This window comes from Bradyrhizobium sp. JYMT SZCCT0428, from assembly GCF_018131075.1.
Taxonomy (GTDB): Bacteria; Pseudomonadota; Alphaproteobacteria; order Rhizobiales; family Xanthobacteraceae; genus Bradyrhizobium.
In genome coordinates, this window is record NZ_JAFCLS010000004.1 from 112938 (window position 1) to 164672 (window position 51735).

Sequence of the window (51735 nt, forward strand, 5' to 3'; positions counted from 1 at the left end):
CCTCCTCGGCGCCCTCTTTCCCCTGCAGGGTGAGGACGAGCTCGACGAAAGGGCCGATGCCGCCTGGCGCGGTCAGCTTGAACACCGATTTGAACAGCACGGCGAGTTCGCCGAGCGACAGGTTGGCAAAGGATTTTTCCATCGCCGCGTCGCCGGGCTGCCCGGCGCCGGCCACGGCGAACGCCACCATCGCCTCTTTGGAGACCGCGGCCTTCTGGACGTCGAACTGACGCTTGGCCATCATCGCGGCGACGTCGGGAAAGCGAAAGAACAATTGACCGAGTTCGCCGATGTCGATGCCGCGCAGCTTGATCTTCTTGCCGCGGATGGTGACGGTCTCGGTCAGGGGTACGAAATGCAACAAATCGTTGTTCATGGAGCCATTTCCTTGGTTTGAAAAAAAAAGAGCCGTTCACTCAGCAGGAAGCGGCGGCCCCGCATTGCTGCCGAGACCGTCGCCCCATTGCGCAAAGCGGTGGCTCAAGCCTCTTCGCGAATGGCCCAGGTGCCGAAATCGCCGTCGGAATCTTCCTGCACGGTCGCCTCGACAGCGATCACGCTCCAGTCGTCATTGTCCTTGATCAGCGAGAAATCGCCGGACGGAATGAACGAGACGTCGCCGGACCAGTCGACTTGCGAGCCGGTGTCGTTGTCGCCGATGACCTCGAGGAAGCCCTCGAACTGGGTCTGCGACAACCCCTTGATGATGAAGCTGCCGTCCGACTGCTCCTCGCGAAAGCCGAGCGCGAAATATTCGAGGTTCGCGGCGGTGATCTCGTCGAGCGTGAACTTGGCGGTGGCGCCGACCTGGGTGATGATCTTCTTGTCGACGGTGCGTTTGCCGCCGGAGTTCTTGGTGTGCTCCTTGGTGGTCACTTCCGCCGAGATGGTGAAGTTGACGATGTTGCCAAGCGAGCGCCGCACGCCGACATCGGCGCCACTCGACGGCGTAAAAAACCCGGTACCGGTCGGGATCGAATAGTTCTTGTCGCTCGGGGACGAGGCCATTTGTCATGCTCCAGTGATGAGCCGCGAACATGCGGCAGGGTTGCGACGCATCGCGATGAAGCGTCTCGAAAACGCAGGGTTTACTGTTCGGATGTGTCTTGACGCGCTACAGCGCTTTGGGATCGAGCATCACGGCGATGCGGAAACGGATCGCCATCCGGCCTTCCATCAGCATCGCGAACGCCAGATCGCTATCCATGCCGGCGTAGCGGATCGAACGCTTGTTGACCGTGAGCGCCAGCAATTCGGTATCAGTCATCACCGCCTTGATCAGGCGGCCCCGGATCATGTTCAAGTCGGCGCCGACATCGCGGGTGCGCGCGCTGCAGGCGATCAACAGTTGCGGGATCATCACTACGATGCCCTTGTCGGCGGCGTGGCGGCTGCCGAATTCCTCGTTGACTTCCTCGGCGCCCTCGAGCAGCGAGATCCGCCTGGCATCGACGTCATCGGCCAGAGGGGCATTGCGCTCCGCGCTCTCGACGTCCTCGATGTCCTTGGCAATTGCCAGCAAGCGGACCATCACCGCCTCGCGTTTGTCACTCATCGTTGCGCTCCTGCAGGAACAGATACAGCTCGCCCTTGCCGCCCGGCACCGGTTTCGGTCGCGTCGACTCGACGTTCCAGGATGCGCTATTGAACGTCAGCCGGCCGTTTTTCATCTTGCCGCGGTCGAGGTTTTTCGCGACCAGTTCACTGACCCGGACGCACGCCGCCGGCCGCGAGCTCTGCAACGCCACCGGCCCCTCAGGGATCTCGACGCCCGAGGTCTTGTCGATCACGGTCAGGTCGGCGCGCGCCCCTTCCCGCGACAGAAATTCCGCCGGCACACCGATCCCGTCATAAATCGGGTCGAGCATCTCCGCGTCGAAATCAGGCGCGCTCATTGCGGAACCCCGCAGGTCACATGCGACCATAGCGACTTGGTGTTGCCCTGGTTGGTCACGACAACAGCCTGAAGCACGTACTTGACCCCGTCGACCAGGCCTGCGATGCGCTGCGAGGACACCGTGCCGGAGTTGCTGGAACTGCCCGAGACCCGGCTCGCCGCATCTTCGTCCTGCACTTCGGAATCGTCGGCGACCGTGCAATGCCAGGCCGCCGACGCGATGGTCTCGCCGGCGGCGCAGTCCCGGACGAAGTCGAGCGAATAGATTTCGGACTCGCCCTCATCGGAGGGCGAGAAATCGCGGCCCACATACATCGGCTCTAATCCAGGCTTCGTTGACGGCGCCGGCGGGCGGCCAGGCTACGCACGCGAATGTCACTCGAAAGCTGGCGCGAGCGCAGGAAGCGGTTCTTGAGCGTCAGCAAAGGATCGGGTACCAGCGGCGCCGCTGGCTCACCGCCGCTGCCACCGAAATAGCGCCGGCCGAAATAGCGGGCGGCGAAATAGCGGCCGAACATTAGGTAGCATCCAGCGTGACGGCGGAACGATTGCCGTCGGCGTCGACGGTCGCGACCACGCGATCCTTAGCGTCGTCGAGTGCACGGTATCGCGCCGTCGTGGTCGCCAACCCATTGGCCTTGCCGAGCAGCACAGCGGCCACCAGCGTCACTATCTCGGCAAAGGTCTTACCGTCGATCGTGCCAGGAATCAGGTCCGTCTTCGCCTTGACCAGGGCGATCGCGGCCAGCGTCGCGTCATCGGCGCTGGCGAGCGCGGTTGTCAGCTCGGCATTGGTCGGCACGTCGCCGATCAAAGTGGCAAGCGAGCTCGTCGCTGCGATGATCAGGCTTTGGTCCGCCGGATCGCTCGGCAGGTTCGCCGTCTTGGCATCGATCGCCACCACATAGCCGCCGATCGACGTGATCCCGGCATTGTCCGGCGCGGTATAGCTCCCAGAGGCCAGCCGGGTGGAGGTCGCCACATCGATCCGGCCGGTGATCGTGGTGGTAAGCCCAACGTCCGCCAGCGCGGTGTCCACCTCGGTATTAACCTGCGCAGCCGACAGGTTGTTGAGCGCCCCGATCGCCGTCAGAACCGCGTCATCGGCCGTCCCGAGCGCCGTGGCGAGTTCGGCATTGGTCGGCAGGTCATTGACGCTAGTCTGCGTCGCGGCGGTCTTGGCGGCGTCGTAGGCCGCCGTGAGCGTCATTTCGGAGCCGACGGCCGCCGGGCTCGCCGGAATTAGATCCGTCTTGGCCTTGACCAATGCGACCTGCGCCAGCACGGGATCATCCGCGCTCGCAAGCGCCGTCGCCAGTTCGGCATTCGTCGGCACGTCGTCGACGCTGGTCTGCAGGGTTGCCACAGCCACAGCCGTCGCCAGCCCGCTCTGCAGCTCGGTGGTGAGATCAGAGGCCGCCGCGGCCGCTGTCATCACGTTCGCGGCCATCGCGCCGGTGCTCGAGTCCATCCGCCCGGAGACCAATGCTGCAGGCAGGCGGCTTTGAATGTCGACGGTGTCGGTCTCGACGTCGGTCGCCGTCTTGATCGTGGTGCCACTCAAGCCGACGACGGTAGTCGGCGAGCCGACGTTCGCCCAATCGACCCCGGCCTCTCCGCCGGCGGAGACGTCCAGCTTGCGCCCGGCCGTCGTCGGTCGGAGCGCGCCGGACAACTCTATACCGAATTGGCCGATCACCTTGGCGACTGTGACACTGTCGACCGTTTCATCCGGCGTGAGCACCAGCGTGTAAACTGCGCCCGTGACCCAGAAGCCGCCGTCGCCGGTATCGTTCGAGGTGTCGATCGTGACGCAGTGCAGGCCCGTGACCGAGTCGAAGGGACTCGTCATGGTGACGCCGTTGGTGGTCGCCTTCTGCGCGCCGTTGCCGTTCTTGTAGATGACGACGTCGGCGGCCTCGAACGCTGAGTTCGGCGCGACCGGCGCGCCGGTGCTGGCGTGCGTCGTGAACATGCAGACGACGCTGGCGAAGTCTTCTGTAAAATCACCTAGCCACATTATGCTGCCACCAGGCTGTCGTTGTTGATTTGAATGGCGCGGCCACCGCCGCCGACCGAAGGCGCGTTGATCGTGATGCCCGAATTGTGACCGAGGTCGAACGAATTATCGGCGACGAAGGTTGCGCCACCCGAGCAGGTGATATCCCGGAGCGCAGCCCAGGTGATCGTCGGCGCGTTGGCCGCCACCGAGAGCGTGCCGGCGGCGCTATCCACGCTCGATCGCAGGAAAATCTCAGAGCCGGAACTGCCGTTCACATTGAGCGTCGTGACAGCCACCGTCGTCGCCTGGGAGACCGCGACGTTGTTGGGCCCGGCGATGTTAAGCGCCCCGATCGTGCATGCGGTGTTGAACAGGAACGCCCCGCCGGTCGCGTTGGCCGCGATGGTCACGTTGTTGTAGGTGAGATTCCCGGTCAGGTTTCTGGACGTCAGCGTCGATGCCGAGAACAGCAGCGTCGAGCCGTTGGCGTTGAAGGTCAACCCAGTCGTCGTAAGCGCGTTCCAGACGGTCCCGGTGCCCGTGAGCGTCCAGGTGCCGTCACCCATGTTCAGCGTGCGGGTGGCGCTACCAGTCAAACTGAACGATTGCAGGGTGACGTTGACGTCGTTGGCGGCGAAATCGAGCGTGCCGGTGAACGCGCCCATCGTGATCGATGTAAAATTCACGGGCGCCGTGACCGTAACCGTGCCGCCGCCAGAATTTCCGTCAAAGGTCAGCGTATCGCCGGAGCCGGGATAGGAGGCCCCGCCAGCACCGTTCGACGTGGCAGCTATGTGCGTGGTTGTGCTGCCGTCGAGATTGCCCGTTCCGCCAACCCAGAAGCGCGCTGCCATCTAATTCCCCCGATAGTGCGCGCGCACCCAGGCGAGCCGCTGCGCCTCGGCATCCCAGGGATCGACCTTGCCGTGGAACATCACGATCCGCGCGTTGTCGGGCAGCCCGCCGAGGGCCTTGATGTCATTGCGGTAGGAGTAGACGCCGTCGGCCTGCGACCATTTCTTTTCGTGCGGCCCGAGCCTGGCGCCAATCCAGGCCTGGTCGCTGCCGAAATATCCGAGCGCCCGCCCCTTCGCCGGCGAGGTCTGCGGATCGAAATCTTCCCACACCTGGCGCCGGGATCCCGCGCGCATCATGAACATCGAGCCGTTGTAGGGCGTCTTCGGCGAGGTATCGCCCCAGATCACGAAATCTTCGTCGCGGTCCCAGACCGGCGACAGATCCCCGGTAACAACGCAGTCCAGATCGAGCGAGACGAAGCGCGGACCGAACAGGGCTGCAGCCTGCAACGAAAACGCCTTCAGCCGCCGGTAGCAACTCGGCTGGTGAGCGCCATGAGGCGACGGCACCGCCGCGTAATCGTCCCACAGCGGAATGATCTCGACATCGCCGGCGATCCCGGCAGCGTCATCCGTCACGCAGATGAATCGGTGCGGCTTCTGGTAATACCGCCGCACCATCGCGCGCAGCGTGTTGACAGTCTCGGGACCGAACGCCGAGCGATAGCCCGTCTTCGGCTTCCATTTCCAGCAGACGATGCTGAGCATGTTCAGGCGACCCGCGAATAGGGAAACGACAACCGCTTCGGTGACCATGCGGCATCCGCCTTGCGGCGCCGCATGAGCGCAGCGATGCCGGCGCGGTCCTCGGGCTGTTTGCGCAGGTATCGCGTGGTCGAGGCATCCGGGATGACCTCACGCGGATAGCGGATCAGCACCTCTTTCAGCATGACGATTTCCCGCGCCGTTGGTACCAGCGCATCGCGGAACAGCGCGTCGGTGCCGTAGAGCCCCGCGAAGCTTTCGTCGTAACCGCCGGCGCGCTCGAACAGCTTTCGCGTCAGGAACCAGGAATTCGGATGCGGCTTGTAGGGCGCCATGTCCGGCGCCGAAACCCGCGCCAGCCGATAGGCCACGTCGCGATCGTATTGGCGCAGCAACAGCGGCTGCCATGTTGCCTCGGGCACGACATGATCCATATCGGTCAGCAACAGCCACTCGGTCTCGGCGTGATGCACACCGATATTGCGCGCGGCGTCCTGATTCCAGCGGACATCGACGCCGATCCGCCAGATCTGTAAGGAACAGCCGATATCCTCCGGCACAGCCGGATGATCCGGCGAACCGTCGTCGACGATGACGACATGCAGCAGATCGCGCAGCTTTGCCGGCAACCTGCGGATGCTCGCGAACTGTTCGCGCAGCATGCCCGGGTTTTCGTAATAGGCCATCACCAGCGTGGTCGGTGTCATGCTTGCCTCTTGACCCAAAGAGCGAAGATCAGCCCGGCCACCACGCCGGCAGCCGCGACGATGACGCCAGCCGCGTGGAAGCCGTACAGCGCCAGCACCAGGCCGACGAACAACCCAAGCGCCGCGGGAATTCCAAACGCCGCCGCCGCGGCGAGGAAGACAACCATTTCGCCGAATCCGTCCATCAGGCTGCGATCCTCGCGAAATCAGACGACGGGACTTTGCGAAAGCATTCGATCGCGCTGTCGCCGACGACGGCGACATCGATGCCGACGGCGGCGCATTGCCGGGCTGCCTGTGCAAACTGTTTCGACCACTCGGCATATTTGCCGTTCTTGGTCGCGCCCTTCTCCGACCATGGATAAGGCGGATACCAATAAACCTCGCCATTCGCGCCGCGCTTCATGTCTAAGCCGAACAGCAGGACTTTTTCCGGCCGCATCTGATAGGCCAGATTGAAGGCACAGAGGCCGGAATTGGTGCCGTTGAGCACGCCGGGCTGATCGGAAAATTCAGCCGACGTATGGTCGCACTCGAACGATCGCAGCCACGGCCATTTGTGCGGCAGCTTTTGCAGCGCCGAGCGGCGGATATGCGCCGGCTTTTGCATCCGATGCAGATCGTCGTAGCGGTACTCGGTCCACAGCCGGTCCATCGACACCACGATGTCGAACCGCGGCAGATGGATCGCGGAATCGTTGATCGCGATGATCCTGCCCGGGATCCGCTCGCGGTCGACCTGGCTGACCGACCAGCCGCCGCCGACGACGCTGATGATGTCACTTCGCATGAAACACCAGGCGGTTGAACTTGCGCGAGGCCTTGGCGCAGCCGACCTCGTAGAACCTCGACTGGAGCTCCACGCGCCACTCCGGCCTGTCGGCGCGGACGTCGAGAATCAGCACCGTCCGCGAGGTACAGCAGCGATAGACGAAGGCCAGATACTCAGACGGGCCGTAGTGAAAACACCACGAACCGAGACTGATCACGATATCCATCGGACGCGCCGCGACCGGCGGCAGCGCGACATAGCTCCATTGATGGACGCCGTTCCTGGTCAGGAAGTCGCCGGCCACCTTCATGCTGTTGAAGGTTCGGCGGTGAAGCGTCATCTCGGGCGGATCGTCAACACCATCGAGCAGATGGACGTCGATGCCGCCATAGTGCCGATCGAGCAGCACGTCGATGCCGCCGAGCCCGCTGCCGACGTCAAGCACATGGCGGCCAGCCAGCACCGGCGGCAGATACGGAACGAGGCTGTCGTAATCATCGCCCTGCGCCTGCTCATAGGCAGCGTGCCAGGCGGCGCGATCATCCTTGAGATGATCGAGCGAGCCCTTCTGCAGCTTCAGATAGGCGAAATGGCTGTCGTCGACGATAAGGTTCATTTGAACAGGCTCACCCGCAATTCGCGCTCGCCCTTGCCCTGAACAACGATCTTGCCGAACGGCATCGCCTTCAGCTTGGCGATCCAGAACTCGGCTCCCTCGACGATTAGATGTGCGTTGCGACCATCTGGCAGCACGGCATTGGCCGGCCGCGTCGCGATCACGAGATAGAGCGCCCTGCCCGCCAGCACGGCGAGATGATCGAGCACGGCGTCGATCCGGTCCGGCTCGATATGCTCCAGCACGTCGGTGCAGACCACGAGCTCGCATGGTTTCGGCATGCCATCCTTACCGGCAATGGCGGGGTCGTATTCGCTGACCCGGATCGGGGCCAGTGCCTTGGCGAGTTCGCCGCGGCCACAGCCATAGTCGAGGATGGTCGAGGGCCTCACCTCCTCGATCAGACCGCGCACGGCTTCGGCATGCTTGTGGCCGTCCGCGCCCCAGCGCTGCCGCTGGTGCATGGCGGTTAACGTGGCGCGGTAGTGCGGCGAAACCAGATTGTCGATCACGTAGCGATAGGCGCCGGCGTGACGGCGGAACATGCCGATGTGGCCCAGATCGAGCGCGTGCACGCCCTTCTCCGCTAGCCGTGCCGCCAGCACGGTCGCGGTAACCCCGAGGCACATCAGGACTGGACCTGCCGGCTGCTGCAGGATCTCGGCCTCGATCCGATCGATCTCGGCATAAGCATTGATGCGCGGCCCGCGCACGACGTTGATCTTGGCCGCCGACGCACAGCGCTCCGTCGTCAGCGACTTTTCATCGCCAGTGACCAGCGTGATTTCTTTGCCCTTCCACAGCTGCTCGACCTTGTCCCAATAATCGGGCCGGTCGATCCAGGGCGCGGAATCCGGCCGCGTGATGAAGGAGGAGCCGTAAACGACATGCGCCACGCCGTTGTAGAGCGACGTAAATTTTGAATCGGCATAACGCGCCCAGCTATCTGCCTTGGGCGTTGCCGAATGAACATTGGGGATGCAGACAATGCAGCCAGTCGGCGGCATCTGCAGCATCGCCTTCAGTTCCGCGATCAGCCGCGGCGAATTCTCGCGCTGGCTAATGCAGTTGCCGCCGATCGCCAACCGCAGCTCGCCGTCGCCGAACCGCGCCAGGCTGAAGCCTTCGCGTGCCGCGTCGATCGTCTCGTCCTCGGAAATAACTCGCGGATAGGGAGGCATCAGTCCTCAATCACTTTGGTCTTCGAAGGGTCGCCATTGCTGATCTGGTTGAGCATGTCGTTGACTTCAGAGGTCGCGGCCTTGAACGCGCCCCCGACATGCGAACTGACGCTCTCGACAGCCGTAATCGCTTCATCATGGTCCTTCTGCAGTTCGATCGCCGCCTTCTCAGCTGCCGCATCGACAGACTGCATCAGGGATTCGGTCAGGTTCTTCAGCCGCAGCAATCCTCGCGCCATGGTGGCTTGCTCTTTCTTGGGTGAGAGTTCAGCAATCGCATCTTTGAGATGACGGTCCAGCGCGGCGGACGTGCCCAGGTCCGCCGTCACGTAGGGCGCGCCTCGATGTGCTCCAGCCGCGCGAGCAGCGTCTGAAAATCGTCGCGCAGCTTTGAAAGTCCATCATACAATTCGGCAAAGTTCGCGTTGGCCTGACGAACAACGCCGCTCATTCCTCTCGGATTCCGTGCGCTGATCTTAAGCGTTTTGGTCTTCTCCATCACAGAACATCCTCCAGCGAGACGATCGGCCAGAACGGAACGGCGCTGCCGGGACTGGCGTTGAGCAGTTCGACCCCGAGCTGCTTTAACGGTGCAACCAGTGTGGCGAGTTCGGCGGCCTGTGCTTTCCAGCAATCAGGCCTTACCGGCCAGCGATGCGGCGTGTGGTGATGCGAGAGACCTTTGGCATCACGCGCTCCATCGAGGCCGAGGGCTATGATGCGGCGGCAACCGAGATGCACCGCGAGATTGATCGCCGCGACGTAGCTGGTGCGCTTGAACACGACGCGGGTCGGAACCACGGCGAGCCCTGGCGGGTTCTGCCGCTCGAGCGTGAGTAGCGGGCGGCCGGCGCTCTTGAGCTCGCAGGGCGAACGGCGGCAGGTAACGATCCGACCGCCAAACTCGCCGAGCTTGCCCCTGTTGTCGATCCACCAGCGCAAATCGCCAAACAGTAGGATGTCGGCAAACGGCACCAGCACGAAGCTCGAATTGATCGCGAGGACGCGCCGGGCGCGCAGCTGCTCGACATCCTGGCAAAGGACCGACGGACCGCCGCCGACAATGAAGGCGGTCTCGCCCTCCCATTCGCGGGTGACGTGCCACCACAGCGACGGATCAGGTCGCGTTAGCACCGGCGCCGGCGCCCGCCTCGACATGGTCGGCATCGGTGACTTCGCGCATCTTGCGCTTGGCGGCACCCGACGCAATCATCGCGAGCGCCTCGTCGTCGGAAATGCCGAGATCGGCGGTGTCGAATTCGGCGCCGGGCGCGACCATCGTGGTCTGATGACGGCCGCGATCCTTCGAATTCTTCGGGTCTGGGGCGCGCAACGTCTTGCGGCCTTGCACGGTATTGGCTGCGATCAGCTTCATTTGAAACAGTCCTTGTGAAAACAAAACAGGGAAAGGGATCAGCAACGCCTGACCGGGCCGGAGGCTTCCCCCCGGCCCGTGCGGGCCTTACTTGACCTTGACGGACAGCGTGGCGTTGACGCGGTACGGCACCACCAGCGGCGCCGACTGCAGCATCAGGAAGCGCACTGCGGGATCCGGCTGGGTCCAGGACTTGGAGAAATAATCCAGCGCCTGCATGCCCGCGGCCTCGTCCTTGATGGCGCCGTAGTGCTGCACGCCCTCCAGCGTCGCCGCCGGCATCAGGATATAGTCGTCGGGCAGGAAGTCCTGCGTGACGCCGTCCTCGTCGACATACTGGTCGTGATAGATCCAGATGTGGTAGTCGCCGACCGTGCCCTTGTCGGTAAACCCGAGTTTTGCGGCGTCGGGCCCGACATCGATCGAAGTGCGCGAGCTCAGATTGAGCTGCGAGCTCAACAGATCCTTCACCTCGTCGAATTCGCGGAACAGATTCCAGACGTTCTGCGCCATGATGACGTCGATCGGCGAGGCGCCCGACTTGGTGCGCACCAGGCCGGCCCAGGATTCGAGGTCGGCGAGCGGCGTCGCCGATCCCTGGTCCCATTTCGCGCCGCCCGACAGCACCACGGTCAGCGACGCGTCGCGGCCAAAATCGACCACCGTTGTCGGGTACTTTTCGCCCGAAACAGTCACCTTGCCGGTGCGCAGCACCTCGGCGGCCATCCATTCCATGCGCCGCTGCAGCATACCGAGCTGGTCTTCGGATTCCTGGGCGATCGCGAGCTGGCGATTGGTCATCGGATCGAGCGCGCCATAGATCGGCTGGCCGGCACGGCGGCGCACCGGCTTGCCGTCCTCGAAGACGCGCTTGTCCTTGATGTACGCCGGCGCGAAGCTGTTGGTCTGGTAGCCCTGCGACTGGACGATCTGACCCTCGACCAGGGGCGAGCAGAATGGCGCCAAGCGCGGCTTGCCGGTCAGCACGTCGAAGAAAATCTTCTCCTGCGTCGAGACCGAAACCTCGCCGAAATAGCGATTGAGCAGGAACGGCGGCCGAACCGTCGATTTGAGATCCTGCACCACGCGGTTAAGCACCGCGGACGAAAAGATGTCCATTTGAGGACTCCTGTTGATGATGTTTGAACGGTGCCACGCCGCGCGGGATGCGATGCGCGTATTCCGCCAGGCCGTGATCGGCCCGGCGCCCTACTCGACTTAGGAATCAGGTGATCGCGTTCTGCAGGTTGATGCCGACGTCGCGCAGCGACTCCCGCACCGAGTACTTGTCGTGGCCGGCGCCGAACGACAGCTGCTCCTCGTTGAAGGTGCCGGCAAAATAGGCGACCGTAGTCTTGGCGCCGCCGGAGGCATCGCAATCCTCGGCCAGGATCACCTTCGGCGTCTGCGAGCCGTCGCTGGCCGCGGCAACGCTGAGGATATAGCCGCCGCCGGGATCGGAGTCCGAGCCTTCCTCGTGCTGACCGAGCACGGCGCCGCGGATCAGATTGCCGGCCTCCAGCGTGATCTGGCGAGAGGTGGTCGGACCAAGCACCAGCGCGTCCTGGGACGAAAGCGAACCTTCACTCGTAAATGCGGCCACCATGGGCGCGCTCCTTTTTGCGTTAGAGAGATTGAAAGAAACGACGGCCGAGACTGAAACGCCGGCGCCGCGCGGCTTTACACCGTTACTTGGCAGCAGCCTTGGCAGGCTCGCCGCGATAGGCACCGACGATCGCGGACGCCATCGCGGCGGCCTTCTGCTCATCGGTCTGCGCGCCGGCGTTGGCGTCGGCGCCGACATCGGGATTGGTCACGCCCGCCATCGCGGCCGCGAGCGGGTTGACCTGTGCGGCGGCCGCGGCCTGCGCCGGCGCCTTGGCGAGGATCCCCTTGGCGGCGTCGGCGGTCATGTCGGTCGAGAACGCCAGATGGTTGGCGAGATCGGATTTGTCCTTGGCTTCGTCCGAGGAAAGGATCGCCGAGATCCGGGTGCGCTCGGCGCTGGTGCCTTCCTTGGCGCCTTCCAGCTTGCCGGCAGCGTGGCCCTCGGAGCGCGCGGTATCCAGCGTAGCGGTCGCGGCGGCCTGCCCGGCCGGGGGTACTGAAGCAGCAGTCGACATTTGAGGATCTCCTTCTTCGTCATCGTCCGGATCGGACAGTTCGGGTGAAAACGCAGTTACAGCATCGTCGAGCGGCGCGATCGCATCGATCAGCTTCAGGTCGAGCGCTTCGCTGGCGTGGTAGCATTCGGCTTCCGTGGCACGGACAACGGCGATATCGATGCCGCGGTTGCGAGCAACCAGGGCGCAGAACTGCTCGCCTGTTTCGTCGCACCACGATTGCCAGCGCGCCTTCACTCCATCGGGCAGCGGCTGGTAGGCGTTGCCGTCGACCTTGTGCTTGCCGAAGTGCACGAAGGTAATCTTCATGCCGTGCTCTTCCATCGCGCGGCTGACGTCCAGGTGCGTCATCACCACGCCGATAGAGCCGATCCCGGCATTGCTCGACCCGGTGATCACCTTCGCCGCGCTGGCGACGGCATATCCGGCCGAATAGGCCATCTGCGCAAACGCCTTGATCGGCTTGATCGCCCGCCCGGCATAGATCTTGTTGGAGAGGTCGAAACATCCATCGCCCTGCCCGCCATAGGAATAAACGATCAACGCAATGCCGCGCACGTTGCCGTCGGCAAGGCCGCGCTCGAGGGCGCGCGCGATGTAGGCATACCCCGTCGCATACGATCCCAACGCCCAGGGAAAGTCATAGAGCAACACGCCCTTGACCGGGATCTGCAGAATCCCATCCACCACGACGTAGGGTCGATACATGCTGCGCCAGTCATCCGGCGCGAACCAGAAATTGTCGCTCGCGCTGAATTCGGCCGCCGCCATCAATTCATGCGCGCGCGGGTGCTGCAGGATGGCAGAGAGGTCAGCCTCAAAGCGGCTGCCGGCGCGCGGGTCGATCAGCGCCGGTACATCCGCAAAGCGAGCAAGCAATGGATTGTTCATGCGGCGGCGTCCTGCTGCTGGTTCTGGTCCTGCTGGTTCTGGTCCTGATCCTGCTCGTTCTGGTCGGCGGCGACCTGCACCACCTTCACCGGATTGAGCACAACGTTATGCTCGCGCATGTAGGCCTGCTCGCGGGCGAGCTGCTCGATGGTCTGGCGCCAGTCTCGGCCCTGCTCGGCGCATTCGTCCTCGAGCGTCGAGATCCCCATCTGCATGCGCAGCTGCGCCGCGGTCGCTTCCTTGACCGGGTCGATCCAGCCGCGGCCGGCGCCGATCCATTTGGCCTTGGTCCAGGCCACGCGGTTCTTGTAGAAATCCGCCGGCGTGCAGTCCGGGATATCGCCAGCGTTGACGGCCTCTTCAAACCAGAGCTCGTAAACCGGCGTCGCCCAGCCCTCGATCATGAACTGGCGGCAGCCGGAGAAATAGCGCCAGCCTTCGAGCAGCGCGGCGCGCGCGCTGGAATAGTTGGTCTTGGAAAAATCCTTGAACACCAGCTCATAGGGCATGTTCATGCCCGCCGCGATGTGGCGCAGCATCAAGGTCGCAAACGACTCCAGCTCGCTGGTTCCGCGGGCCGGCGTGAACGCGCTCATCTTGGTGCCAGGCGGCAGCGGCACCATGGTGCCGCCGCGCATCTGGATGCGCCATTCCTTGAGCTCGGCTTCGAAACTGGCGCGCTTGTCGCCGCCTACCAGTTCGGCCATGCTCTCCTGGTCGAGCGGCGTCTCGATCGCGGCGAAGATCATCGCGTCGAGCACGGCGACGCGCAGCTTCTCCAGCATCAGCTTGTCGAACGAATTGAACATCCGCGTCACCGCGGCGACGATCGGCTTGCCGCGGTTCTGACCGATGCGCTCGGCGTCGAACAGGTGAATCACCCGCTTGCGGCCGAACGGCAGATAGGCCGGGATCCGCTCCCACTCGCCCGCGCCGAACGAGGACAGGCCGAACGAGAACAGATCGCCGGGATGCGTCTTGCGGATGTTGTAGGCGACCGGCGCGCCATAGCGGTCGATCTCGACGCCGTTGCGCAAGGTCGCGGTATCGGCGCGCCCCTGCGGGTTCGACAGCCGCGCAGGATCGACCAGCTGCAGGCAGGTATTCCAGCGCGAGTTGTTCTTGGTCAGCCACAGCGGCAGCGCCAGCACCTCGCCGGCGGAGGCGATGGTGCGATAGGCGAGCCGGGTCTGGCCGTGAAACGACAGCCGGTCGGCGGCGTCGAACCAGGTGGTGTCGGCGAAACTCGACCACAGCGACTCGACCTCGAGGCCCCATTCATCGGACCAGCCGACCGGCTTTTTCAGCGCGACGCGGTCCGGCGTCGGCTTGCACATCAGCCGCGGGCCGACGACGTTGTCGACCAGGGTGCGCTCGGCGCCCGCCGCAATGCCGTTGTTGCGCGCCAGGTCGTCGGAGCGCGCGACCATGGTGTCGAGCTCGCCGAGCATCGCGGCATCCGGCGACAGCCGCATCGGCGCCCAGCTCGCCATGTCGCGCGCGCCGAGCGAGGCCGCGGCGTGCGCGGTCTCAATCTCGGGACGGACCGACATCGACGTCGACGCGCGAACCGTCACAGCGCCAGACGACGACTGGAACGGGTTAGGCAGCACCTCGGACGATTCCATGTTGCGCTGGCCTCAGTAGACGAAATTGATCGGACGGCGCACCTGCGTCGGCGCGGCGTTGGCGCCCGCAAGCTGCGATTTCAGCGAGGCGATGTAGCTGTCGAGGTCGGCAAGATTGGCCGGCGTGAACTGGGTCGAGGTGTCGCCGTGCTGCAACCGCTCGACCTTGGAGCCGGTGACCAGTTTGTGGCGGGCAGCCTCGGCCTGCGTCAGCCAGGTGCGCAGCGTCGTGGTGTCGGTCATCGTGGCCTCACAGATAGGGATCGTCGCTGACGATGATCCGCGGCGCGGCGGGTTTCGGCGCCGGCGCCGGCCGCTTTGCCGGCACGGCCGCGGCGGGTGCCGCCGGCGATGCTTGTGGCGCGGTCAGAAGATCTTCGAGATCGCCCTGCATTGGTGCGATCGCGGTCTCGCGCTCGAGTTCGTAGTTGGTCCAGACCTGGTCGGGCATGCCGCGGACGCCGAACCGGATCGAGGCGGCCTCGGCCTGGTTCATGGTGTCGAGCGCCTCGTTGGCCTGCGCCGCGTCCTTGGTCCAGCGATAGACCGTGAAGCCGTGGCGTTTTTCCGGCGTGCGCCGCTCGGCAGTCAGCTGGCGGAAATATTCGTCGTCGAGGCCTTGCGGGAAACTGACATAGCCGTCGGCGAGCGGATCGTCCTTGGCCAGATCGCGGTAAAACCCCATCTTCATGATCGAGGCGTTGAAGTTGTAGAACCGCGAGGCGTAGCGCAGCAGCTTGCCGGTCTTCTCGTTGGTCTCGCGGCGCACCCGGATGAAGCGCGGTGCCTCGTCGCGGTTCGAGCCGCGGACCATGATCAGCTTCGAGCGCGGAAACTTTTTCGCAAAACTCCAGACGTCCTCGGTCCAGGCGTTGCCGTCGATCGCGGCCATATCGGCGGAAAGCGCGTGACCGCTGGCATTGAGCCAGGTCTGCTGCAGCAGCGCGCCGAGCGTTTCCTGCGCGCCCTTCTCGCTGATGTGGCCGCGCACGATGCCGTAATCGACGACGAAGCGGCGGTAGTTCCGACCGAAGCCGACCAGGTGCCACTCGACGCGATCGCCCTGGCAGTCGATGCCGAGGAAGATCAGAAGCGCGCCCGGCGGGATCTTGCCGCGCGGATAGCTCGAGGCGGCGGCGCGGTCGCGCAGCTTTTCCCAGGGCGGCGCCTCGCCTAGCGCGTGGTACGGTTTGCCGGTGGTGTCATTGGCGAAGGTTTTCTCGCCGGCCTGGTCGCCCTTGTACTTCAGATATTCGCGCGCGATCCGCTCGAAGCTCTGCAGGTACGAATAGGCCGACCAGATCCAGAAACTGCGGTGCTCACGCTTGGCGCGCGCGTTGTGGGCACGCCACTCGAACCGGGCCAGCATCTGCGGGCGGTGATGCTCCTCGATCGTGACGCCGCAGGCGACGCACGAGAAGCACGCGGCCTCCGGCTTTTCGGGGTCGAGGCTCGCCAGCATGTTTTCCCATTCGAGCACCTGGTAGTGATCGCAATGGGGACACGGCACATAGGGATATTCTTGGCTGCCGGCCTCGAAGTTCTTTGTGATGCGGCAACCCGGCATTACCAGCGGCGTCGAGATCTTCAGAACCTTGGCGAATTCGACCGCGCGCGAGCGGTTGTCGGCCTGCGATTCCGGATCGCCCGCGGCGTTCAGATCCCATTTCGCGAGATCGTCCTGCACCTGGAAATCGACGGTGACCTGCGACAGCGAGGCCGGCGAGTTGGCACCGAAGATCAGCAGCCTGAAATTGCCGTCGCGGCGTTCCTTGAACAGCACCGCATCGGCGCCGTCGCGCGAGCGCTGCGGAAAATCGGCCCGCAGCGCCGGCATCGCCCGCGTCATCGACGCCAGCTTGATCTTCGACCAGCGGCTGGCGTTGTCCTCGGTCGGGTGCGCGTAGAGGAACGTGCCCTTGCCGAGCGCCATGGTGCCGCAGGTGAACACGTTGGCGATCGTGGTCTTGCCGACCTGCGCCGAGCCCAGCAACGTGACGAAGCGGCAGGGATCAGCGGGCGACAGCGCGCGCAGGATTTCGTCGAAATACGGAAAGCGGCCGCGGTTGTAGGGTCCGCGGAAAGAGCCCTCCTCGATCACTACGTTGTCGACGGCCCAGCCGAGATAGTCGATCAGCGGCGACGGCTCGATCGCACTGGCCATCGCCAGCATGGCAAGGCGCTCGGCGTTGGCCAGGTTGATACCCATCAGGCCAGAACCAGTTCGTCGGTGTCGCTGGCGAGCTCGGTCTCGACGATCGCAGGCAGCCCGGCCGCCTCGGTGCGCAGCGAATCCGCCGCTTGCTGACGCAGGCCGCGGAATTCGGCGCGCAAGGCGTGCAGCACATCGCGCTGCGGCAGCGAGAATTTCGCCGCCAGCGCCGAGGCGATTTCCGGCAGACTGCCGTCGATCATGGTCATGGTCTTGCCTGCGATCTTGGCCATTTGCGCGCTGGCCGCCTGGGCGTCGACGTAGCGACCGGCGCGGGCCGCTTCCTCCTCGGCCCGCTTGCGGTTCTCACGCTGCAGCGCCTCGAGGCGCTCGCGCTTGAACGCTTCCTCAAACTTGTCGGTTGCCGGCGCCGCCGCGGCGGGCGCAGCAGGTGGTGCCACAGCCAGCGGCATCTCGGGCGAGGCTTCCGGCGTATCGCCGAGCCTGGTGGCGAGGCCGTTGCCGACGCGCTGGCCGATGTCGAGCCGCTCGCGCAGCTGCTGGTCGGCGATGGTGACGTCGATCTGAGCGTTGCGGCCCTCGCCGACCAGTGCCGCGCCGTTGATCTTGCCGCCCGATATCCACTGCGACACCCGCGCCGCCGAGACGTTCTTCAGCCTTGCAAACGCGGCCTTTGAGACAACCTGCGACATCACATCGGAACCAAGGTTCCACCCCGCGTTAAGGTTGCTCTTAAGTGCAGTTTTAAGCCTTCACTTAAGGATCGAAGATCGCAGATCGGCTGGAGACCCCAAGCTCTTCGCCCCACCGCATTGCATTTCGCTGGGGAAGGACCCGTTGACGCCACCCCCTTCGATCCAAGAAAGGCGGGCCGCCGGCCCGGAAGCTGGCGGCCCAGTCAAAGGGAGGAAACGCCCAAGGAGGGCAGCGACCGTTGGGCTACCCAGCACAACGACCGCACACCTATGCACTTAGAAACGACAAAGGCCCACATGCGCCGCGATAGGGGCATGCCGGGCCTTGAGACTGTCACGGTCTGATGAAGCGCTTACTTCATGACCAACTCCCAATGTTGATTGATGATCGTTGTGATCGTCGCGTTCATGCCCTTCCACAGGGCCTGCACCCTATGCACACAAAAGCCCGGCACGTTGCCGTGTCCGGGCTTCAGGTAGGTGCCAGCTATCCGCTCCAGCAACCGTTTTTCTTTCTGCCGCGCATGTCGGATAGCGCGCTCTGGGTATTCTGCTTTGGGCACATTGAGGGCTGGTGAAGCGGCGTATCCGCTTCGGTCCACCACCTCCGTTCCTGCACTCCCCGATCATGGGGACGGTACTAGCGAGAGGCCCAAGGCCTTACGCAGTGTCTGATTCCGTATCTTTGAGTCAAGCCTCATCAACCGATCCTGGAATTCAGTCAGTGGATGAGCGGAGACAACCACATCGTCGTCGTTGGTCTTCTGCTTCCGATATCCTCGCGCCTTGCGTGGCCGCCACACCGGACGCTGTCCGTTCTCAACGGCGCGCACCACGTCAACCAGAGCGTCGCTGATCACCAAAGGCCTTCCCTCACATGCGAGAAACTGCAGCACACCGGGCGTCGACCTGATCCGGGTATAGTTTTGATCGGTCAACCACACGAAAACGAACAGATAGCCCGGGAACATTGGCCTGATGATATCGACCTTCCGCCCGCGCTTGATTTCGGTTCTCGCCTCTTCCGGCAGATAGATGCCGAAGCGTCGAGACGACAGATCCTCGGCAACAGACCGATCGGCGTTCGCATAGGTCTCGATCACATGCCACGTCGCCGCCAGATTGCCCTGCATCTCGGCATTGCGATGATCGAACGTCACAAATGGCCTTGCCAGCTCCGCCAGCACTTCCGGCGAGAACGCCTTGGGTAGCGTCGTCATTCCTCCGCATCGCTTTCCCCTCTCGCTTGTAAAATCGAACCCGGATGGAAGGCCGGGGGTTTTGCTCAAAAAAGCGGTACCGATTGCGAACCGCTTTTTTTCAAATCGCTGTGCCGCAGCGACTGGGAGGATGGATGGGAGCTTGCGATTGCTCTCAAAATATCCTCCCAACTCAAGAAACCATTGGGACACAAGGGTTTTACAAACACCTTGGGAGGAATGGGAGGAATGGGAGCTTATTTCTATTGTGAAACATGTGCCCGCGCGCCCGCGCACATATGTAGATATAGAAAAAGCTCCCATTCCTCCCGTAAGCTCCCAAGCGCAAACAACTCAACAAGTTACCGACTACGGCAAGCTCCCAGAAATGGGAGGATGGGAGGATTAGAACTCGCGGTCACCCGCTTGTTCGACCCCTCCGTTGCCGTCATTCTCTCCGGTCATCACGCGAGGATGGCCCTGCGCGTCGACAAAATCGCCCGCATCGCGGATCAGCTTCACGTCGATCCACCACATCACGTTTGATTGTTTGGAGTGGTAGCCACGTTCCTTCATCGCCATCGACAGCCCGCGCGCGCTCCAGGCTTTCTCAACCGATGATTTGCACCATGCGTCATAGACCGCGTACAGAACGCTCGACTGCACCCGCTCTCCCGGCGCGGCCGAGAGACACATGGCCGCGAAACGACCGAACGCGTCACTGTCGCTGCGATACTCTGCCGTGGCCTTGGCGACGTCCTCAGGCTCGATCAGGCGCTTGTCGCACCATAGGCGAAGGCCATCGAGCAGCCGGTTCAGGATGCCGCTGGCTTCGCTGCGCAGCTTGTCGGCGAGATGGATGTCGCGCTCTTCCTTCGGGATGGTGACATCGAACGGCACCAGCCGCAGTCGGCGCCAGATGCCCTCATCGGCACCGGAGATCGTCGGCCGGTAATTGCCGGAGATCGTCAGCTTGAACTGCGGATAGAACTTGAAGAAGTCGCGGTTGAGATGGCGCGCCTGGATCGGCTCGCCGCCGGTGACCAGCTTGACCATCGCCTCGGCGAGTTTCGAGTTTTTCTCCGGCTCCGATGTCCGCAGCATGCGCACACCTGGCAGAATGGCGAGATCCGGCGTGGCCTGTCCGGCGCTGCGCGATTTGCCGTGGTCGAGGAACGTCTCGATCGGAACCGTCTCGCCATAGTCGCCGGCAACATAGCTGACGGCATCGATCAGCACCGATTTGCCGTTGCCGCCCTTGCCGTAGAGGAACGCGAGTATCTGTTCCGATACGTCGCCCGTCATCGATAGCCCAAGCCATTGATGCAGCCAGCGCCGCATGTCTTCCGACGGCTGTACCCGCGCCAGAAACTTGTCGTATTCCGGACAGAGCGCCGCCGGCAGGTAGTCGACCGGCGATATTTTTGTGATCAGGTCCGCCGGATTGTGCGGCAGGAAGCTCACATAGTCGCCATCACTCTTGCGTGCGACCGACAGCGTACCGTTGTTGACGTTGATCTTCATCTTGTCGGCGTCGAGCTTGTCGATACCGATCGCAAAATACGGCGCGCCGCGTTTTGACAGCGCGCCAAGCTTGTTCAGTGCCTCCGAGGCACGCCCCCACCGGGCGATCTTGTCGGAAAACAGCACGACGGTATCGTCCCGCTTGACCTCAACGACGAAATCGCAGGCGCCGCGCTCCGGATCGTCGATATCGTTGCGGCCGCTTTCCCGCACCAACTCGGCTTCATCCTGGATGGCCCGCACCGTCTTGTGCTCGGCGATTTTGACCAGGTCATCAGCGCCATCGGGGCTCCAGCGCTTTCCGTCCCATGCGAGCCAGCCCAGGGCCGGGCACCACAGCAGCTTACCCTTCCAGCGCTCGCGGAAGCGTTCGGCGTTGCCAAGGTCGGTGTGCGGATAGAACGCCAGCCGCCGGTTCAGCGCGTCTTCGTCTTCAGGTGCATCCGGAGACTCGCCCCCTGCCCCCCATGCAGCATCAGCATCCGGCGCAGCTCCCGTTTGGGAGCTTGCCGATTCGCCCCCTGCTGCGGGGGGCGCGGGGGACGGCGACGAAAAGGGAGACGCGGAAGGCGGCGCGGGGTCTGCAGCGGAAGGGGAAGAAAGAATATGGACAGCCGCGCTATTCCCGGCTTCGCCGGGGCGCGACTGACTCATGATGTGAGCGCTGAAATCGCGCGGGGTCTTTTTGCCGACCTTCAGCGCGGCCGCGATCGCGGACTTCACGGCCTTGGCGCCGATCGCCTTGATGAGGCCGGCGCCGGCGGCCGCGTGCTCGAGCAGGGCCTTTGCAAAGGGTTCGTTGACGGCGCCGGCACCGATGATGCTGCCGGCCTCCGTGGCAACCTCCTGCAGCACGGTGGTCCGTGCATCGCCCTCGGCGGCCTTGAGCAGCTCAATCGCCTGATCGAGTGCGGCGAGGCCTGCACGGCGCAATTCCTCGGCCGACAGCGGCTGCGGCTCGGCGAAGGCCGGCGCCTGGTCGATCAGATCGAGCACGGCTTCAATCGTCAAAACCGATCCTCGCGCAGCACATCGTTGAAATCCCGCCCCGCCGGTGCAAACGCAATCCGGATTGTGCGGCCCGGCCGGGAGTAACGCCGCGCCGCGCGCAGCATCGCAAAGCGCGTCAGCACCGGTTCGCTGTCGCCATCGCCGAGCAGGATCAGTTCCTCGACGCTGTCCGGAATTGAAAGGCCGGGATCATCCGGGTCGGGCTGATCGTTGGGCACGCTGATGGCGCGGCCGTTCGGTCGCTTCAGCGTTGGGTGTGGGACAGTCTTGGCCGATCGGCCGGCCATGTTGCCGAGATCGCCGGCGGCCCAGAAGGCGGTATCGTCGAGCACGCGGCCAGCATTGTGGAATGAGGTCCACACAGCCAGCACGGTCTCGATCCCCTCGCCGACCACCAGGCGCTTAGGATCCTTGGTCAGTGCGATCGCGATGTGCGCGCCGGCCTTGGAGCCCCGCATTTTCTTCGAGTTCAGCAGTTCGCCCGTCTCCGGGTCGTGCAGTTCGACCTTGCCCGGCGGCTTTACGTCATCAGGTGACGTAGCGACGTTCAGCCATGTGGTATGCAGCCCACCGAACTTTCCGTCGGGGCGGATAAAGGCGGCGAGCATCGCCGGTCCCTTGTGCAACACGATCGGCGATTTGCGGCCGCGATCGTCGAGCTGCTCCCCGTGGAAGTATGGCGCAGCTGCGAGGAAGCGCAGGCCCGGGCAGGCCGCCGGCAGCACGAGGCCGCGGCCCTCGAGGTAACGAGCGGCCAGGGTCCCGTGGATCTCGCCTGCGTTCTGCCAGGCTTTCCAGAGCCGCTTGCGTTCGGCCTCGCGGAAATCGTCGGATTTCTTTTCCCGCTCGAGTCGCTTTTTCTCACGGGCCTCGTACAGCTTTTTGGAGGCGGCAGCGTCGATCTCACGCTGGCCGCCGAGACGCTCGATCGCGGCCTTGAAGTCGCAGCCCTCGACCTTCATCACCAGGTGGATGACGTCGCCGCCGTCGGGACACACCGCGCAGACCCAGCTGTCGCCGTCCTCGAGGATCTCGAAGCGCTGCGAGGTCGCACGGCCGCCGCAGACCGGGCAGGGCCCGACCAGGCGCTTGCCCATCCGCCGCAGCTTGACATATCCGCCCGCGATATCAGCGAGCGGATTGCGGGCCTTGATGTCGTCGAGGTCGTGGGTTGTAAGCCGGCTCATTCGGCAGCGACCTCGTCAGCGTCGACTGTGACATCGCCAGAGGCCTGCGCATGCTCCGCTGCATTCGGCGCCGGCACCGCCATCCGCTCCTGCAGCCGATCCATCACCATCTTGTCGCTCATGATGGCATCGATCAGACCTACTATGCCGGCGAAGTCGTCGCGCAGGCGCACCTGGTCAGGCAGCGGTTCTGTGCGCCAGCCGAGCTTGACGGCCCCGTCCTGGCTGATTTCGATGCGCTGGGCCTCGAGGTAAGCTGCGGTCTGCATCCTGAATAGCGTGGTTTTGCCGGGAGGAATCATGCCGATGCCCTCAATGCGCGCGCGGCTTCGACCTGTGCCAGCTTCGCCGTGCCATACTTGACGCGCTCCGGATCGCCGCTCGCGACGTCCCGCTTCGCCAAAAACTCGACGGGCCCGAACTTGTCAGTGAGCACGGCACCGTACTTGCGTGCGAGATCCTTCTTGCCGAGCGAGATATCGAAGTGGACCCAGGAGGCTTTGGGCGGCTGCTGCAGCCATTTCGCCTGCACGCCGATGCGCCGGGCCATGCCGAGCAGCTCGTCGAGGGTATCGGCCCACATGTGGCACATCGTCATGTGACGGAACTTGTGCTGAACGTCGTCGACATAAACGGTCATGCTGCACCATCCGGCCGCAGGCCTGCGGCATTGAGCCAGTCATTGATCTTGGTCGCAGCCAAGCGCCGCGCTTCGGTCATGTCGCTTGCCGGCCGCCAGCTGGTGGCGCTGGACTCCGGAAGCGTGAGGCGGAAACACGCCCGGCGGCCACTTTCGCCGCTCGGCATGATCTCCCCGACCTGGACGCGGCCGAGCATGATCGTCTCACGGCCGAGCGCGGCCGGCTGAAACGCCACCACGCCGTCATGCAATTCCCCGCCCATGTGATGCGTCCCGGTTGGAGATGTTGTCAGCGCTTTTTCACCGACGTCTTCTTCGCCGTTGCCTTGGTCGCCGCAGCGCGCTTCATCTGCAGATCGTTTTTCTTGGTCTCGCGCTCTGCCTTGGCCGCCCTCACCTTGTCGGCGGTGCTGGCGGGCTTTTCCGGCGCTGGCGCTGCAGGGACCGCCATCGGCGCCGGGCGCTTGTAGCCCTCGCTGCCGGGCCCCTTGTAGTGCACGCTGCGCAGCTCCTTCGGCAGCCAGCCGGTCTTGCCCAAATTGGCGATGGCGAACTTTGCGATGTCGGCCTTGGGCTTAGTCGATACCTTGCGGGCTTCGTCCTGGTTGATGGCCTCAACGATCGCTTTGAGAACAAATCCCTTCGGCGCCGATGCGAAGTAGTCCTCAGCGTCGAATCGTTTTGCGATCGCCTGATTGAACACGCCGGCGTTGAGCGTCTGGCGGATGGTGGGCAGCTTGGTCCGAACGGCGTCCGGCATATGGAACGGCCGATCGGGATCGATCATCGAGCAGATGATCTTCGCCAGCGCCTCGAACATCGGCGAGTTCACGAGCTGCGGCTCGGTGGCGATCGCGTCGCGCGTGGCGCCGATGAGCTGGGACGACAACCGCTGCTGCAGGGCGTTCGAGAGCACCTTGGATTCGGGCGCCGGCTTGCCTTCGGACGCAGCGGTTTTAGCCGCGGCTTTCTTCTGCTCTTTGCGCTCTTCCTTGACGACGGCGGCGGCGGCCTCCTTCTGTTTGGGCTTGACATGCCCGAACTCGATCTCCAGGAACCCATCGCCGTCGATTTTGACGAAGCATCCAGCACTGGCCATCATCTTCGGCGTGTAGCTGCGAAGCTCGATCGCGCGCTCGAGGCCCTGGTACGCCAGATATGCCTTTTGCTGGACACCGGTCAGCTCGGCGAAGCTGTCGCAGCCATAATACCCGGCGGCGACGTCGCTCTCCGGATTGAAGATCGCATTGAGATCGGCCAGCGCCTTTACTTCTTCCGGGGTCGGCGCGACCTCAACCTTCAGACGCGTGTAGTCATAGCGGGTGTTGCGGACGCTGTCGGCGGTAACCGCAAAGCTCCAGCCGGACTCGACCAGCTTGGCGCATTCGGCCTTCAAACGCTCGGCCGCCATCGCCTTGACCAGCTTGGGGTCGCTGACCTGGTGGTCGGTGCCGAACAGGTCGCGCGTGACCTTGCCACCGCGCGCGACATAGGCATCGATGCCGACGAACTCGACCAGCGGGCCGCTGTCATCGTCGCCGATCTTCAGGGACTGCTTGACGTCGTAATCCTCAATGCCGGCAATCCCACCGCTTCGCTCGGCGAACACGGCCAGGATATCCTCTTGCGCCTTGTGGTCCGGCGCCAGCGTGAACGCCTTGGCGACGTCGGTCTTGATCTCGCCCTTGCGCCAGAGGTCGCGGATAGTCGGCGAAAGATGGCCCAGCGCCAATGCTTGCTCGACCTCACGATCGCTCATCCCGTACTGTTTGGCGATTTCCTCGACGCTCTTGTCCTGGCGATCACGCAAACGAACGAAGGCCTCGTACTGGTCGACCGGGTGCAGCTGCTTGGCGGTGACGGCCGTCGCCAGCGAGAATTCGAACGCCTTGGCTTCGTCGACATCATGCAGCGTGCAGTTGATGGGTCGCTCCGAGGATTCCGTATAGAGCATGTGGAACGCAGCCAGGCGCCGGTTGCCGTTGGCGACCGAATAGAACCCCTCCCCCGCGTCCTTTACGATCAGGTTTTCGATTTGCCCGTGCACGTGCAGATTGGCGGCGAGTTCGGCGATGCCGTCCTGCCGGCCGGCGACGCGAGCGTTGATGCCGGCGCCGTCGTCCTGGCCGAACTTCAGTCGATTAAGCGGGACCTGCAGATCCATGGTCATCTCCCTTGGTTGTGTGTTCAATGAGGAAAGCCGCCGCCCGGCCGAGCGGCGATGCCGGCGAGCCGTCCGGGTTGCGCTTCATGGCATGGGCAATATCGACCGGCGGGCAGCCGTACTGCAGCAGCATCGACATCAGGATGGCGCCGTCGCTGGCCAGTACGTCGGCCTGCGTGTTGACCTTCTGGGCGTTGAGGAAGATCTCCACGATCGGCCCGACCAGGCCGCGTTCGCCACACACCAACTCACGGCCGAGGCCGACCTTGTAGCGCTGGCCTTCGTGCTCGATCGCCACGGTTTCGTGGGCGCGGCGGCTAGCGAGGCGATGACGTGCTGCGGGCTGCATCAGAACACCCACCACGCAACACCGGCGCCGATCGGCGCGAACAGCTTGATGGCAACGATCGCCGCCGCGATGCCAAGCAACCAGTTCATTTGCCCTCCAGCCGCTTAGTGTCGGATAGCTGTTGCTGGCCTAGGCCGACTTGCGGCATCCTAGGACCGTCGCGACCTGAAAGAGACGTTAGCTCCGGGAGGATGCCCAATTGGCACATGTCGAAAAGATCAAGGTCGACGAGGCTGAATTGAAAATTCTCATCCAACACCGGCTCGGAATGGCTGCATATCTCACCGTGCACCGGCATGCAGAGCTGGGGTTCACCGTCACCGTTCTTGCCTCCCCATCGAATGCTCTTCGTCTCCAACAAGCCGTCGATGTGATCGTAGGGGTATTGCGAGGAACGCATGAGCTCGTCGACTGATCGGGACATCATTTGCCCTCCGGCCGCTGAGACTTGATTAGCTGCCGGGACCGGATCGTCAGGGCGGCGTTGCAGAGCGCCAGCGCGCTAGTCGCGCCGCTCGACACGCACGCGTGCCAGTTCTTTCCGTCATGGTCCGGCGGATACCAGCGGACGCCTACAGCCGGCCAGCAGCCCACCGTGTCCCAGCTCAAATTCATCTCGATAAACTGCAGCCCTTGCGGAAACAGCGTCATCGCCGCGTCCATCGAGGCGGTATATGCCGCCGGCAAATGCGTGTCCGGCTGATCAGCGGCGGCGTGTATCATCCAATCGAGAATGCGATCGGCGCGACCGATCGTTTTGCAGCGATCGGCGAGCTCCTGCAGGTGCAACGCCAATCCGATCATTGGCCGCCCTCCGGCCGCTGCAACGTGTTTAGCTGCTCGATCGGCATCAGCTTGCCGACGATGACGTGGTAGCCGAGGCCCATGCATTCGCCGCAGTGCGCGAAATATTGCTTCCGCACGCGATCCGGAGAGCCAGCTTTTGCTGCTCGGTTGGTCTTTCCCGTGCCGGCGCAGGCCGAGCACTGCTCGCGGCTCTCCGACCGCCCATAGGTCTTGTGCGACACGGTTTCCGCCGGTGATTGTCGGTTTTCGTCGGTCATCGGCGTGCCCATTTCAGATGGTTGCGCCCGTACACGATCCAGAGCGCAACGTTGAGCGGGATCAGTCCCCATGTGCCGGTCACGACGATCCAGATCAGCCACAAGAGCTGATTTCCAAGGCCGACCAGCCAAGCGTTGCGATGCAGATTGCCCGCCAGCAGCGTCATCCAAATCGTGATGGCCGACAGCAGCCAGGGCAGATAGATGCGGATTGCCTCGGTCATCGCTCGCCCTCCGGCCGCTGAAAACGCGGCTCGCCTTGGTCGTCTGGCCGATCCTGCCATCCCTCCAGCAACAGCGTGTCTGGCTGCTCCGGATGGTGGCTACATCGGAGAAAAGTCGCACCGGCCTCATGGGCCTCATCAACGCAGCATTCCAACCAGCGGCGACGCTCGTCGCTGGTGACAAGTCCTGTTTTCTGCCTGATGAAGACCGGCTCGCTCATGCGTCGACAGGCTCGTATGTCGCTGCAAAAATGTCCGGCTTGCACGGATAGAACCGGCCTTCCTTAGGCTCCGGCAATATCCAGTCGCCCGGCACCAGGTACGCGCGCTGCTCGTGGATTGTCGTCACGTAGTACGCCGGCAGGTCGGCCATCGCGGAGCCTTGCGTCGGCGTAAAGAACTGCGCGAGCAACTTGTCGCGGTCCTCTTGCACGCCGGCGTGCGACACACCCGGAAACCATTGTGTTGCATCTATCACGACCGGCTTTTTTCGATATTTCGGCATGTTACGTTCCTTCGGTTGGGTTGGGCCGCTGACAGTCAGATAGCTGCCGCAACGCCGTCACCAGCAGATCGGCCGTCTCGCGGTTCCAGCACTCCGCGATCTTGATGCCGTTGCGGAAGATGAAGAGCAGGTTGTCGCGGGACGACAGGCTGCGGGCCCAGTGGATCGACGTCGAGCGGTCGTCCAGCGCAACGGCTGGCGGCGAGCTGGTGCTTTCCAACGCCCCCGTCATGCTGCTACCCTCAATTGCACATTGGCATGGGGAAGCGCTGGGCAATGGCTCGAAGATATGACGTCCTGGCTCTTAGCCTGCTGATGTTTTCGACGGTACTGGTGATAGCCATCAGCATGGACCCGAAAGGCTTCACGTTGAGCACGTGGCAGCCGTTGTTGGCAGCCATAACTGCCCTCGGAGGAGCTGGCATTGTCTATCGCGGCGCACGGCTCGCATACGAAGCTGCCATGGCCAAAGTTGCGCTCGATCGTGAACTGAATGAGCGAGAGCACGCTCGGGTCACGCTGGGTGTACTGCTGCGGCTGGAATTCTCCCTTCGCGAACTCAAGACCGAGATCGAGACCGAGCGCTTGAGAATCAACCCTCCCAATTGGGAGGGGACGAGAACGCTGCAAGCGAGCGACTTCACCCTCGCTATGGGGAGCAGACTCGATGAGGCGTGGGCAAATCTGGATCGGCTGCCACGCCAATTGTCGACAATGATCGCCGGGATCAGAGCGATCTATTTCGATTACAAAGTCATGCTGCGCATCAATGAAGATCAAAAATGGTCGTATCGTCCGGTTTCGCCGCCCAAGCAGGTCCGATACTTCGGAGAGATTTTCGACAACCTGCATGACAAAACCGTCGCCGCGCTCGAACGCGCGCGAACAGCGATCGACAATGTGAGATAGCCTAGTCACGCCGCTACCCCCGTGAATTCCAGCTCATCGCCCCATGAGACCCAGCCTGGCCGGGTGCGGCGCGCCTGCAGCTCGAGGTAATCGCCTGGTGTCAGCCGCTCGATGCGATCCAGCCAGGCATCGGGCTTGCGCGAGTGCTCCATGACGGGCGCGACGATCAGCTGTCGGACGTCGGCATAGAGCCGCTTTGGCTTTTTCTTTGAATCGGCCTTGGTCGCGAACCAGCACACTTCCGGATTGGCGCGGGTCCAGTAGCCCTGCCCCATGTGCCAGGTCGAGGCGGCGAACGGATCGAGCGGAGCGCCAATCCTTCCATCACCATTCGTCTTGACCCATGTAAACGCGGTGGTGATGTGCTGCAGGCCGTAGTGTGCCAGCAGATCGAGCGCATCCTGCGGGCACCAGTCGACCATCCACATGTAGAACGCGCCGTCATCGGCGAGCAGCTCGCCGACCGGCAGGTTTTTGATCTTGTCGACCTCTTCGGTCTTGTAGTGGATGTTGGCGCTGCGGCCCTCGCCGGCGGCGGATCGGGTCAAAAACTTCCATTGCGGGTCGGAGCCGATCGAGCCGAACTTGCGGCCCTCGCGCGCCATCTTGCCGAGATCCTCGATCGAACCGCCGCCAATGGTGCGGGCGGCATGCGCGGCGCGGCGATCGTTCTGTTCGGCCGTCTTGGCCGCTGCCTTGATCGGGTCGATCAGGATGGCGCCGCCGCTTCTGATCTTGTCGCGCGTGGTGGCGACGATCTCTTTGAACTCGGCCTCACCAAGCGCAGCTGCTCGCCGGGACGTAGCCGACAATTTCTTGTCGACGCCGATTTCCTTCAGTGTCGCAGGTCGCGCGTCGTCGACATCGGCGCCGGCGGCCTTGCCGCGCGCGCCTGGCGCGCGCAGATCGCCCGCCTTCTCGGCCGCCTCCAGCATCTCGCCCAGCTGCCGCTCACAGTGCAGCTGCAGATCAGCCGCTTCCGCCAGCAGTTCGCGGTCCTGCACTTTCTTGGCGTGCAGTTTCAAGTGATCGATCCAGTCGCGGATCTGCAACGTCGCCTTGACCGTCTTGGCCTCGGCGATCGCGGCGCGGGCCCGATCGTATGCGACCAGCAGGTTCATGCGGGGACCTTGGGGAATCCGTTGTGCTCGACGCCATCCGGCATCCGGCCGGCGGCTTTCTTGCCGACGCGCTCGACAAACGCCGCTCCAGCTTCGGGATACGGTTCAGCAGCCCGCGCGACATGCGGGTGGCCGGCCAGGCATTGCCAGCCGGACCGGGGATTGCCGGCCGCTTGCTCAGGCGTTGATGGCGCCCATTCGCCCCACTGTTTGAACAGGAAGGGTGTGCGGGCCGATGCGCATTGATCGCGCAACGCTCGCGGCCAAGCCGGATGCGCTGACCTCGCCTCTCGGCCGCTTTCACCGCCTGCGATGACCCAATCGATCACCTGCTGCTCAAGGTCACAGCCGCCTGCTACCGGAATTTCCGCGATGACCATGCGCGGATCGGCAGGGTCGTTCTCGACCCACGGTAACCACGGGGCAAGATCGATCGGACCCAGAAGCGGTTCACAGCTGAGACCGACCCACGGAATCCCGAGCTTTGCCTTGAGCGCCAGCAGTCGCGGCACGTCCCGATCGGCCTCGGCCTGGTTGACCACCGTGATGATCAGCCCGGCATGTTTCGGCCAGGCCGTCTCGCCGATCTCGGCCAGCCGCTTCTCGACGGCGCTGATGCGCTTGGTGACGATCTGGATCTCGATACGGTTGCAGGTCTTGATCAGGCCCCACGCCTCGGCAAACCATTCGACGGGCACTTCCAGATCGAACAGATCGGACATCGACTGGATGAAGACGCGGCGGGTAGAGCCCGGTCGCGGACGAGGAAGACCGAACGCCTGCGCATTGCCATCGGCAACGTGCCAATCGGCAGCAAAATCCGCGTAGCCGTTGTCGAGCCGATGGATCAACTTTGCGGCGCTCTCGATCCTGCGTCGCGGCACGCCATGGCCCCAATGCGAGCCGCCGGTGCGCTTTGCCCACGTCTCCGCATAGCAGTGATCACAGCCGGGCCCGACCTTGGTGCAGCCCCACCAGAAATTGACGGTAGCGTCGGTCCATTCGATGGCGGATTTGTCAGCCATGGGACCACCAGAAACGCTCGAGGGAAGCCCATGCGCGGCTGCCCTTGATGGTTGCGGCGATCTGGACCGCCTCCCAGGCAATCGCTCCGAGCGGCACGAAGACGATCAGCAGCAGAACTTTGACGACCCGCGTCATGTGCCCCTCGCCGCCTTCTCGTTGTTAAAGGCGATCCATGCCTCGACGCGCAGCAGCGGCAGCGCGGCGCCGGCGAGCATCAGCCATGGCGATTCCAGTGAGCGCGAGCCGGCCTCGGGCTCGCCGGCATAAAACCCCTCCAGCGCGTACACCATGACCATTGCGGCGCGCGTGGTGCGAACGGCTTCCGCCGGCCGAGCATCGGCTCCACGGATCTCGGCAGCGAGTTCGCCGAAACGGGCGCCCAGCGCATGGCCGGAATACCGGTTCGGCCGGGTGACCGTTTCCTCGGCAAAGCCGATAAGGTCGTTCAAGGTTTGCGATAACGGCCGGATCATGAGCGCTGCGCCCCGGTTCGTTTGAGTTCAGTGGCCTCGTGACGCACTAACTCCACCAACGCACCCATCACCTGCTGCCAGCGGTCCTGCCGCCCGTCGCCCACGGCATAGGCCGTGCCCATCATCGAGACGATCAGCAGCCGCACCGGATCGAGGATTGCCTTTGCCTGGGGATCGTCGACCGCCGCCATCACTTCCATTTGAGCGGACCTGGAATTGCGGCCGAGCGTGATGATGTCGTGGCGCCCGTCGAGAAACGCGGTCGCATAGGCAATGACCTTGGCGGCGATAAAATTGGCGTGTTCGGCTGGCGTGAAATTAGTGTGCACGGTGACCCCTCCATGAAGAGGGAATAGAGGGACTAGCAGCGGCGGGCCCTTGAGAGGATTTTCCATTCCCGCCGCTGCCCTGCCCCGCTGGCGCGGCACGCCGGGCGGAACGGAATTGGTTGAGTTCGCGCGCCGTGTAGCCGATGCCGGCCTCAGTAAGCGATCGCTCGGCCGGGCCTTCGAGGATCGAGCCAGCCGGCAGCGGCACGTTCGGGATGTCGCCGATCGGCGAGGCGAACGGATCGACGGGGCGCGGCTTTGCGAAGACGGAGCGGAGCCAAGCCAGCATGATCACACCCCAAAATGCCGCTTGAGGATGATGCGATCGACCGGCGAGCGGTCGAGGTGGCGGCGGATCACGGCCGCGGCCAGGCTGACCGCCAGCAAGACGGCGAGCAGGGCCAGCGACAGGCTGGCGTCGTCCAGATCGATGGAAAGGCCGACCGACATCAGCAATCCCTCACCAGCTTGAGGAAAGGCAGATCGGACGCCGCGGCGGGGGACCGGACCGCAGCGGAGGGGCAACTCTCGCTGCAGTCACTACGCCGGGCGTCCGATCGTCCGTCCGCTGGACCATGGCTAAGTCCCTTCGGCGGACGGGTTGTGAAATCTTGGCGCTGTGCCTTCCCGAACACCGGACGGGGACGGCGATTGTTGAATAGCGGCATGGGATCGTTCCCAAAATTCGAGACAAAAAATCTGACGCTCGGAAATGACCGGGCGCGCGGAAGATCAAAACGCACTGCAACTGGGAACTGTGGACGCGAGGGCGATCAGCTATCGGAGACGGCGGACCTCGCGGAATTCATGGTGGTCGATTGCCCGCGTGGGGCGGAAAAACATCCAGGCAAAGCAAACGATGTTAACGGCGAGCCAGAGCCCGATGACGGCCAGGAGCACGTTCATGCCGCCCTCCGATCATCTGAGAGAGGAACGTCGAAGAAGCCTTGGCGACCAACGGTGCCATCGGTCGGGAACAGCACGCGAATATCGCGCAGCAGCCAAGCCCATCGGCCCGGCGAGTAGTCGCCGAACTCGTCGTGTCGAACGGTGAAGCAATCGGGCATCTGTCGGCTGACCATGCGGCGGACGACGCTTGCCGCAGGACGCAGCGTGCCTTCGGCTTTCTCGCCAAGTTGAAAGGCGGCATCGAGCGTGGCCGTGCAGACCAGGCAGCCGACGGGCATCATCGCCATGCCGAACGCACCCATCAGTTCGTCAGGGATACCCTTCATTGTGCCGGAGAGCTTCTCGGCGAGCGCAAAACCGTCGTCGCCGTGCTGGCCGTATATCAAGTCCTCAGCGAATGCGCGACCGCCAGCATCAACTTTCTTCGCGGCGTGGATGGCGATGCGCTCGCCGATCAGTTCGCGCGGCGGCGCCCAGTGTCGTGTTTCGTATGGCTTAGCGCCGCACGCGATCAGTGAGGCCCATGGCTGCCAAAGCGAAATCGCCTTCATGCCGCCCTCCGATCATTGAATCGGGCGACGGCGGGGCATTTAGCGGATTCATCCGCCCTTCCCGATGGAGCCGTCGGCACAAAGAGCCCGCCCCATGTCATTGACCCGGGCTGTTGGATGCCAAGGCCGTCGCCCGAACTGGAATTATTCCGCCAGCAAAGCGCCGTTGAGCGCATGTACGGCGCGTGCATTGGGCTTCTGCTTGCCGGCGATGATGAGGTTGGCGTTGCGCGGCGTACACTTGCCGCCTTGCTCCGTGATGCGCTCCGCGAGCCAGTCGCCCGGCTTAACGCCGCGCGCCGCGATGACCACGCAACGGCCGAACAGAGAGATAGGGAAGTTTTCTTCCCTAATACGTTTTGACCGGCGGCGCCGCTGATTCGATCCTGTTCCCATGATGAAACTCCCCCCACAACGCAACACTGAGAAGCAGCAAATGAATGAGATTGATGAGACGTTGCGCGCCTGGCGCGCGGCAGAGATGCAAAGATGGTGGCGCAGGTTTTGGTTGTGGCTGGTGTCGTGAATGCAACCAAACGCGGCGCGGCCGATCGAGTTTGAGAAGCGCCTGCGCGATCAACCGGGAATTGTGCGCCGCATGCGAGGCTTATGGAGCCAGCATCATTTAGCGTTAACGATGCATCGGAAAAATATTCCCGTGACAGGTGCCGGTCTAGAATGCTTCCATCCCGCAACAGCAAAAAAAACGGGATGGGACTATGGGAACAGTGGTTCGCTTGCCGGTGCGTCATGCCCGGGCCTCTTCGGTTTTATCGGCCAAGCGCGCGAACAAATCCGAAGTCAAATTGGACGCCTTGGCCCGGTCGGTTTCCAAAACGCGCCGCCACCAGTCGGACGGAATATTATTCCGCTGCCACCACTTCCGGACCCTCGACGACCCGCCGCAGTCCACATCCGCCGCCATGACCTCCCTTGAGGGCCAGAGGTCAATGACGTCTCTAAACGAGGTGATGGTGGGCGAATCACTTTCCATGCCCGGATTATTGGGACGCCATGTCCCGATTTGCAAGGGCATCATGGGCCGGGACTTAAAATCTCCTGTGGGACATTCTGGCCCGATGGGAAAAGACGACGGGAAACTGGCGGAAAGCGCTTGGCAGATGGCCTTCCAGGAGCGGCTTAGCCGCATTCAAGGCAAGCGGACCCACGAGGCCATGGCCGAGTATCTGGAAATGCCCGTCGAGAGCTGGAAGAAGTGCGTCAACCGCGGCGACACCTTTCCCATCCGAAAGCTGCCGCGACTCGCCCTGCTCGCAGGAATTCCTGTGGAAAGCCTCATCAAGGGCGACAGAGACGACGAACTCGCCGCCCCGGTGGAGCGCTACCGGAAACGCGCCTCTAAGCCCGCCGCCCGTCGGGCAGGCTAGTCTCTTGTATACGACCGATCGATAAAGCCGCCGCCGCCGGTTGGCGTGCGCGTTACTATCGAGCTTGGTGTACGCTTGCTGGAGGTGCCTTGGCCGCAGGCGAATTCGTCGCAATTGACCCTGAAAAAGTCCGGCTCGTCCGGCCTATATATTCTCACCTGCCGGCCTCCGATCACGAACTGGAGGCGGTTGACCTCGCTACCGTCCTGGGCCCGGGCAACCACAATAACTCTGCCCATTGCGGTCCCTTTGAAAGCAAAGGCTGGTTGACCGGGCGTCCCGACATCCACGGACTTGGCCTCCACGATATTGTCTGGGGAGATGTCCACCCTGATTACGGAAGCGCCAAACTCGAAGAGCCGGGTTTCTCCGATCTGTAGCGAAATCGCACGCTCGACCGGAAGCTTGATCTCTTTTGGCGGCTGCGCCGCAACTGCGGGCGCCTTGACGGGCGCCTGAGCGAGCGCGCCGGCCGGACAGAGCAAAGCCATCAAGACAAAGGCTGATCGCTTCATCGAAAATCCCCCTCCCGAAAGATGGCAGTGTAGCCGGAAAAGAAAGTTAGCGCGGCTTTTTTGGGCGAAAATCGCGCTCTAGGGACACAATGGCCTTGACATTGGGACATTATGTCCCGACTAATGTTTCCCGTGAAACAACCTTACGGGAATCATTGTGATGCGTAACCTGTCCCAGACTACCGCCAGCATCGTACCCTTCCCCGCGGCCCCGCGCTCGTTTGGTCGCCGATCTATTTCGTCCGTGGTCGGTCACCTGACCGTGCTGATGTTGTTTCGGCACGGTGAAACGGCGACCGACCTTTTCGTCTCCGACGATGATGATGCGGTCGGCGCCGTCTGGATCCCGAAGGCTCTGGTGACGGTCGACGAAACGCGCGGCCGGTTTCTGGTGGTCACAATCGCCGCCAACCTCGCGGGCCAGCGTCGGCTTTCGACGCCGATCATCGATCGCAGCCGCTTCACGCCTGACGAGCTCTCAGAGCTCAATGACGCCGTGTCGGCTGCCGCGCGCGCCCGCAAGCGGCTGTGCGGCTACCAGGAGGCGATGGGCTGGTCTGGCGGAAGGAACGTGTTCGCATGATCACAGAAGCGATGCGCATCGAGTGGGAGGCCCTGACCCGCGCGAAGGAAGCGCGGAGCGTCTACGGCCGAACCGTCGAGGATCTGCTTCGCCTGTTGAAACGGGCCAAGGTCGTTCGCCTCACCGTGCGCGTTGGCAGGGAGACGGACGATCGTCCCGTTGAGTTCGTGACGACCACACCGGCCGCGCTGCGCAAGATGCTCAAATACGAGCCGGCGGGCAAGGTGATGCCTTCCGACTTTGATCCCGTCGAGCGCGAGCTTTGCGTCGGCAGCCTCCGGGCAATTTTCAACCATCGCGACCATAAGGAGGATGCATGCAGCACCACTGCCTGACCTGCGCCGCCACCACCTATCACTGGCACTTGCACGATACCGCACACGGCATCCCGGAAACCCACATGGCCGGCAGCGAGCGCTTCGTTTGCAAGCCGTGCAAGCGAACGACGTTCGCGATCGATGCCGGCTCTGTGGCGTTTCCCTTTGTGCTGGACGGCCAGGCCAACCGGAAGCTGGTCGCATGAGCGCGACGATCATTCCCTTCCGGCCGGTTGACGGCCCCCTGGTCGAAGTCAACCGTAGCGCGATCGTTGCGGAGATGGCAAAGGCCCTGATCGAGGCCGGCAGCTACTACTGTGAACGCGACGCCGTCCTGACGCTGCTCGGCAAGTTCAAGGCGGTCGATATCGCGATGTTGATCGACGATGCCCGGCAGGTCGCGATGCAAGAGGCCGTGGTGGCGCTGGAGATGTCAGGGCCATGATGCAGCTGATCCTGCCGAACCAGCCGCGCCCGATCCTGTTCACCGAACTGGCACCGCTCGTCAGCTTCGCGAGGTTGAGGGCGAAGCGCGGCATTTACGAAGGTCGCGCCGAAAAGGCCACGATGCAGCTATTGCGACAATGCAGCCACCTGTATTCGATCGCTCCTGATGTAAGCGCCAGGCTGATCTATTCGCGGGACCGTGGCCACCATTCGAACGGCTGGTGGAAAAATCCCGACTATGAACGCTGCCTGCACCTGTCGATATCGTTCTGCGTCAACCCGACTGATGCGCCGCTGCCGTTCGACAAGCGCCAGGCCCAGACGATCGCGGAGGCGTTCTTCGAGAGCGAGACGCGCAAGTGCTGGGTTGAACCGCCGTACAGCCCGGAAGGCAAGCACGCCGACGTGCACCACTATCGGCTGTTCTGCGATCCATCATGGACGCCAATCCTGCCGCGCGGCGAGGTCTACAATCGCGATTTCACTGAGGTCGGCTGGCGATCGTTCTCGGAAATTCACGGCCGCTCGACGGACAATGTCGACGCGCCCTGGCTAAAGGCGGCGTCAGAATGAACGCCAACTTCCCCCGCCGCATCGTACACCCCTTCCCGCCCGGCTCGCTTCTCAAGCGCGTGTCGACCCAGCCCCCGGTACGCCGGGAAGTGGCCGGGCGGGATCTGCCGTACCTTGCGGCCATCCGGACGCTGCCGTGCCTGAAATGCGGCATGGAGCCGTCAGAGGCCGCCCATGTCCGCTACGCCAGCGCGGCGTTCGGCAAGGCCTCCGGCCTCGGCAGGAAGCCTGACGACCGGCATAGCGTCCCGCTGTGCTCAGGCTGTCACCGTCTCGATCGCGACGCGCAGCACAATCGCGGCGAACGTGAATTCTGGAATTCACTCGGCATCAATCCGTTGATTGCTGCCGAGCGTCTGTACGCGCATCGCGGCGACCTGGTCGCGATGCGCGCCATCATCATGATTGCAATTGGAGAGCGGGGGCAATGAAAGTAACTATGAAAAACGACGACCGGCCGATCGCGCGGCTGCTCGAATTCGGCGCATTCGAACAAGGTCCAAGGGGCGGCTGGCGGTTCGGCACCAAGCGGATCGCCGATCGCGTGGTCGACCGGCTGATCGCCGCCGGCGCCGCAAGCAGGGACGGCGACCGCATCGTGAAGGGTGCGCAAATTTGCGCAGGCTGAGATGAACCGGCAGAACCCCTACACCCAGCGCGCGATTGAACGGGCCATCAGGGCGGCCCGCGCAGCTGGCCTATATGTCGTAGGGGTTCAGGCCGACGGTACCGTTTTGACGCAGGAAAACCCGCCCCAGCCCGGCCAGACGGCCTTGACAGCCAAGCCGGGCCTCCGCGACGCTCGGGAGAAGCTGGGTGTCCACTAAAACGGCCCCGCTTCTGCGTATCGTTGCGTCCCGCGGGGGTCAGGTGGGCAAGGACCGAACTCGCTATTTTCTCTATCTGAACGGCCGCTGGCGCTGGCGTCCGACCAAAGCCATGAAGGCCTACGGCTTCGGCCTGGTTACCATGGGCCCGGGCGGACCAGGGAATGATGCCAACGGTCACCCAAGAGCCAGCGTCGAGGATCAGCAGCGCGCGATCGAACTCAACCGCGCATGGGACATGGTACGGTCGGGGCACGCCGCGGCGCCCGCCAGAACCACGCTGAAGCATTATCCGGACGGCAGCGTCGGCGACGGCTATCAGCGCGCGATGGCGCTGCGCAAGGCCGGCCGCGTCGCCAAAGGCGTGATCTGGACCAAGGAACAGGAAAAGCGCGACGGCTGGCCCCGCGCATGGAAATGGCTGGAACCCAAATTCGCCGATTGCGACCCGCGCACGATCGAGCCCGAACACTTTCTGCGGCTCGATCCCGACGGCACGGCCAAGGGCCTTGTCCCTGAGATCGAGGCCGCCGTGTCCATCACCGAGCGGCACATGGTGATCAAGGTCTGGCGCGCGCTGTGGAAAAAAATGGCCGCGATGAAATATTGCAGCCTCGATGCGGATCCGGCGAAGTCGTTTGCCAACACGCCGCCCGAGCCGCGCGACGAAGTCTGGCGACGCCGCGAAACGCTCAAGCTGGTGCAGGTCGCATGGCGCCATGAATTCTACGGCCTCGCGGCGCTGATGGCCGTGGCATGGGACAGCCAGTTGTCGCCGATCGACAACCGCGCGCTGACGCCAGGTCAGGCCCGCGTCGACGACGTCGGTATTTACTTTGCGCTGGCACGCACCAAGACAGGCCGTGCTGCTGCAGCGACGCTGACGCCGTGGTCGCAGGCCATCCTGCTCGCGTATCTCCGCAAGCTCGGCCTGCAGCTGCTCGACACGACGCCGCTGTTCTGGACGCGCGGTGGACGGCCGGTCAGCCGTGCAGGCACGACGGGACAATGGGGCGGCGACCACGGCGGCGGCCGGCACATCCAGGCGCGGCCCTACACCAAGAGTTCGCTCAATCAGGATTTCCGCAAGGTGCGCAAGCTCGCGTTCGGCGAGCTCGAGGCTCGGCAGCTGCAGGACATGCGGCGGTCCGGCGGCGTCGAGGGCGATGCCGGCGGCGGCAGCGTCGAGGATCAATCGAACAAGATGGCCAACACCGTCGACCGCAACAAGCAACTGCGCAAGGCTTACAACCCAGTCAACATAGCGAGCGTCCGCCGTTTCGACGAAGCCCGGGCGATCGGCGCCAGAAAGCTCGAACAGGCCGAACAAAGGACGTCGGGAAATGTTACGCTGGACTCGCTCGCGACGCTGTTGAAATCGAGAGGTTAGAAGCCATGACCGAACCGATGCCGCGCAACTACGACTACCAGGGCAATGAGCGATGCCTCGGCTATGTGAGGGGCGTCACCAGCGTGCCGTGCAAGCGTTGTCGCACGACCGGCGTCGATCCGGTCGCGGCCGATCCGGGCAATGTTTGCGGCAATTTTTGCGGCACGGACATTCCAGTCTGTCGCAGCTGCGGCGGCTATGGCTGCGTGCCGTCACAGCCGGCGGCCGAGGCAATGAGCGAGCAACAATCGACAGAGGTCAACCGGGAACCGAACAAAGGGCGCCCGAAAGTGTCACAACCCCGCCCCGTGTGACACTTTGATTTTTTGGAACTGCGACTAAGTCTTTGAAAAGACTGGCGCGAGAGACGGGACTCGAACCCGCGGCCTCCGCCGTGACAGGGCGGCGCTCTAACCAACTGAGCTACTCCCGCGGATGCGTAATCACGTCTTGATCCGCGCAGAAGCGAGGACTTAAAGGGCCTCCTTGTTTTAGTCAAGGACGTTGCGAATCCCCTTGTCAAATGGGGCTTTTTGCGATGCTGATGCAAATAACGGCCTATTTGCAGGCAAAACAGCGTAGGCACCCGCCACCCGAATCGTTTAAGGCCTGATACGCCTAAGTTTCCGTAAAGCCATTCATCACCAGGGAGGGCCGAATATGGCGAAGAAAGCAGCGACTCCGGCGACGATCACGCTGAAGCATCTGGCAGCGGCAATCGCCGAGGACCAGGAGTTGTCCAAGAAGCAGGCTGAGTCGATCCTGAGCGACACGGTCGCCCTGATCACCAAGCACCTGAAGAAGGGCGAACGCATCCGCATCGTCGGTCTCGGCATCCTCCAGGTTCGCAAGCGCGCCGCCCGCATGGGCCGCAACCCCGCCACCGGCGAAGCCATCCAGATCAAGGCCAGCAAGAAGGTTGCCTTCCGCGCGGCCAAGGAACTCAAGGAAGCCGTTTAAGCAACGCGGGCTTTCCGATCCGAAATTCAAGCGCCGTTCCGGGGGCCCGGAATGGCGCTTTTCTGTTATAGAGCGCCGTCGTTTCTCAAATCCTGTTGTGGTTGTCATGCTGGCTTCGCCCCTCGCCTTTACCCACGGTGTCACCAAGCGCTTCCTGCGCTATGTCGTGATCGACACCCAGTCGGATCCGGCGTCACCGACCTGCCCTTCTACCGAGAAGCAAAAAGACCTCGGCCGCGTGCTTGCTGCCGAACTCAAGGCAATGGGCCTCTCCGACGCCCATCTCGACGAGCACGGCTATGTCTACGCGACCATCCCGGCCAATTCAGACAAGAAGGTGCCGGTGATCTGCTTCTGCTCGCACATGGACACCTCGCCGGATTGCAGTGGCAAGGACGTCAAGCCGCAGATCGTGCGCAATTACCGTGGCGGCGACATCGTGCTGCCGGCTGATACGACGCAGGTGATTCGATTCGCCGATCATCCGGCGCTTGCCGACCAGATCGGCAATGACATCGTCACGACAGACGGCACCACGCTACTCGGTGCCGACAACAAGGCCGGTCTAGCCGAGATCATGGATGCCGCGCAGTTCCTGATCGACAATCCGCAAGTGAAGCACGGCGCCATCAAGATCCTGTTCACGCCCGATGAAGAAATCGGCCGCGGCGTCGACAAGGTCGATCTGAAAAAGCTCGGCGCCGACGTCGCCTACACGATGGACGGCGAGACCGCGGGGAATATCGAGGACGAGACGTTTTCGGCCGATGGCGCCACCATCACCATCGAGGGCGTCAGCACCCATCCCGGCTTCGCCAAGGGCAAGATGGAGCACGCGATCAAGATCGCCGCCGCCATCGTCGATCGCTTGCCGAAAGAAACCTGCTCGCCGGAGACCACCGAAGGCAAGCAAGGTTTCCTGCATCCGATCGGCATTTCCGGCGCGCTGGAGAAAGCGACTATCGGCTTCATCGTGCGCGATTTCACCGACGAGGGCCTGAAGGAAAAAGAGGCGCTGCTGGAGGGCATCGTCAAGGACGTGATGAAGGATTATCCGCGCTCGACCTACCGGATGGAGGTCAAGCACCAGTACCGCAACATGAAGCAGGTGATCGACCGCCATCCCGAAATCGTCACTTACGCGATCGAGGCGATCCGCCGCGCCGGCTTGACGCCGGTGCGCTCATCGATCCGCGGCGGCACCGACGGCTCACGGCTGTCGTTCATGGGGCTGCCCTGCCCCAACATCTTCGCCGGCGAACACGCATTCCACTCGCGGCTGGAATGGGTCAGCGTTCAGGACATGGAAAAAGCCGTACAGACCATCGTGCATCTGGCGATGATCTGGGAAGAAAAGGCCTAGCTGACGCGTGGGAGCGATCGTGTGAAAATCAGAAATTCGATTTGTCTGGCGTTGTTCGCGTTTGGCGCAGCGCCTTCCCTGGCGCAAACCGCGGCCGAGAAAGTCACCGTGAGCTCCCTGCTCGCGCAGGGACGCAATCTCCGGGACCTCGGCGCCGCCGAGTGGCGGCGCCGGACTGTTCCTGCGCAAAGGCGCAAAGCTCTATTTCTGCTTCGTTTCCGAGACCCGGCAATCGGCAACGGTTGCGACGGAATATTGCAAGCCGGTCGAGTAGCCGGGCGAACCGCAGGGCCCGGACACAAAATCGCGAAAACAACCCCATGCAAGTAGAACGGGGCACAGCTAGCGGTACTCAAGTAGCCCGCGCAGTCACGATCCAGATCGAACCCGGAAGCACCACGGTGTTGCCCTTGGCGAGCGGCGCCAGCGCTTCGCGCAGCGAGTTGATCGCCGCGTCGCGGAGTTCGGCCGGCTGGCCTTCGAGCGCCCGATGGGTGGGGCCGATTTCGAGGGCGCCCTGCACCGCCGCATCGAGGCCGCCTCCGATCGCGATATCCATCGAAAGCGGACATGCCTCCATTGCGATACCGGTGAAGCCGGCGCCGCCGAGAATCCGGTGCACCCGCTCCTCGGAGGCGAACGCGAACGGGCCCGGATCTTCCGGCCCCTGCGGCGGCAGCTTCGGCACGTGTTTGTAGACCGCCATCAGCGGTGCGATCATCCAGGGGTTTTCCCGCGGCTCGCGCCAGCAGGCGAAGGCCAGCCGCCCCGAAGGCTTCAGCGCCTTGCGCATGTTCGCAAACGACACCACCGGGTCGGCAAAGAACATCACCCCGAAGCGCGAGACCAGAAGATCAAAACTTGCGGGATCGAACGGGTAGACGGTGGCGTCCGCCTGAACGAAATCAACCGGCAAACCCTGCGGCGCACTCGCCCGCGCCCGTGCCAGCATCGGGCCTGATATGTCGACGCCAAGCGCATGACCTGATGGTGCAACCTTTTGCGCGAAGCCGATCGTCGTGACCCCGCTGCCGCACCCAATATCGATGACCCGCTCGCCCGGCTTGGGCTTGGCGCGATCAATCACAAGATCGGCGACCGGTCCGAGCAGGATGTCTTGCGCCTGCTGCCGGTCAGCCCAGCGCTGTCCGGCGGGGCCATTCCAATAGGCGATCTGGTCGGCGTTTTGTTCGTGGCCGGTGGGGATGGTCATGTTTGGAAGACTTTCTGAAGGTCCGCCTTCGCGCTTCGCACCTTGGCTGGCTTGCCCAGCCGTAGCGCGAAGCGCGAAGGCTGGTAGGCGGCGACGGATTCGAACCGCCGACCCTCTCGGTGTAAACGAGATGCTCTAACCAGCTGAGCTAGCCGCCCTTAAGTCGCCTGTTTAGCGCCGCCCTGCCCCTTGGCGCAAGCGGGGATGCCCTGACAAAAAGCGGCGCCCCGGGGGGGACGGGACGCCGCTTTGTCACATTGTCTGGCCTCAGTGGGCCGTCAGGCCGCCGGCTTCGTCCGTGGCGTCGGATTTAACCGGCACCTTGGTCTCTTCTTCCCAGACGATCGCCACCGGAGGGCGCACCAGCGCCTTGGCGACGACGTCATCAAGCCGGGCGACCGGGATGATGTCCATGCCGCCCTTGATCGCATCGGAAATCTCCGTGAGATCCTTGGCGTTGTCCTCGGGGATGAACACCGTCTTGATACCGCCACGGGCGGCCGCGAGCAGCTTCTCCTTCAAACCGCCGATCGGCAGCACCCTGCCGCGCAGCGTGATCTCGCCGGTCATGGCGACATCGTGCCGGACCGGAATCCCCGTCATGACGGAGATGATGGCGGTCGCCATCGCGACACCCGCCGACGGTCCATCCTTCGGGGTTGCCCCCTCCGGCACGTGGACGTGGATGTCGCGCCGGTCGAACATCGGCGGCTCGATGCCGTAGTTGATCGCCCGCGAGCGGACATAGGACGCCGCCGCCGAGATCGACTCCTTCATGACGTCGCGCAGATTGCCCGTCACCGTCATCTTGCCCTTGCCGGGCATCATGACGCCTTCGATGGTGAGCAGCTCGCCACCGACATCGGTCCAGGCCAGGCCCGTCACGATGCCGACCTGAGGCTCGCTCTCGATCTCGCCGTAGCGGTACTTCGGCACACCGAGGAATTCCTCGAGGGACTTCTCGGTGACCTTGACCGACTTCTTCTTGGAGATCATCAGCTCCTTCACCGCCTTGCGGGCGAGTGTGGAGAGCTCACGCTCCAGGTTACGCACGCCCGCCTCGCGGGTGTAGCGGCGGATCATCAAGAGCAGCGCATCGTCGTCGATCGACCATTCCTTGGAATCGAGGCCATGCTTGGAGATGGCGTTCGGGATCAGATGCTTGCGCGCGATCTCGACCTTCTCGTTCTCGGTATAGCCGGCGATCCGGATGATCTCCATGCGGTCCATCAGCGGTCCGGGAATATTCAGCGTATTCGCGGTCGTGATGAACATGACGTTCGACAGATCGTAATCGACCTCCAGATAGTGGTCGGCGAACGTGCCGTTCTGCTCCGGATCCAGCACCTCAAGCAGCGCCGACGACGGATCGCCGCGGAAATCGGCGCCCATCTTGTCGATTTCGTCGAGCAGGAACAGCGGATTCGAGGACTTCGCCTTTCGCATCGACTGAATGATCTTGCCGGGCATCGAGCCGATATAGGTGCGGCGATGACCGCGGATCTCGGCCTCGTCGCGCACGCCGCCAAGCGACACGCGAACGAACTCGCGGCCGGTCGCCTTCGCGATCGACTTGCCGAGCGAGGTCTTGCCGACGCCGGGAGGTCCGACCAGACACAGAATGGGGCCGGTCAGCTTGTTGGCGCGCGACTGCACGGCGAGATACTCGACGATCCGGTCCTTGACCTTCTCGAGCCCGTAATGGTCGCTGTCCAGCACCGCCTGCGCGGCCACCAGGTCCTTCTTGACCTTGGACTTCTTGTTCCACGGAATCGACAGCAGCCAGTCGAGATAGTTGCGCACGACGGTGGCTTCCGCGGACATCGGCGACATCTGGCGCAGCTTCTTCAGCTCGTGCTGCGCCTTCTCCCGCGCTTCCTTGGAGAGCTTGGTCTTGGCAATCTTCTCTTCCAGATCGGCAAGCTCGTCGCGACCCTCGTCGTCGCCGAGTTCCTTCTGGATCGCCTTCATCTGCTCGTTCAGGTAATACTCGCGCTGGGTCTTCTCCATCTGGCGCTTGACGCGCGAGCGGATGCGCTTCTCGACCTGCAGCACCGAGATCTCGCTCTCCATCAGGCCCAGCACCTTCTCCAGGCGCTGCGTGACGGACAGCGTCTCCAGGATGCCCTGGCGATCGGCGATCTTGACGGCGAGATGCTGGGCGACCTGATCGCTCAGCTTGGCGAAATCAGTGATCGCCTGAACCACGCCGACGACTTCGGCGGAGATCTTCTTGTTCAGCTTCACATAGCTTTCGAAGTCGGACACCACCGAACGCGCGAGCGCCTCGGCCTCGACGGAGGTCGCATCGGTATCGGCGAGCGCAACGGCGGTTGCTTCGTAATATTCGCTGCGGTCGGAATATTTCTGGACGCGTGCGCGCTCCAAGCCTTCGACCAGCACCTTCACGGTGCCGTCGGGCAATTTGAGCAGCTGCAGGACGCTGGCGAGCGTGCCGACTTCGTAGATCGAATCCGGGCTCGGATCATCGTCGGACGCGTTCTTCTGCGTCGCGAGCAGGATCAGCGCATCGTTCTTCATCACCTCTTCGAGCGCGCGGATCGACTTCTCGCGGCCGACGAACAGAGGCACGATCATGTGCGGGAATACGACGATGTCGCGGAGCGGCAGCACCGGATAAGAGTGGCTTTCGCCGTGGACGATAGATGGCCGGGGTTTGGCTGAAGTCATGGCCTAATTCCTTTTGTTGTGCCCCCTTGCACGCAGTCCGCTCATTGTGCGCAACCGCCACAAGGTGCCGGGAGGTTCCGGGGCTGCAAGCCACCTTCGCAGCCTGTTTTTCCGGATCGTTTGGCGACGAATCTCAAGCATGAGCTTCGCCACCGACAGCATTAGGTGGCTATCGGGTACGGGGGTGTCAAGTCACGAAAAATGCCCGTCAAATGGGGCTAACCGCGAAGGACTGCTGCGAAATAACTACGCCGCTGCGGCCGCCGGAATGTCCCGGCAGCCGTCCTGTTTGGGACAGAAATCCATCCCCGGCCAGGGCCTATCAGGCGCTGGCGCTGCTCTCGACGGCACGGTCGGAACGGTCCGCGTAGATGTAGAGCGGACGGGCAGTTCCCTCGACCACTTCGCGCGAGATCACCACCTCTTCGACGCCTTCCAGACCCGGAAGATCGAACATGGTCTCGAGCAGGATGCTTTCGAGGATCGAACGCAAGCCACGCGCGCCGGTCTTGCGCTCGATCGCCTTGCGGGCGACCGCGCCGAGCGCCTCGTCGGCGAAGGTGAGTTCGATATTCTCCATTTCGAACAGCCGCTGGTACTGCTTGACCAGCGCGTTCTTCGGATCGGTCAGGATCTTCTTCAGCGAAGCCTCATCGAGATCTTCCAGCGTCGCGACCACCGGCAAGCGGCCGACGAATTCCGGGATCAGGCCGTACTTCAAGAGATCTTCCGGCTCGACATGGCGGAAGATTTCGCCGGTGCGGCGGTCTTCCGGCGCCAGAACCTGCGCTGCGAAACCGATCGAGGTCGAACGGCCGCGTGCGGAGATGATCTTCTCCAGCCCGGAGAAGGCGCCGCCGCAGATGAACAGGATGTTCGTGGTGTCGACCTGCAGGAATTCCTGCTGCGGATGCTTGCGGCCGCCCTGCGGAGGCACGGAGGCAACGGTGCCTTCCATGATCTTCAACAGCGCCTGCTGCACGCCCTCGCCCGAGACATCGCGGGTGATCGACGGATTGTCGGACTTGCGGCTGATCTTGTCGATTTCGTCGATATAGACGATGCCGCGCTGCGCGCGCTCAACATTGTAGTCGGCCGACTGCAGCAGCTTCAGGATGATGTTCTCGACGTCCTCACCGACATAGCCGGCTTCGGTCAGCGTGGTCGCATCCGCCATCGTGAACGGCACGTCGAGAATCCGCGCCAGCGTCTGGGCCAGCAGCGTCTTGCCCGAACCGGTCGGACCGATCAGCAGGATGTTCGACTTCGCGAGTTCGACGTCGTTGTGCTTGGTCTGGTGATTGAGCCGCTTGTAGTGATTGTGGACGGCGACCGAGAGCACCTTCTTGGCGTGGCTCTGGCCGATCACGTAGTCGTCCAGCACCTTGCAGATTTCCTTCGGCGTCGGAATGCCGTCGCGCGACTTCACCAGCGAGGACTTGTTCTCCTCACGGATGATGTCCATGCAGAGCTCAACGCATTCGTCGCAGATGAATACGGTGGGTCCCGCGATCAGTTTGCGGACCTCATGCTGGCTCTTGCCACAGAACGAGCAATACAGCGTGTTCTTGGAGTCGCTCGTGCCGACCTTACTCATTCTATTCTCCGTCCGCCGTTCGATCCCGTCACTCGATCGACCCATTCCGGTACCAAGCCGGACCTGAAAGTAGATAGAGCAAATTCCGTACCAAAAAAGACCTTAACTCAATACGCGCCGTTCGAATCGCGGTTTACTCGAATCCCCGCGATCCTACCCGATCCCTCACAGCCAACCATGCTGACACCCGACTATCAAGAATTCGCTAACCGGGCACGGAGCGGACACCGTGACAATACCGTGATTTTCGGCCTTCGCACGTGGAGAAGTTGCCGAAATCACCCAAGCGTTGCGCGATTACCACGCTGCCAGACCAGCACGAAAGCGGAACTTTCTGCCTACGTTCGGGCATAGAGAGCCGCTTAGAGCGTAATTTGCCGATTGGGCCCACCTGTCAAGGTCAACGCGTGGGTACCTCCACCCGTTACCTTACGGGCTCTTGGTCATCGCCGGCTCTTCCGGACGCTTATCCATGACCTTGTCGACAATACCGAAGTCCCTGGCCATGTCGGCGGTCAGGAACTTGTCGCGCTCCAGCGCTTCCTCGATCGCCTTGTAGGTCTGGCCGGTGTGCTTCACGTAGATCTCGTTGAGCCGCTTCTTGAGATTCAGGATCTCCTGCGCGTGCAGCATGATGTCGGTGGCCTGGCCCTGGAAGCCGCCGGAGGGTTGATGCACCATGATGCGCGAATTCGGCAGCGAGAAACGCATGTCCTTGTGGCCCGCCGCCAGCAGCAGCGATCCCATCGACGCCGCCTGCCCGGTGCACAGCGTCGTCACCGGCGGGCGGATGAACTGCATAGTGTCGTAGATCGCCAGACCCGATGTCACCACGCCGCCGGGCGAGTTGATGTACATCGAGATTTCCTTCTTCGGATTCTCGGCTTCGAGGAACAGAAGCTGAGCGACGACCAGCGTCGACATGCCGTCTTCGACCGGCCCGGTCAGGAAGATGATGCGCTCCTTCAGCAGGCGCGAGAAAATGTCGTAAGCGCGTTCACCGCGGTTGGTCTGCTCGACCACCATCGGAACAAGGTTCATGTAGGTTTCAACGGGATCGCGCATGAATCACCTAAAGGGTTGGCTGGGGCGAACATCCATCGGCAACCAGCTGATTTGCCTGAAGTGGACGAACGTCCCGTGATGCAGGACTTCGAGGACAGAACTCACAGATATGAGCCAATTCCCCGGCGACAAGGCCGGGCAATGACGAGCTGGGTTAGACGAGTTCAAACTGATTCGCAGGCGAACTCATAGCGACGGATGCCGGAGCCCCGCCGCTTTTGCCGTTCATCATTAACATCAGGTGCCGGGATTAAGCGGCAGTTTTCTCAGCGTCCTCATCCTTGAACAAGTCTTCGCGCGAAACCTTCTTTTCGGTCACATTGGCGAGTTCGAGGATGAAATCGACCACCTTGTCTTCATAAATCGGCGCACGAAGCTGGGCCAGCGCATTGGCATTGTTGCGATAGTAGTCCCAGACTTCCTTCTCGCGGCCCGGCATCGACCGCGCCCGCTCGATCACGGCGCGGCTGACTTCGTCGTCGGTGACGGTGATCTTGTTCTTCTCGCCGATCTCCGACAGCACGAGGCCGAGGCGGACCCGGCGGTCAGCGATCTTCTGGTATTCTTCCTTGGCGGCGTCCTCGGTGGTGTTCTCGTCGGCAAAGGTCTTGCCGCTCGATTCCATCTCCGCCTTGATCGAGTTCCACATCAGATTGAACTCTTCGGCGATAAGCGACGGCGGCGCTTCGAACTTGTGGCTCTCGTCGAGACGGTCGAGCAGCGCGCGCTTGACGCGCTGGCGCGTCGCACCGGCAAATTCAGAAACCAGGCGCTCGCGCGCGGCTTCCTTCAGCTTGTCCAGCGATTCGAGACCGAGCGTCTTGGCGAACTCGTCATCGACGGTGGTCTCGCCGGGAGCTTCAATGGCGGTGGCGGTGGTTTCGAACTCGGCGGGCTGGCCGGCGAGTTTTTCGCTCGCGTAGTTCTTCGGGAAGGAAACCTTCAGCGTGCGGGTCTCGCCCGCGCCGATGCCGATCAACTGCTCTTCAAAGCCCGGAATGAACTGGCCGGTGCCGATCACGACCTGGATGCCCTCGCCGGTACCACCCTCGAACGGCGTACCGTCGATACGGCCGGTGAAGTTGATGGTGACGCGATCGCCGTTCTCGGCCTTGGCGCCATCGCTCTTGGCGTTATAGGGGCGGCTCTGGTCGGCGATGCGCTTGATGGCGTCATCGACATCGCTGTCGGACACGTCGACGACCGGCTTCTCGACGGTAAAGCTCTTGAAGTCGGCGAGCTGGATCGTCGGCACCACCTCGATCGCCACCGTGTATGTGAGATCGCTCTTGCCGGCGAGGAGCTCCTCGACCTCTTTTTCCTCGGTCGGCATCGTGATCTTCGGTTCGGTCGCAAGGCGGAAGCCGCGATCGGTGAATATCTGCGTGTTGGTGTCGCGGATGGTCTGGTCGATGGTCTCGGCCATGACAGAACGGCCATAGACCTTCTTCAGATGGCTCACCGGCACCTTGCCGGGACGGAAGCCGTTGAGCTTCACCTTGTCCTTGAGGTCGATGAGCTTGGCGCCGGCCTTGGCATCGAGATCCGATGCGGGAACGCTGATCTTGAACTCGTGCTTCAATCCCTCGACGAGGGTTTCGGTGACCTGCATGGCGTCAATCTTCTTCCGTTTCGGCAGGGCGCGTGGCCCCGACATTGTCAATTGGGTCGACACAGGGCCCTTAAAGCCTGCGCCGGTGGTTCGGCTGACCCAACTCCCCAACCGGGGAAACAGGCCCTCCAGTATTCGTCATGCAAACGCTTGAATAGAGCGCTTGGTGCGGGCGGAGGGACTCGAACCCCCACAACTTTCGTCACTGGAACCTAAATCCAGCGCGTCTACCAGTTCCGCCACGCCCGCGTAAAAAGCATCCAGTCCGGCCGCGATGCCGCGAGCGGCGGGCTTATAACATGCGCCCACCGGTCCGCAGCAAAAAAATGGCGCTTTTTGAACGCCGCCCGAGGCAAGGCGTCACAGCTGGACAGGACCTTCAGAAAATGGTCCGCATCGGTCTCATGGCAAGCCCCAAATCCCTGCTGCACCGACGCGAGCTGATGGCCGGACTGGGCGCTGCCGCCCTGCTCCCGATATGGCCCGCCATTGGCTCTGCTCAAGGCCGCGCCGCGCTGGCGCTGCAAGCCAAAGCCGATGTCGTTGCGCTTCGGCCAGGGGCGCCGGAAACGCCGGTTTGGTCACTCGCCGGTTCGGAAATGAGATTCAAGCGCGGCGATACCGTTGAAGTCACACTCGCCAATGAGCTGCCGCAGCCCGTTGCCCTCAATTGGCGGGGGCTCGACGGGGCCGCGAGCGTCGAATCGCTGACGGCCCGCGCGCCGCTCGCGGCCGGCGCGAAGGAAAGCCTGCAACTGCCGCTGCGACATGCCGGAACATTGCTGTGTGATCTGACCCTTCTCGGCGACGGCCAGGCACGGCCATCGCGGGCTCGCGCATTGGTGGTCCGGGAAGGTGAGACGCTCGCCGTTGATCGCGACGAGGTGTTTCTGGTCGAGGATTGGCGGCTGCGCCCGGATGGAACCGCGATCGCGCCCGGGTTAGACCCCAAGGATGCCGCAACGGTCTTGACGGCCAACGGCCGGCTTTCGCTCGATATTACAGCGCGAACCAATGAACGGATCAGGATTCGCTTCATTAATGGCTGCCAGCGGTCTGTTATTGCGGCCAAAATCGAGAATATCGACGTCCGCGTCATGGCGATCGACGGCCAGCCCTCCGAGCCGTTCCAGGCCCGCAACGGCGCGCTGGTGCTGCCCCCCGGCGGCCGTGTCGATGCCTTCATCGATGTGACGGCGCCCGCCGGGACCACCGCAGCGATTCTGGTCCATGACGGCAAGGAGGCCCGCCCCATCGGCAGACTGATCGTCTCGGGCGAACCGGCGGTTCGTGCCGCCCCGCTTTCCCCGGCCCCGCCGCTACCCTCCAACGGCCTTCCGGAGCGCCTCGCCCTCAAGGGCGCAACCCGGGCCGAATTGATCCTTGGCGGGCCGCAAGGCGACTGGGTGCCGCCGGCGAACTTCGCGGCGACCGCCGCGCCCGCGTTCCGTACCAAAGCGGGACGCACCGTTGTGCTGGCCCTGAGCAACCGCGGCGCCATCCCAACCGTATTCCATCTCCACGGCCATCATTTCCGGCTGCTCGACCGGCTCGATGACGGCTGGAAGCCGTTCTGGCTGGATACGCTGGCCATCGAACCCGGCCAAACCCAACGCATCGCCTTCGTCGCCGAATATGCCGGACGCTGGCTGATCGAATCCGTCGCGACCGATTGGGCCGCCCCCCGCCTGGTGCGATGGTACAGTGTAGAGTGAGGAGACCGGCATGAGCGCATCCGTTCCCGCCATTCGCAGCGTCACCGCCCGCGGCCTCGTAGTCCCGATCGCGCGGCCGGTGAAGACCGCTTTCTCAACGATCGATGCCGCGCCGATGGTGCTGATCGATGTCGCGACCGATCAAGGCGTTACCGGACGCTCCTACATCTTTGCCTACGCCAAACTGACGGTGAAGCCGCTGGTAGCACTGATCGAGGAGATCGGGCGCGAACTCGTCGGCAAGCCGGTTGCGCCGTTTGATCTGATGAAGGCGATGGATGCAAAATTCCGCCTGCTCGGCTGGCAGGGTCTCGTCGGCATGGCGGTGTCCGGGCTCGACATGGCCTATTGGGACGCGCTCGGCCAGATTGCCGGTCGGCCATTGGCCGAGCTGCTCGGTGGCGCGCCGCGGCCGATCAAGGCCTATGACAGCTATGGCGTGGTTGATCCGATCGCGGACGAGAAGGCGCTGCGCCGTTCGCTGGAGCAGGGTTTTCGCGGCATCAAGATCAAGGGCGGCGATGGCGACGCCGCCAATGACGAGCGGGTGGTCAAGGGCGTGCGCGCTTTGCTCGGCCCGGACATCGCGTTGATGATCGACTTCAACCAGTCGCTCGATCCTGCGGAAGCCACCCGGCGCATCGCGCGCCTGGCGCCTTACGACCTGCACTG

The 51735-nt window shown here is 63.2% G+C and carries 71 protein-coding genes and 3 tRNA genes (2 of these 74 running past the window's edge); 16 read left to right on the top strand and 58 right to left on the bottom strand.

Annotation, left to right across the window (positions count from 1 at the left end):
- The 34 genes from JQ575_RS05405 to JQ575_RS05570 all read right to left on the bottom strand — a co-directional run.
- Nucleotides 1-376, bottom strand: partial view of a hypothetical protein gene (locus JQ575_RS05405; RefSeq protein ID WP_212032216.1) — the 5' portion only. 59 nt of this gene lie to the left of the window's left edge; only the first 376 of its 435 coding nucleotides appear in the window; its start codon is at nt 374-376; its stop codon lies off the left edge, out of view.
- Between the two features lie 104 nt (nt 377-480).
- Complete coding sequence (locus JQ575_RS05410) at nt 481-1008, bottom strand: hypothetical protein (protein ID WP_212032217.1); 528 nt, start codon at nt 1006-1008, stop codon at nt 481-483.
- Nucleotides 1009-1114: 106 nt separating this feature from the next.
- Nucleotides 1115-1555, bottom strand: a complete 441-nt coding sequence (locus JQ575_RS05415) for a hypothetical protein (protein ID WP_212032218.1) — start codon at nt 1553-1555, stop codon at nt 1115-1117.
- Nucleotides 1548-1895, bottom strand: coding sequence for a hypothetical protein (locus JQ575_RS05420; RefSeq protein ID WP_212032219.1), 348 nt, complete (start codon nt 1893-1895; stop codon nt 1548-1550). Before JQ575_RS05420 ends, JQ575_RS05415 begins: the two co-directional genes overlap by 8 nt.
- Nucleotides 1892-2212 (bottom strand): hypothetical protein, encoded by a 321-nt coding sequence (locus JQ575_RS05425; protein WP_212032220.1) that lies wholly within the window; start codon nt 2210-2212, stop codon nt 1892-1894. Before JQ575_RS05425 ends, JQ575_RS05420 begins: the two co-directional genes overlap by 4 nt.
- A 5-nt stretch (nt 2213-2217) precedes the next feature.
- Nucleotides 2218-2415: a hypothetical protein gene (locus JQ575_RS05430; protein WP_212032221.1), complete on the bottom strand. Its 198-nt coding sequence runs from the start codon at nt 2413-2415 to the stop codon at nt 2218-2220.
- A complete protein-coding gene (locus JQ575_RS05435; protein WP_212032222.1) occupies nt 2415-3917 on the bottom strand; it encodes a hypothetical protein in 1503 nt (500 codons plus the stop codon). Before JQ575_RS05435 ends, JQ575_RS05430 begins: the two co-directional genes overlap by 1 nt.
- The gene (locus JQ575_RS05440) at nt 3917-4753 is read right to left on the bottom strand and encodes a hypothetical protein (protein ID WP_212032223.1); all 837 of its coding nucleotides are present in this window, start codon (nt 4751-4753) and stop codon (nt 3917-3919) included. The genes JQ575_RS05435 and JQ575_RS05440 overlap by 1 nt, the downstream gene beginning before the upstream one ends.
- Nucleotides 4754-5512 carry a hypothetical protein gene (locus JQ575_RS05445; protein ID WP_212032224.1) on the bottom strand — a complete coding sequence of 253 codons (759 nt, stop codon included), beginning with the start codon at nt 5510-5512 and terminating at the stop codon, nt 4754-4756.
- Nucleotides 5467-6168: a glycosyltransferase gene (locus JQ575_RS05450; protein ID WP_212032225.1), complete on the bottom strand. Its 702-nt coding sequence runs from the start codon at nt 6166-6168 to the stop codon at nt 5467-5469. Before JQ575_RS05450 ends, JQ575_RS05445 begins: the two co-directional genes overlap by 46 nt.
- Nucleotides 6165-6353, bottom strand: a complete 189-nt coding sequence (locus tag JQ575_RS05455) for a hypothetical protein (RefSeq protein ID WP_212032226.1) — start codon at nt 6351-6353, stop codon at nt 6165-6167. Before JQ575_RS05455 ends, JQ575_RS05450 begins: the two co-directional genes overlap by 4 nt.
- Complete coding sequence (locus JQ575_RS05460) at nt 6353-6958, bottom strand: hypothetical protein (protein WP_212032227.1); 606 nt, start codon at nt 6956-6958, stop codon at nt 6353-6355. The genes JQ575_RS05455 and JQ575_RS05460 overlap by 1 nt, the downstream gene beginning before the upstream one ends.
- Nucleotides 6948-7556 carry a hypothetical protein gene (locus JQ575_RS05465; RefSeq protein WP_212032228.1) on the bottom strand — a complete coding sequence of 203 codons (609 nt, stop codon included), beginning with the start codon at nt 7554-7556 and terminating at the stop codon, nt 6948-6950. The genes JQ575_RS05460 and JQ575_RS05465 overlap by 11 nt, the downstream gene beginning before the upstream one ends.
- Nucleotides 7553-8737 carry a GT-D fold domain-containing glycosyltransferase gene (locus JQ575_RS05470; protein WP_212032229.1) on the bottom strand — a complete coding sequence of 395 codons (1185 nt, stop codon included), beginning with the start codon at nt 8735-8737 and terminating at the stop codon, nt 7553-7555. Before JQ575_RS05470 ends, JQ575_RS05465 begins: the two co-directional genes overlap by 4 nt.
- On the bottom strand, nt 8737-9066 hold the full coding sequence (locus JQ575_RS05475) for a hypothetical protein (RefSeq protein ID WP_212032230.1): 330 nt from the start codon (nt 9064-9066) through the stop codon (nt 8737-8739). Before JQ575_RS05475 ends, JQ575_RS05470 begins: the two co-directional genes overlap by 1 nt.
- Nucleotides 9063-9239, bottom strand: a complete 177-nt coding sequence (locus tag JQ575_RS05480) for a hypothetical protein (RefSeq protein ID WP_212032231.1) — start codon at nt 9237-9239, stop codon at nt 9063-9065. Before JQ575_RS05480 ends, JQ575_RS05475 begins: the two co-directional genes overlap by 4 nt.
- Nucleotides 9236-9904, bottom strand: a complete 669-nt coding sequence (locus JQ575_RS05485) for a hypothetical protein (RefSeq protein ID WP_212032232.1) — start codon at nt 9902-9904, stop codon at nt 9236-9238. Before JQ575_RS05485 ends, JQ575_RS05480 begins: the two co-directional genes overlap by 4 nt.
- Entirely contained in the window at nt 9855-10112 is a 258-nt protein-coding gene (locus JQ575_RS05490; RefSeq protein WP_212032233.1) for a hypothetical protein, read from the bottom strand. Before JQ575_RS05490 ends, JQ575_RS05485 begins: the two co-directional genes overlap by 50 nt.
- Nucleotides 10113-10199: 87 nt before the next feature.
- A complete protein-coding gene (locus JQ575_RS05495; RefSeq protein WP_212032234.1) occupies nt 10200-11231 on the bottom strand; it encodes a major capsid protein in 1032 nt (343 codons plus the stop codon).
- A gap of 106 nt (nt 11232-11337) precedes the next feature.
- Nucleotides 11338-11718, bottom strand: a complete 381-nt coding sequence (locus JQ575_RS05500; protein ID WP_212032235.1) for a head decoration protein — start codon at nt 11716-11718, stop codon at nt 11338-11340.
- A gap of 82 nt (nt 11719-11800) precedes the next feature.
- On the bottom strand, nt 11801-13126 hold the full coding sequence (locus tag JQ575_RS05505) for a S49 family peptidase (RefSeq protein ID WP_212032236.1): 1326 nt from the start codon (nt 13124-13126) through the stop codon (nt 11801-11803).
- Nucleotides 13123-14754 carry a phage portal protein gene (locus JQ575_RS05510; RefSeq protein ID WP_212032237.1) on the bottom strand — a complete coding sequence of 544 codons (1632 nt, stop codon included), beginning with the start codon at nt 14752-14754 and terminating at the stop codon, nt 13123-13125. Before JQ575_RS05510 ends, JQ575_RS05505 begins: the two co-directional genes overlap by 4 nt.
- 12 nt (nt 14755-14766) lie before the next feature.
- Nucleotides 14767-14997, bottom strand: a complete 231-nt coding sequence (gpW, locus tag JQ575_RS05515; protein ID WP_212032238.1) for a gpW family head-tail joining protein — start codon at nt 14995-14997, stop codon at nt 14767-14769.
- 7 nt (nt 14998-15004) lie between these two features.
- Nucleotides 15005-16963: a phage terminase large subunit family protein gene (locus tag JQ575_RS05520; protein WP_212032239.1), complete on the bottom strand. Its 1959-nt coding sequence runs from the start codon at nt 16961-16963 to the stop codon at nt 15005-15007.
- On the bottom strand, nt 16963-17619 hold the full coding sequence (locus JQ575_RS05525; protein WP_212032240.1) for a hypothetical protein: 657 nt from the start codon (nt 17617-17619) through the stop codon (nt 16963-16965). The genes JQ575_RS05520 and JQ575_RS05525 overlap by 1 nt, the downstream gene beginning before the upstream one ends.
- A 356-nt stretch (nt 17620-17975) precedes the next feature.
- Nucleotides 17976-18224: a hypothetical protein gene (locus JQ575_RS05530; RefSeq protein ID WP_212032241.1), complete on the bottom strand. Its 249-nt coding sequence runs from the start codon at nt 18222-18224 to the stop codon at nt 17976-17978.
- A 24-nt stretch (nt 18225-18248) separates the two neighbouring features.
- Nucleotides 18249-18842, bottom strand: a complete 594-nt coding sequence (locus JQ575_RS05535) for a transcription termination/antitermination protein NusG (RefSeq protein ID WP_212032242.1) — start codon at nt 18840-18842, stop codon at nt 18249-18251.
- A gap of 384 nt (nt 18843-19226) precedes the next feature.
- A complete protein-coding gene (locus JQ575_RS05540) occupies nt 19227-21356 on the bottom strand; it encodes a phage/plasmid primase, P4 family (RefSeq protein ID WP_212032243.1) in 2130 nt (709 codons plus the stop codon).
- On the bottom strand, nt 21353-22543 hold the full coding sequence (locus JQ575_RS05545) for a CHC2 zinc finger domain-containing protein (protein WP_212032244.1): 1191 nt from the start codon (nt 22541-22543) through the stop codon (nt 21353-21355). The genes JQ575_RS05540 and JQ575_RS05545 overlap by 4 nt, the downstream gene beginning before the upstream one ends.
- Nucleotides 22540-22845: a hypothetical protein gene (locus tag JQ575_RS05550; protein ID WP_212032245.1), complete on the bottom strand. Its 306-nt coding sequence runs from the start codon at nt 22843-22845 to the stop codon at nt 22540-22542. The genes JQ575_RS05545 and JQ575_RS05550 overlap by 4 nt, the downstream gene beginning before the upstream one ends.
- The gene (locus JQ575_RS05555) at nt 22842-23183 is read right to left on the bottom strand and encodes a DUF4031 domain-containing protein (RefSeq protein ID WP_212032246.1); all 342 of its coding nucleotides are present in this window, start codon (nt 23181-23183) and stop codon (nt 22842-22844) included. The genes JQ575_RS05550 and JQ575_RS05555 overlap by 4 nt, the downstream gene beginning before the upstream one ends.
- Nucleotides 23180-23446 (bottom strand): hypothetical protein, encoded by a 267-nt coding sequence (locus JQ575_RS05560; RefSeq protein ID WP_212032247.1) that lies wholly within the window; start codon nt 23444-23446, stop codon nt 23180-23182. Before JQ575_RS05560 ends, JQ575_RS05555 begins: the two co-directional genes overlap by 4 nt.
- Nucleotides 23447-23472: 26 nt before the next feature.
- Complete coding sequence (locus JQ575_RS05565) at nt 23473-25347, bottom strand: ParB N-terminal domain-containing protein (RefSeq protein WP_212032248.1); 1875 nt, start codon at nt 25345-25347, stop codon at nt 23473-23475.
- Entirely contained in the window at nt 25325-25696 is a 372-nt protein-coding gene (locus JQ575_RS05570; RefSeq protein WP_212032249.1) for a hypothetical protein, read from the bottom strand. Before JQ575_RS05570 ends, JQ575_RS05565 begins: the two co-directional genes overlap by 23 nt.
- Before the next feature lie 199 nt (nt 25697-25895).
- Here JQ575_RS05570 and JQ575_RS05575 point away from each other — a divergent pair, with 199 nt between their 5' ends.
- Nucleotides 25896-26111: a hypothetical protein gene (locus JQ575_RS05575; protein WP_212032250.1), complete on the top strand. Its 216-nt coding sequence runs from the start codon at nt 25896-25898 to the stop codon at nt 26109-26111.
- Nucleotides 26112-26119: 8 nt separating this feature from the next.
- On the opposite strand, the gene JQ575_RS05580 is transcribed toward JQ575_RS05575, so the two are convergent.
- The 6 genes from JQ575_RS05580 to JQ575_RS05605 are packed head-to-tail and all read right to left on the bottom strand — an operon-like array spanning nt 26120 to nt 27721.
- Complete coding sequence (locus JQ575_RS05580; protein WP_212032251.1) at nt 26120-26500, bottom strand: hypothetical protein; 381 nt, start codon at nt 26498-26500, stop codon at nt 26120-26122.
- Entirely contained in the window at nt 26497-26772 is a 276-nt protein-coding gene (locus tag JQ575_RS05585; RefSeq protein WP_212032252.1) for a hypothetical protein, read from the bottom strand. Before JQ575_RS05585 ends, JQ575_RS05580 begins: the two co-directional genes overlap by 4 nt.
- The gene (locus tag JQ575_RS05590; protein ID WP_212032253.1) at nt 26757-26984 is read right to left on the bottom strand and encodes a hypothetical protein; all 228 of its coding nucleotides are present in this window, start codon (nt 26982-26984) and stop codon (nt 26757-26759) included. The genes JQ575_RS05585 and JQ575_RS05590 overlap by 16 nt, the downstream gene beginning before the upstream one ends.
- Nucleotides 26981-27205, bottom strand: a complete 225-nt coding sequence (locus JQ575_RS05595) for a hypothetical protein (RefSeq protein WP_212032254.1) — start codon at nt 27203-27205, stop codon at nt 26981-26983. Before JQ575_RS05595 ends, JQ575_RS05590 begins: the two co-directional genes overlap by 4 nt.
- Nucleotides 27202-27489 (bottom strand): hypothetical protein, encoded by a 288-nt coding sequence (locus tag JQ575_RS05600; RefSeq protein ID WP_212032255.1) that lies wholly within the window; start codon nt 27487-27489, stop codon nt 27202-27204. The genes JQ575_RS05595 and JQ575_RS05600 overlap by 4 nt, the downstream gene beginning before the upstream one ends.
- 1 nt (nt 27490) lies before the next feature.
- Nucleotides 27491-27721 carry a hypothetical protein gene (locus tag JQ575_RS05605; protein ID WP_212032256.1) on the bottom strand — a complete coding sequence of 77 codons (231 nt, stop codon included), beginning with the start codon at nt 27719-27721 and terminating at the stop codon, nt 27491-27493.
- 44 nt (nt 27722-27765) lie between these two features.
- Here JQ575_RS05605 and JQ575_RS05610 point away from each other — a divergent pair, with 44 nt between their 5' ends.
- Nucleotides 27766-28398, top strand: a complete 633-nt coding sequence (locus tag JQ575_RS05610) for a hypothetical protein (RefSeq protein WP_212032257.1) — start codon at nt 27766-27768, stop codon at nt 28396-28398.
- A 5-nt stretch (nt 28399-28403) separates the two neighbouring features.
- Here the strand turns inward: JQ575_RS05610 and JQ575_RS44425 are convergent, their stop codons facing one another.
- The 9 genes from JQ575_RS44425 to JQ575_RS05650 form a co-directional block, all read right to left on the bottom strand.
- The gene (locus tag JQ575_RS44425; RefSeq protein WP_249166454.1) at nt 28404-29519 is read right to left on the bottom strand and encodes an MT-A70 family methyltransferase; all 1116 of its coding nucleotides are present in this window, start codon (nt 29517-29519) and stop codon (nt 28404-28406) included.
- Nucleotides 29516-30544 carry a DUF5131 family protein gene (locus JQ575_RS05620; protein WP_212032258.1) on the bottom strand — a complete coding sequence of 343 codons (1029 nt, stop codon included), beginning with the start codon at nt 30542-30544 and terminating at the stop codon, nt 29516-29518. The genes JQ575_RS44425 and JQ575_RS05620 overlap by 4 nt, the downstream gene beginning before the upstream one ends.
- Complete coding sequence (locus tag JQ575_RS05625; RefSeq protein ID WP_212032259.1) at nt 30537-30680, bottom strand: hypothetical protein; 144 nt, start codon at nt 30678-30680, stop codon at nt 30537-30539. The genes JQ575_RS05620 and JQ575_RS05625 overlap by 8 nt, the downstream gene beginning before the upstream one ends.
- Complete coding sequence (locus JQ575_RS05630; protein ID WP_249166455.1) at nt 30677-31018, bottom strand: hypothetical protein; 342 nt, start codon at nt 31016-31018, stop codon at nt 30677-30679. The genes JQ575_RS05625 and JQ575_RS05630 overlap by 4 nt, the downstream gene beginning before the upstream one ends.
- Nucleotides 31015-31413: a hypothetical protein gene (locus tag JQ575_RS05635; RefSeq protein ID WP_212032260.1), complete on the bottom strand. Its 399-nt coding sequence runs from the start codon at nt 31411-31413 to the stop codon at nt 31015-31017. The genes JQ575_RS05630 and JQ575_RS05635 overlap by 4 nt, the downstream gene beginning before the upstream one ends.
- Before the next feature lie 225 nt (nt 31414-31638).
- Nucleotides 31639-31797, bottom strand: coding sequence for a hypothetical protein (locus JQ575_RS05640; protein WP_212032261.1), 159 nt, complete (start codon nt 31795-31797; stop codon nt 31639-31641).
- 327 nt (nt 31798-32124) lie between these two features.
- On the bottom strand, nt 32125-32253 hold the full coding sequence (locus JQ575_RS45615) for a hypothetical protein (protein WP_283842587.1): 129 nt from the start codon (nt 32251-32253) through the stop codon (nt 32125-32127).
- A complete protein-coding gene (locus JQ575_RS05645; protein WP_212032262.1) occupies nt 32250-32807 on the bottom strand; it encodes an ASCH domain-containing protein in 558 nt (185 codons plus the stop codon). Before JQ575_RS05645 ends, JQ575_RS45615 begins: the two co-directional genes overlap by 4 nt.
- Before the next feature lie 144 nt (nt 32808-32951).
- Nucleotides 32952-33203 carry a hypothetical protein gene (locus JQ575_RS05650; RefSeq protein WP_212032263.1) on the bottom strand — a complete coding sequence of 84 codons (252 nt, stop codon included), beginning with the start codon at nt 33201-33203 and terminating at the stop codon, nt 32952-32954.
- Nucleotides 33204-33526: 323 nt separating this feature from the next.
- Between JQ575_RS05650 and JQ575_RS05655 the strand changes: the two genes are divergently transcribed.
- Complete coding sequence (locus JQ575_RS05655) at nt 33527-34195, top strand: hypothetical protein (RefSeq protein ID WP_212032264.1); 669 nt, start codon at nt 33527-33529, stop codon at nt 34193-34195.
- Here JQ575_RS05655 and JQ575_RS05660 read toward each other — a convergent pair.
- The gene (locus JQ575_RS05660) at nt 34192-34710 is read right to left on the bottom strand and encodes a hypothetical protein (protein WP_212032265.1); all 519 of its coding nucleotides are present in this window, start codon (nt 34708-34710) and stop codon (nt 34192-34194) included. The two genes, JQ575_RS05655 and JQ575_RS05660, sit on opposite strands and share 4 nt — an antisense overlap.
- A gap of 160 nt (nt 34711-34870) precedes the next feature.
- On the opposite strand from JQ575_RS05660, the gene JQ575_RS05665 reads away from it, so the two are divergent.
- From JQ575_RS05665 to JQ575_RS05705, 9 genes are all read left to right on the top strand, one after another.
- Entirely contained in the window at nt 34871-35293 is a 423-nt protein-coding gene (locus tag JQ575_RS05665; RefSeq protein WP_212032266.1) for a hypothetical protein, read from the top strand.
- Nucleotides 35290-35628 carry a hypothetical protein gene (locus JQ575_RS05670; RefSeq protein WP_212032267.1) on the top strand — a complete coding sequence of 113 codons (339 nt, stop codon included), beginning with the start codon at nt 35290-35292 and terminating at the stop codon, nt 35626-35628. The genes JQ575_RS05665 and JQ575_RS05670 overlap by 4 nt, the downstream gene beginning before the upstream one ends.
- Nucleotides 35610-35816, top strand: a complete 207-nt coding sequence (locus JQ575_RS05675; RefSeq protein WP_212032268.1) for a hypothetical protein — start codon at nt 35610-35612, stop codon at nt 35814-35816. Before JQ575_RS05670 ends, JQ575_RS05675 begins: the two co-directional genes overlap by 19 nt.
- Complete coding sequence (locus JQ575_RS05680) at nt 35813-36055, top strand: hypothetical protein (protein ID WP_212032269.1); 243 nt, start codon at nt 35813-35815, stop codon at nt 36053-36055. The genes JQ575_RS05675 and JQ575_RS05680 overlap by 4 nt, the downstream gene beginning before the upstream one ends.
- Nucleotides 36052-36630, top strand: coding sequence for a hypothetical protein (locus JQ575_RS05685; RefSeq protein WP_212032270.1), 579 nt, complete (start codon nt 36052-36054; stop codon nt 36628-36630). The genes JQ575_RS05680 and JQ575_RS05685 overlap by 4 nt, the downstream gene beginning before the upstream one ends.
- Entirely contained in the window at nt 36627-37061 is a 435-nt protein-coding gene (locus JQ575_RS05690) for a hypothetical protein (protein ID WP_212032271.1), read from the top strand. Before JQ575_RS05685 ends, JQ575_RS05690 begins: the two co-directional genes overlap by 4 nt.
- A gap of 8 nt (nt 37062-37069) precedes the next feature.
- On the top strand, nt 37070-37258 hold the full coding sequence (locus JQ575_RS05695; protein WP_212032272.1) for a hypothetical protein: 189 nt from the start codon (nt 37070-37072) through the stop codon (nt 37256-37258).
- Nucleotides 37259-37446: 188 nt separating this feature from the next.
- On the top strand, nt 37447-38847 hold the full coding sequence (locus JQ575_RS05700) for a hypothetical protein (RefSeq protein WP_212032273.1): 1401 nt from the start codon (nt 37447-37449) through the stop codon (nt 38845-38847).
- Between the two features lie 5 nt (nt 38848-38852).
- A complete protein-coding gene (locus JQ575_RS05705; RefSeq protein ID WP_212032274.1) occupies nt 38853-39161 on the top strand; it encodes a hypothetical protein in 309 nt (102 codons plus the stop codon).
- Nucleotides 39162-39203: 42 nt separating this feature from the next.
- On the opposite strand, the gene JQ575_RS05710 is transcribed toward JQ575_RS05705, so the two are convergent.
- Nucleotides 39204-39280 (bottom strand) — tRNA-Asp (locus JQ575_RS05710).
- Between the two features lie 227 nt (nt 39281-39507).
- Here JQ575_RS05710 and JQ575_RS05715 point away from each other — a divergent pair.
- Both JQ575_RS05715 and pepT read left to right on the top strand, forming a co-directional pair.
- Nucleotides 39508-39807, top strand: a complete 300-nt coding sequence (locus tag JQ575_RS05715; RefSeq protein ID WP_209848615.1) for an HU family DNA-binding protein — start codon at nt 39508-39510, stop codon at nt 39805-39807.
- A 106-nt stretch (nt 39808-39913) separates the two neighbouring features.
- Nucleotides 39914-41170, top strand: coding sequence for a peptidase T (gene pepT, locus JQ575_RS05720; RefSeq protein WP_212032275.1), 1257 nt, complete (start codon nt 39914-39916; stop codon nt 41168-41170).
- A 352-nt stretch (nt 41171-41522) separates the two neighbouring features.
- Here the strand turns inward: pepT and JQ575_RS05725 are convergent, their stop codons facing one another.
- The 7 genes from JQ575_RS05725 to JQ575_RS05755 form a co-directional block, all read right to left on the bottom strand.
- Nucleotides 41523-42383 carry a class I SAM-dependent methyltransferase gene (locus JQ575_RS05725; RefSeq protein ID WP_212032276.1) on the bottom strand — a complete coding sequence of 287 codons (861 nt, stop codon included), beginning with the start codon at nt 42381-42383 and terminating at the stop codon, nt 41523-41525.
- 81 nt (nt 42384-42464) lie between these two features.
- Nucleotides 42465-42541: transfer RNA gene (locus tag JQ575_RS05730), tRNA-Val, on the bottom strand.
- Between the two features lie 109 nt (nt 42542-42650).
- Complete coding sequence (gene lon, locus JQ575_RS05735) at nt 42651-45074, bottom strand: endopeptidase La (RefSeq protein ID WP_212032277.1); 2424 nt, start codon at nt 45072-45074, stop codon at nt 42651-42653.
- 322 nt (nt 45075-45396) lie between these two features.
- Nucleotides 45397-46671 (bottom strand): ATP-dependent Clp protease ATP-binding subunit ClpX, encoded by a 1275-nt coding sequence (gene clpX, locus JQ575_RS05740; protein WP_027537232.1) that lies wholly within the window; start codon nt 46669-46671, stop codon nt 45397-45399.
- A gap of 429 nt (nt 46672-47100) precedes the next feature.
- Nucleotides 47101-47736: an ATP-dependent Clp protease proteolytic subunit gene (locus JQ575_RS05745; RefSeq protein WP_212032278.1), complete on the bottom strand. Its 636-nt coding sequence runs from the start codon at nt 47734-47736 to the stop codon at nt 47101-47103.
- 250 nt (nt 47737-47986) lie between these two features.
- Nucleotides 47987-49348, bottom strand: a complete 1362-nt coding sequence (tig, locus tag JQ575_RS05750) for a trigger factor (RefSeq protein ID WP_212032279.1) — start codon at nt 49346-49348, stop codon at nt 47987-47989.
- Between the two features lie 164 nt (nt 49349-49512).
- Nucleotides 49513-49597, bottom strand: a tRNA-Leu gene (locus JQ575_RS05755).
- A gap of 137 nt (nt 49598-49734) precedes the next feature.
- On the opposite strand from JQ575_RS05755, the gene JQ575_RS05760 reads away from it, so the two are divergent.
- Both JQ575_RS05760 and JQ575_RS05765 read left to right on the top strand, forming a co-directional pair.
- Nucleotides 49735-51063: a multicopper oxidase family protein gene (locus JQ575_RS05760; RefSeq protein ID WP_212032280.1), complete on the top strand. Its 1329-nt coding sequence runs from the start codon at nt 49735-49737 to the stop codon at nt 51061-51063.
- Nucleotides 51064-51073: 10 nt separating this feature from the next.
- Nucleotides 51074-51735: the 5' portion of an enolase C-terminal domain-like protein gene (locus tag JQ575_RS05765; RefSeq protein ID WP_212032281.1), read on the top strand. Its footprint extends 421 nt past the window's final position; 662 of the gene's 1083 nt are visible here — the first part of the coding sequence; it begins with the start codon at nt 51074-51076; its stop codon lies off the right edge, out of view.

Bases quoted from the DNA above. Each gene is read 5' to 3' on its own strand.
- JQ575_RS05410 (WP_212032217.1), bottom strand. From the start codon at position 1,008: ATGGCCTCGTCCCCGAGCGACAAGAACTATTCGATCCCGACCGGTACC.
- JQ575_RS05415 (WP_212032218.1), bottom strand. From the start codon at position 1,555: ATGAGTGACAAACGCGAGGCGGTGATGGTCCGCTTGCTGGCAATTGCC.
- JQ575_RS05420 (WP_212032219.1), bottom strand. From the start codon at position 1,895: ATGAGCGCGCCTGATTTCGACGCGGAGATGCTCGACCCGATTTATGAC.
- JQ575_RS05425 (WP_212032220.1), bottom strand. From the start codon at position 2,212: ATGTATGTGGGCCGCGATTTCTCGCCCTCCGATGAGGGCGAGTCCGAA.
- JQ575_RS05430 (WP_212032221.1), bottom strand. From the start codon at position 2,415: ATGTTCGGCCGCTATTTCGCCGCCCGCTATTTCGGCCGGCGCTATTTC.
- JQ575_RS05435 (WP_212032222.1), bottom strand. From the start codon at position 3,917: ATGTGGCTAGGTGATTTTACAGAAGACTTCGCCAGCGTCGTCTGCATG.
- JQ575_RS05440 (WP_212032223.1), bottom strand. From the start codon at position 4,753: ATGGCAGCGCGCTTCTGGGTTGGCGGAACGGGCAATCTCGACGGCAGC.
- JQ575_RS05445 (WP_212032224.1), bottom strand. From the start codon at position 5,512: ATGGTCACCGAAGCGGTTGTCGTTTCCCTATTCGCGGGTCGCCTGAAC.
- JQ575_RS05450 (WP_212032225.1), bottom strand. From the start codon at position 6,168: ATGACACCGACCACGCTGGTGATGGCCTATTACGAAAACCCGGGCATG.
- JQ575_RS05455 (WP_212032226.1), bottom strand. From the start codon at position 6,353: ATGGACGGATTCGGCGAAATGGTTGTCTTCCTCGCCGCGGCGGCGGCG.
- JQ575_RS05460 (WP_212032227.1), bottom strand. From the start codon at position 6,958: ATGCGAAGTGACATCATCAGCGTCGTCGGCGGCGGCTGGTCGGTCAGC.
- JQ575_RS05465 (WP_212032228.1), bottom strand. From the start codon at position 7,556: ATGAACCTTATCGTCGACGACAGCCATTTCGCCTATCTGAAGCTGCAG.
- JQ575_RS05470 (WP_212032229.1), bottom strand. From the start codon at position 8,737: ATGCCTCCCTATCCGCGAGTTATTTCCGAGGACGAGACGATCGACGCG.
- JQ575_RS05485 (WP_212032232.1), bottom strand. From the start codon at position 9,904: ATGCCGACCATGTCGAGGCGGGCGCCGGCGCCGGTGCTAACGCGACCT.
- JQ575_RS05490 (WP_212032233.1), bottom strand. From the start codon at position 10,112: ATGAAGCTGATCGCAGCCAATACCGTGCAAGGCCGCAAGACGTTGCGC.
- JQ575_RS05495 (WP_212032234.1), bottom strand. From the start codon at position 11,231: ATGGACATCTTTTCGTCCGCGGTGCTTAACCGCGTGGTGCAGGATCTC.
- JQ575_RS05500 (WP_212032235.1), bottom strand. From the start codon at position 11,718: ATGGTGGCCGCATTTACGAGTGAAGGTTCGCTTTCGTCCCAGGACGCG.
- JQ575_RS05505 (WP_212032236.1), bottom strand. From the start codon at position 13,126: ATGAACAATCCATTGCTTGCTCGCTTTGCGGATGTACCGGCGCTGATC.
- JQ575_RS05510 (WP_212032237.1), bottom strand. From the start codon at position 14,754: ATGGAATCGTCCGAGGTGCTGCCTAACCCGTTCCAGTCGTCGTCTGGC.
- gpW (WP_212032238.1), bottom strand. From the start codon at position 14,997: ATGACCGACACCACGACGCTGCGCACCTGGCTGACGCAGGCCGAGGCT.
- JQ575_RS05520 (WP_212032239.1), bottom strand. From the start codon at position 16,963: ATGGGTATCAACCTGGCCAACGCCGAGCGCCTTGCCATGCTGGCGATG.
- JQ575_RS05525 (WP_212032240.1), bottom strand. From the start codon at position 17,619: ATGTCGCAGGTTGTCTCAAAGGCCGCGTTTGCAAGGCTGAAGAACGTC.
- JQ575_RS05535 (WP_212032242.1), bottom strand. From the start codon at position 18,842: ATGACGACGCTACCCAAGGCGTTCTCGCCGGAAGTGCTGGCGGAGCTG.
- JQ575_RS05545 (WP_212032244.1), bottom strand. From the start codon at position 22,543: ATGAGCCGGCTTACAACCCACGACCTCGACGACATCAAGGCCCGCAAT.
- JQ575_RS05550 (WP_212032245.1), bottom strand. From the start codon at position 22,845: ATGATTCCTCCCGGCAAAACCACGCTATTCAGGATGCAGACCGCAGCT.
- JQ575_RS05555 (WP_212032246.1), bottom strand. From the start codon at position 23,183: ATGACCGTTTATGTCGACGACGTTCAGCACAAGTTCCGTCACATGACG.
- JQ575_RS05560 (WP_212032247.1), bottom strand. From the start codon at position 23,446: ATGGGCGGGGAATTGCATGACGGCGTGGTGGCGTTTCAGCCGGCCGCG.
- JQ575_RS05565 (WP_212032248.1), bottom strand. From the start codon at position 25,347: ATGGATCTGCAGGTCCCGCTTAATCGACTGAAGTTCGGCCAGGACGAC.
- JQ575_RS05570 (WP_212032249.1), bottom strand. From the start codon at position 25,696: ATGCAGCCCGCAGCACGTCATCGCCTCGCTAGCCGCCGCGCCCACGAA.
- JQ575_RS05580 (WP_212032251.1), bottom strand. From the start codon at position 26,500: ATGATCGGATTGGCGTTGCACCTGCAGGAGCTCGCCGATCGCTGCAAA.
- JQ575_RS05585 (WP_212032252.1), bottom strand. From the start codon at position 26,772: ATGGGCACGCCGATGACCGACGAAAACCGACAATCACCGGCGGAAACC.
- JQ575_RS05590 (WP_212032253.1), bottom strand. From the start codon at position 26,984: ATGACCGAGGCAATCCGCATCTATCTGCCCTGGCTGCTGTCGGCCATC.
- JQ575_RS05595 (WP_212032254.1), bottom strand. From the start codon at position 27,205: ATGAGCGAGCCGGTCTTCATCAGGCAGAAAACAGGACTTGTCACCAGC.
- JQ575_RS05600 (WP_212032255.1), bottom strand. From the start codon at position 27,489: ATGCCGAAATATCGAAAAAAGCCGGTCGTGATAGATGCAACACAATGG.
- JQ575_RS05605 (WP_212032256.1), bottom strand. From the start codon at position 27,721: ATGACGGGGGCGTTGGAAAGCACCAGCTCGCCGCCAGCCGTTGCGCTG.
- JQ575_RS05610 (WP_212032257.1), top strand. From the start codon at position 27,766: ATGGCTCGAAGATATGACGTCCTGGCTCTTAGCCTGCTGATGTTTTCG.
- JQ575_RS44425 (WP_249166454.1), bottom strand. From the start codon at position 29,519: ATGAACCTGCTGGTCGCATACGATCGGGCCCGCGCCGCGATCGCCGAG.
- JQ575_RS05620 (WP_212032258.1), bottom strand. From the start codon at position 30,544: ATGGCTGACAAATCCGCCATCGAATGGACCGACGCTACCGTCAATTTC.
- JQ575_RS05625 (WP_212032259.1), bottom strand. From the start codon at position 30,680: ATGACGCGGGTCGTCAAAGTTCTGCTGCTGATCGTCTTCGTGCCGCTC.
- JQ575_RS05630 (WP_249166455.1), bottom strand. From the start codon at position 31,018: ATGATCCGGCCGTTATCGCAAACCTTGAACGACCTTATCGGCTTTGCC.
- JQ575_RS05635 (WP_212032260.1), bottom strand. From the start codon at position 31,413: ATGGAAAATCCTCTCAAGGGCCCGCCGCTGCTAGTCCCTCTATTCCCT.
- JQ575_RS05640 (WP_212032261.1), bottom strand. From the start codon at position 31,797: ATGTCGGTCGGCCTTTCCATCGATCTGGACGACGCCAGCCTGTCGCTG.
- JQ575_RS45615 (WP_283842587.1), bottom strand. From the start codon at position 32,253: ATGAACGTGCTCCTGGCCGTCATCGGGCTCTGGCTCGCCGTTAACATC.
- JQ575_RS05645 (WP_212032262.1), bottom strand. From the start codon at position 32,807: ATGAAGGCGATTTCGCTTTGGCAGCCATGGGCCTCACTGATCGCGTGC.
- JQ575_RS05650 (WP_212032263.1), bottom strand. From the start codon at position 33,203: ATGGGAACAGGATCGAATCAGCGGCGCCGCCGGTCAAAACGTATTAGG.
- JQ575_RS05655 (WP_212032264.1), top strand. From the start codon at position 33,527: ATGGGAACAGTGGTTCGCTTGCCGGTGCGTCATGCCCGGGCCTCTTCG.
- JQ575_RS05660 (WP_212032265.1), bottom strand. From the start codon at position 34,710: ATGAAGCGATCAGCCTTTGTCTTGATGGCTTTGCTCTGTCCGGCCGGC.
- JQ575_RS05665 (WP_212032266.1), top strand. From the start codon at position 34,871: ATGCGTAACCTGTCCCAGACTACCGCCAGCATCGTACCCTTCCCCGCG.
- JQ575_RS05670 (WP_212032267.1), top strand. From the start codon at position 35,290: ATGATCACAGAAGCGATGCGCATCGAGTGGGAGGCCCTGACCCGCGCG.
- JQ575_RS05675 (WP_212032268.1), top strand. From the start codon at position 35,610: ATGCAGCACCACTGCCTGACCTGCGCCGCCACCACCTATCACTGGCAC.
- JQ575_RS05680 (WP_212032269.1), top strand. From the start codon at position 35,813: ATGAGCGCGACGATCATTCCCTTCCGGCCGGTTGACGGCCCCCTGGTC.
- JQ575_RS05685 (WP_212032270.1), top strand. From the start codon at position 36,052: ATGATGCAGCTGATCCTGCCGAACCAGCCGCGCCCGATCCTGTTCACC.
- JQ575_RS05690 (WP_212032271.1), top strand. From the start codon at position 36,627: ATGAACGCCAACTTCCCCCGCCGCATCGTACACCCCTTCCCGCCCGGC.
- JQ575_RS05695 (WP_212032272.1), top strand. From the start codon at position 37,070: ATGAAAAACGACGACCGGCCGATCGCGCGGCTGCTCGAATTCGGCGCA.
- JQ575_RS05705 (WP_212032274.1), top strand. From the start codon at position 38,853: ATGACCGAACCGATGCCGCGCAACTACGACTACCAGGGCAATGAGCGA.
- JQ575_RS05715 (WP_209848615.1), top strand. From the start codon at position 39,508: ATGGCGAAGAAAGCAGCGACTCCGGCGACGATCACGCTGAAGCATCTG.
- pepT (WP_212032275.1), top strand. From the start codon at position 39,914: ATGCTGGCTTCGCCCCTCGCCTTTACCCACGGTGTCACCAAGCGCTTC.
- JQ575_RS05725 (WP_212032276.1), bottom strand. From the start codon at position 42,383: ATGACCATCCCCACCGGCCACGAACAAAACGCCGACCAGATCGCCTAT.
- lon (WP_212032277.1), bottom strand. From the start codon at position 45,074: ATGACTTCAGCCAAACCCCGGCCATCTATCGTCCACGGCGAAAGCCAC.
- clpX (WP_027537232.1), bottom strand. From the start codon at position 46,671: ATGAGTAAGGTCGGCACGAGCGACTCCAAGAACACGCTGTATTGCTCG.
- JQ575_RS05745 (WP_212032278.1), bottom strand. From the start codon at position 47,736: ATGCGCGATCCCGTTGAAACCTACATGAACCTTGTTCCGATGGTGGTC.
- tig (WP_212032279.1), bottom strand. From the start codon at position 49,348: ATGCAGGTCACCGAAACCCTCGTCGAGGGATTGAAGCACGAGTTCAAG.
- JQ575_RS05760 (WP_212032280.1), top strand. From the start codon at position 49,735: ATGGTCCGCATCGGTCTCATGGCAAGCCCCAAATCCCTGCTGCACCGA.